Source organism: Pseudomonas monsensis, assembly GCF_014268495.2.
Classification (GTDB): domain Bacteria; phylum Pseudomonadota; class Gammaproteobacteria; order Pseudomonadales; family Pseudomonadaceae; genus Aquipseudomonas; species Aquipseudomonas monsensis.
The window spans coordinates 5288471-5346141 of sequence record NZ_CP077087.1 but is presented as its reverse complement, the minus strand read 5'-3'; the positions used below and the strand labels follow the sequence as shown (position 1 = coordinate 5346141).

Sequence of the window (57671 nt, the reverse complement as noted above, 5' to 3'; positions counted from 1 at the left end):
GGGCTGGGCGCCGATCACCAGGTTTTTCCCTTTGACGGTGTCGCTGGCGATCAACTGGGCAAATGACAGGTTGTCGGCAACTGGCGGGACTTCGGCGCGGGCTGGCAGCGGAGCACTTTCGGCGAAATGCGCGGTGGCGTCCGTGCTGAGCTTTTCGACCTGTTTCAGGTAGGCGCTGCGTGTCGAGGCGAGTTCCTCGACCACCAGGTCGGTACGGGGGGCTATATCGTACTGACTGCGCTGGAGGATGTTCTGCCGGATTTGCGGATTCATCACCGCTTCGATGTGCTGGTGGTATTTGCTTTCCACGCCATAGACCTTGTGCGGACCGGGTGTCTCGGGCACGGTCTGGTATTTGGGCGCGCCGCCGGCCAAGCCGCTGCGCACCATCACCCCGTCGGCGTTGCGCTCGGTCAGGATGCCGGTAGAAACAAGGTCGGCGGAATCCGGCTTGTGCCAATAGAGCAAGTAACGGCCGAATGGGTCGGGACTGTTGGGGGTAAAGTACAATTTGTTTTTGAAAAAGACCGCATGCATGCCATCCCATTCAGGTTCGGGTGCCCCTTGATTGATCACAGTCATGACCGCCTGTGGATCGTTGCTGACACTGGCGCTGGCGATGCGCTGACGCAAAGGCAGGCGCACGGCCTTGAGTGAACGCAGTGCCGGACGCAGGTCGGTCAGCAGCGCACCGGCGCTGTTGAACAGATAACCGAGAAAGTGCTGGAATGCTTCGCCATGGTCACCCTGGCGATACGCGTGCAGGCTGAGCATGGCGTCCTTGAAAGCCAGTAACAGGCCGCTGCTCAGGCTCAGCAGGGGGAACGGGGCAGTGGCGATGGCGGTAACCCATTCGACACAGGTCCAGACCAGACTGGCGATCATTTGCGCACGGCGGGTGGTGGTGGCGTTAACGTCGTCGATCCGACGTTGCAGCTTCATGTCGTAAAGGGCCGCGCGCAGATCACTGACCGCTGCGACCGTCCGGGTCGAGTCGTAAAGTGCGGGGCTGGCGGTGGTTTTATAGAGGTCTTTGGGCAGCCCTTTCTTGATGTTTTCAAGGTGCGTGCGAACCCTGTTCCGGGCGCCGGCGCCGACGCGCATGGTCAGGTATTCGAGCATGCCTGACTGCTGCTGAAGCAGGTAATTGAACAGCCGCGCTTCGCGAAAGGCGACGCCGTCGGGTGCGTCGGGTGTGTAGAGCAGCACCGGGTTGTCGCCATGGCCGAACAGCCACGCATCGATCACCCATTCGCCGTCGATCATCAAACGGTGAATCGGATAGGTCGTGCGGATGGCTCCGGAAGTCTGCTCCATGCTGTCGATACTCTGCTCCAGCCATTGTAGATCGCGGCTGGCGATATGGCCTTGCAGCTGGCATTCCAGCGCGGCGGTTTTCATCTGCAGCCGGGTAATGGCCAGGGTCGCGTTGCGCCTGAAGCCGTAGCCTCCGCTCGTCGAACTTTGCAGCTCAGCCTTGACCTTGTCGATGTAGCGCTGGCCGATCCAGACACCGGTGACCGAGCGTGCGACATTCTGTGCGGTCAGGTTGCTGATATCGACGCCCTCCGGGCCTCGAAAGCGGGCCGAGCGGGAAAACTTCTCATCGAAAAAACCCACGCCGTCGGCGTAGCCGTCGCGATAAAGCGTGGTGTAAGTCATCGGTTTTGGCGTCCACGCGTGCACGAGGGAGCTTGGCGAGAACGCCCAGACGGTATTCGGGTCGACATCGTTGGCCGTGCGTTTGAGCAATTGGTTCAAGCTGATTTTTGCTTGCTCGTGCACGTAGTCATCAAACGTCGGAAAGCGACTGCCCGACAAGGCGTGGTTGTCGAACGCGCGCAAGGCACCTTCGGCGTCTTGGCTCAGGGTCGTCAGCTTCCGGCGGTTGGCGGCGGTGGTCGAGCGATACCACGCCGGTGTACTGAAATCGTAGTCGTCGATCCGTGTGGCGAGCACATGTTCGGCCATCGCCCGCAGGCAATCGAGATGACTGCCGGTGCGATCGAAGGTGATCTTTTGATGTTCCAGTGCCTCAGGCTTGAAACTCAATCCGGACAATACGTGGCGCAGCTTTGCGCGAAAGCGCATGGGCGCACGGCTGATCAGGTAGCCGGTCATGCTCTCGGCGCCATCATTGTGTCTGGCCCAGCCGAGCAAGTGGGTCTGGCATTCGCGTTCACTGTCGAAGGCCTGGAATTGTTGCGCGCGCGGCGCCTCTGGCGTGCACAGCAATAGCCGTTTGAGCGCACCGCTTTCATCGTTCTGGCGCAGCACCCACAAGTCCTGCAACTGTGCGCCATGCAGCGACAGGGCGGCGGCGTGCAGGCGGGGATCGCTGCGGTCACGCAGGCGCTGGATCAGTTGCAGGTCACTGTCGAGCAAGTGCCCTTGCAGCACTGCCGTGTGAGCGAGGGCGACGATACGATGATCAAGCAACTGCTCGATGGCCGGTTTGATTGCGGGCTTGGCCAGCAGCGTCTTTTGCAACTGATTGAAGTCAATCCGCGGCTGCAGGTCCAGGGCTTGCCTGATCAGCCACGCCGGCGTTATGTCAGCGTAGGTCTCCGGCAGAGGCGCGTCATCGTAGGTGAGGCGGGTGTGGTTCAAAAACGCTGAGCCCGGTAACTCATCACCGGTGTGCGGGCCACGCAAGGACAGCTCGAGCAGACTGGATTGATGCACATAAACGCCGTAGCCCGGCACTTGACGTTCGGTCGAAAGGCTTAGCTTTTCCGGGTCGAGATCGTCGATTTCCAGGTCTTCGCTCAGGCGTTCCAGCCATTGCTGACGGGCCACACCCCTCAGGCTGCCTGCCGGTTCCATCAGGTCGAGCAGGTGTTGCCGCTTCTGCTGGTAGTTGCGCAGATGTAGCGCCAGTGTGGTTTTTTGCGCGGTGCTGGCGCTGCGGTACCAGTCGGGTGCGCTGTAGAGCAGGTGGCGTTCGAACAAGGTTTGCGCGCGTAATTCCAGGCGCGGCGTGAGATCCGGCAGGGCGCCGGCAATTGCGTTTTCCAGCGCGGTGAGCAATCGCGTGGGGTCTTGCTGCGGGTTATCGGCGAAGCTCAGGGCGCGCTCGATATCCTGCATGCGTTTTTCGATCAGCGCATCGTAGGTGTGTTCGAATAAGGGTTTGCTGTCGATCGGTGCGAGCAGCAGCGGCCAGATCCCCGCTGCGCCCACTGCGTGATAGCGCGTCGGCAGCATGTGCATGAACGCCTCCCTATCGCCTGGCTGGTTCAGGGACGAGCGCAACTGGTTGTCGAGGTCAGCAAGGGAGTTGAAGAACTCGATGCCTCTTGTCGGGGTGAACAGCAGGGCGTAACCCATGCTCTGGTCGGTTTGCAAGTCATTGACTCGGCGGGTGTCCTTTTCCATAACGACAAAGGCGCCGGCCAGCTCAACGGTGGTGTCTTGATAGGTGAACTGCAGCGCGTAAACGGCCGGACGCAGCATCGGCGCCAGATCGAGCTTTTGCAGCAGTGCGCCGGCCTGCGGGTGCAGCAGGCGGTCGGTGACGGCCTGTCTTGCCTCGTGGCCGAAGGCAGTGAAGCCTGCGTCATAGTTCAGAAAGGTTTTCGCGGGTTTGCCGTCGATCCGGTCGCGCTGGTCCATGTCGAGCAGTTGGGGGGCCAGTCTGGTTTTCAGCGTTGCGATCAGCCGTTTGCCTTCATCGCTTTGTAGATCGCTGTTTTCCAGGGCCTGATACAGCACGCGGCTGCGTTGCAAGTAGCTTGCGCGGTAGGTTTTCAGTTGCGCGTCGAGGCGTTTCAGATAGGTCTGTTCGGGATTCAGTTGCTGTTCGGGAAGCAACGGTGTTTGTGTATTGAACAGATGATGGCCGATAGCGTTGAGATCGTTTTTGATCTCTTCGGCGGTGGGCGCTGTGGTGTGGCTCATGGGCACTTTTTCCATGCTGAGGATGAGGGGGCAGCATGGCGAGGGACAGCGGGGGGAAGGTGGTATCTATATATGGGGGGCGTGATCTTTCAATGTATTCGACTTCGTCAAACGACGCCCCGGACCTGCTCGCGAAAGCGCTGTGTCAGTCACTCCAACGGCTGAATGGGCTGACGTGACGCCTTCGCGAGCAGGCTCGCGCTCACACAGGGTTAGCTGTGTGTTGGGGGTTGGGGGATTTCGTGGTTATCCAGCACGCGGTTCACGGCCAGTTCGGCGAGCATGATGATTTGCTGGATGGCCAGGATCGTGCGCCGCTGCGGCAGGTCGATGTAGGCGGCGATGTCGCTGGTCATGAGGCTGGCCTGGGCCAGCGATTCGCAGGCGTGGACCAACAGGCTTTCGCTGTCCTGTTCGGGAGCGACCTGGAACATCGTGCTGGGTTTGTGAAAGCGCAGGGTCAGGGCGTTGGGTTTGAGGTAATGGTCGAGGGCGCGTTCGGCGGCTTCGTGGAATTTTTTGGAATCGGCGGATTGGTAGGGGGAGGTTTCGTTTGTTTCCGGCGGATTGGGTGTCGGCTTTTTCATTTTTGACTCCTTGGGAAATAATGGAGCCATCCCTCTAGTTGCCGCGACGCAATTCGAGGGTGGCAGCTATACGCGGGTTCGCGGACCGACTCCCAAGGCACTTCGGCATACCCGAAGGTATCCCGCGCACAGCCGCCATGACACAAACAAACAGCACAGAGGTGCCGTGAGGTTGGCGATTATGCATCAGTTATCGGGCCGCGACGCCCCATCGCTGAATTTGCAACGCCCCCCCCCCGAGCCGACCCAGCCGATTTTCGAGGCACAACCGACGCGAGTTGTCGGAAATATCCCGCTCAAAGCCGATTCTGTAGGACTCCGGTGATGAACGTTTTTCCAGACAGTTTTGAAGTCGCCATAGATCAAAATTCATTGCGGGTTATTTCGAACCTGTCTTGAGCCCCTGTAATTTCTGACAGTAGACACGTTGCCCGCTCGCCCCGAGATTAACCAGGCGCCCTTGGGCCTCAGGACGGTGCAGGCCAATTTGCCGACTTCAAGGAATCAAACCATGAGTTATACCGATACGAATTACCAAGGCTTCACTATTCGCGAATATTCCCCCGACACCCCAGGTCTGCGTTATCGGGTGATCTATAGCGCGACGGAAGAGAGTCTCTTGCTCGAGACCCGCAAACAGGCCGAGCAATTGATCATTGATCGAGTGGCGCGGATGAAAAGTGGAGGGAAAGCTGTCTGAGCCAACCGGGCTAACCTTTACCTGGTGCAACCGCTGCCGCAGGCTGCGATCTTTTGATTTTGCTTTTAGAAGACAAGATCAAAGGATCGCAGCCTGCGGCAGCTCCTACATAAGGTGGGTTTCAGGTTTGCGCGGGGATTTCGTGGTTATCCAGTACGCGGTTCACCGCCAGTTCGGCGAGCATGATGATTTGCTGGATGGCCAGGATCGTGCGCCGCTGCGGCAGGTCGATGTAGGCGGCGATGTCGCTGGTCATGAGGCTGGCCTGGGCCAGCGATTCGCAGGCGTGGACCAACAGGCTTTCGCTGTCCTGTTCGGGAGCGACCTGGAACATCGTGCTGGGTTTGTGAAAGCGCAGGGTCAGGGCGTTGGGTTTGAGGTAATGGTCGAGGGCGCGTTCGGCGGCTTCGTGGAATTTTTTGGAATCGGGGGATTGGTAGGGGGAGGTTTCGTTTGTTTCCGGCGGATTGGGTGTCGGCTTTTTCATGGTGAAGCTCCGAATGATAAGTGGGGCTGTCACTCTCAATCACCGCGACGCGACGGAGGGTGGCAGCTGTACGCAGGTTCGCGGACCGAGCCATTCGGCAATCTCGGCATACCCGAAGGTATCCCGCGCACAGCCACCATCAAACCAAACGAAAAGCACCTGAGCGCTAAAGTTTGGGTTGGCGATTATGCATCAAATCGAATGAACTGCTCGGGCCGCGACGCCCGTTCGCTGAATTTGCAGCGACCCCCAGAGCCTATCCAGCCGATTTCCGAGGCACAACCGACGCGACTTGTCGGAAAACTCCCTGCAATTCCCGGCGTCTGTAGGACGAGCAAAATTCCTACATCCAACGCTGATCAAACTGTGGGAGCTGGCTTGCCAGCGATGGCGTTCTTCCAGCCGGCATGTGTACCGTCTGACCCACCGAGATCGCTGGCAAGCCAGCTCCCACAGGTTTCTTTGGTGGACTCAGAAATTGCATGCACAAAAAAGGCGATGTCCCTTGCGGGGCATCGCCTTTGTTTTACCGCCGTTAAATCTTATTCCGGCAGTTTGTAAGCAATCACATAGTCACCCATCTTGGTGCCCAGCGAACCGTGACCGCCGACAACCAGCAGCACGTATTGCTTGCCGTCCTTGCCGGTGTAGGTCATCGGAGTCGCTTGGCCACCTGCTGGCAGACGCGATTTCCACAGTTCTTTACCGGTGTTCACGTCGTAGGCGCGCAGGTACTGGTCGAGGGTGCCGCTGAGGAAGCCGACGCCGCCCGCCGTGACGATCGAGCCGCCCATGCTTGGCACGCCCAGGGTGAAGCCGATCGGGATCGGCGAGCTGTCGCGGCTGGTGCCGTTTTTGCGTTTCCACACGACTTTGCCGGTGGTCAGGTCGATGCCGGCGACATAGCCCCACGCCGGGGCCTGGCACGGTACGCCGAATGGCGACATGAACGGGTGCATGATCACCGCGTATGGCGCGCCGGTGTTCGGTTGCACGCCAGCGGTTTCGCTTTCGCGCTTGCTGCCGGCGGCGACTTTTTCGCGTGGCACCATTTTCGAAACGAAGGCCATGTAGTTCGGGCTGGTGAACAGCATCTGGCGAACCGGATCGACCGAGACGCCGCCCCAGTTGAACACGCCGACGTTACCCGGGTAGATCAGGCTGCCCTGTTCCGACGGCGGGGTGTACTGGCCTTCGTAGCGCAGTTCCTTGAACTGGATGCGGCACAGCATCTGGTCGAACGGGCTGGCGCCCCACATGGCTTTTTCGGTCAGTTCCGGGGCCAGCAGGTTGAGGTCCGAACGCGCTTGAGTCGGTGCGGTGAAGTCGCCTTTCACGGCGCCTTGCGGAACCGGAATTTCCTTGATCGGGATGATCGGCGTGCCGTCACGACGGTCGAGGACGTACAGGCTGCCCTGTTTGGTCGGGGCGATCAGCGCCGGTTTCACGCCGTCGGCGGTTTTCATGTCGAGCAGGGTTGGCTGGCTGCCAACGTCCATGTCCCACAGGTCGTGGTGGGTGAACTGGTAGTTCCAGCGCACTTTACCGGTGGCCAGGTCGAGGGCGACAACGCCGGCGCTGAATTTCTCGGCGCCGGGGGTGCGGTCAGCGCCCCACTGGTCCGGGGTCTGGTTGCCCAGTGGCAGGTAAACCATGCCGAGTTTTTCGTCGACGCTGGCCAGCGACCACATGTTCGCCGAGTTACGGCTGTAGGTTTCGCCCGGTGCCAAAGGCTCGGTGGCGTCTGGCTTGTCGCTGTCCCAGTTCCATACGAGGTGGCCGTCGCGCACGTCGAAGGCGCGGATCACGCCCGATGGCTCGTTGGTCGATTCGTTGTCGGTGACGTGACCGCCCATGATCACCAGATCACGGGTAATCGCCGCTGGCGAGGTGGAGTAGTAACCACCGGCGGTGAACGGGCCGATGCCTTGGGTCAGGTCGACCACGCCTTTGTTGCCGAAGCCTTCGCAGATTTTGCCGGTGTCGGCGTTCAAAGCGATCAGACGGGCATCAGCGGTTGGCAGGTACAGACGACGCGGGCAGGCCTGAGCGACGGCTTTGCCGGCTTCGGAAATCACCGCCAAGGCGGCGTTTTCAGTTTTCGCGTACGCGGCTTCGTCGTAGTACGACACGCCACGGCAGGTCATGTGGGCGAAGCCCTTGAAGCCGACCGGGCTCTTGATCTGCGGGTCGAAGCGCCACAGTTCTTTACCGGTGTCCGGGTCCAGTGCCAGCACTTTGCTGTGCGCGGTGCAGGCATAGATCATGCCGTTGGCTTTGAGCGGGGTATTTTCGTTGGTCAGCTCGACCGGGTCATCGGCCGTCGGCAGGTCGCCGGTCTGAATACGCCAGGCTTCTTGCAGCTTGCCGACGTTGGCCGGGGTGATCTGCTTCAGCGGCGAGTAACGGTCACCGAACTCGGTGCGGCCGTAGGCTTGCCAGTCGCCATCGGGCATGGCTGGCGCGGTGCTGGTGGTGTCCGCGGTGTCGCGGCCCAGTTCGCCGAAGGTTTCGCCCGGATGGGTGAACAGGCTGGCCAGTGCGGTAACACCGGCCAGAATCACGGCCACGGTCAGGCCGCCAGTGCCCATCGGCGCCGGGCCTGCGAGCAGCAGCGGACGACGGAACCACGGCAGCAACATCACAAAACCGAGGACAAACCACAGGGCCAGGCGTGGCACCAGTTGCCACCAGTCCAGGCCGACTTCCCACAAGGCCCAAACAGTGCTGGCAAACAGCACGATGGCGTACAGGCCCAGCGCCGCGCGACGGCGCATCAGCATCAGAATGCCGGACAGCGCGATGCCGATACCGGCCAGCAGGTAGTACAGCGAGCCGCCGAGCATGCTCAGCTTGACTCCCCCGGCCAGCATGGCCAGGCCCATCAGTAGAAGCAGAATGCCGAGCAGGCTCGGTAGCAGACGGCCCCGACTCGAAGCACTTTCGGTGCTCATAGTGTGATTCTCCGTGACGTTTATGTAGTCCCGCGCTGTAGTCACTTTAGATGACGATTTGGCACAGGCATGGTTCAGATAAAAACTTGTCTAGCTAACGAATTTCTTCTTCGCCCCCCGTGGGAGCTGGCTTGCCAGCGATGGCGCCACATCAGGCGACGTTGATGTCGAATGTGAAATCGCTATCGCTGGCAAGCCAGCTCCCACAGGTTTTTTCGTGGTGCTTTAGAACGACGACTGGATCTTGATCCCCGCGATCAGCGCGTCATCGACCTTGTCCACACCGCCCGGATGGCGGATGTATTGCAGGTTCGGGCGCACGGTCAGCCAGTTGGCGAGGTGCACGCCGTAATAAAGCTCGGCGCTGTATTCGGTGTCTTGCGGCGGCAGGAACGTCGGGTCGTCGTAGTCGTACACGGCGTTGGCGCGGTTGCTCGCTTCGGCGTTCTTGCGGTACGCCGGGTTGACGTGCACGCGGGCCAGGGCGAAGCCGATGTCGTCCTTGGCGCGGGCATCGAACGGGCCTTTGTAGACCACGCCGGCCTGCACGTAGTTGTCGATCGCGTTGGTTTTCTTGTCGTGCATCGTGGCGTTGGCGAACACGCTCAGGCCGCGCGAGTGGTCGCTGGCGATGCTGGTGACTTGCTGCTGCGCGCCGAACCACACGCCGTGCTTGCTCGACGCGCTGCGGTAGGCTTCGCCGCTCAGTGCGGCAGGCTGGCCGTTCTGGTCTTTATAGACGTCAGAGGCCTTGGCGCTGCTGTAGTAGTAACCGGCGCGGTATTCGCCGGGCAGGTCGTTGAGCTTCGGCGTCCACACCAGTTCGACCGGCAACACGGCGCCCTGGGTGCCGCTGCCGCTGAGTTTGAAGCCGTTGCCGCGATCAAGGTTCGACGGGTTCTGCTCGTAGGCGCCGACCTGGGCGTACAGCTCTGGTGTCAGGTGATATTTGACCCGCAATGCCCACTGGCTGACCGGCCAGTTGTACCAGATGCCGCCGACCCAGTTGCCGACCTGCGAGCCGCAGAACGCCAGGTTCTGGAAGTCGCACGGGAAGCTGTTGAAGTCTTCGCCTTCGCCGAAACGGCCGACCTTGATGTCGAGTTTCTGGTCGAAGAATTTCTGCTGGTACCACATCTGCGTCAGGCGCGTGGTCTGGCCGCGACCCCAGACTTCCTGCGCCGAGGTGAAGCCACCGACGCGTGGATCGTTGATGCGGTCGTTGCTGATGTTGTTACCGCTACGCTTGGTAATCGTCAGTTGAAACTCGGCATCGTCCCAGCCGAGGATCTTTTGCAGGTCCAGGTGCGTACCCAGGGCGAACTGGTCGCTGTAGCGCGCAGTGCGGTCGTGGTCGTAGCCGCCGTGCAGGTTGCTGCCCATTTCGCCGGTGTAATCGAGTTTGAAGTCGTAGCCTTTTTCCGAGAGTTCGGTGCGGGTGCCGTTCCAGTCACCGAGCATGTACGGTGAGTCGCTGTCGAAGGCGGGGGCCGCCTGGGCGTAGGTGGCGAGGCCGAGTGCAGTGCAGCCGCCGAGCAGGCGCAGCGCTGAGATAGCGCTGTCTCTGGAGAAGGAAAAATCAGGCATGGATCAGTCTTTTTCGATGTTTTCTTGGGGGAAACCGGGCGCTTCAATGTGACGCAGGCAGTGAAGCGATTCAGCTGAAGGGCGGCAGGATAATGATCTGTAACAAAAAGACAAAGGGCTTTTGCTGACATGCAGCGTTTCGCAATCGGTAACAGTGCGTCAAACGGGCGCATTGTAGGCCGGGTCGCAGGCTGCGATCTTCTCCGGTTGGCCTACATTTGAAGCAAGGCCTTCCACCTGACCGGTCCCTCGGCTAAGGTGCGCGGCTTGTGCATTTTCCCATCGTCCAAAGGCCTGGCATGAACGACCACACTCCCGATCCGCTGCATGGCGTAACCCTTGAACAGATCCTCAATGCGCTGGTGGCGCATTACGAGTGGTCGGGGCTGGCCGAGCGTATTGATATCCGCTGTTTCAAGAGCGACCCGAGCATCAAGTCGAGCCTGACGTTTTTGCGCAAGACCCCGTGGGCGCGGGAGAAGGTCGAGCGCCTGTACGTGAAACTGATGCGCACCAAGCGTCCGCTCTGAGATGGATGTGCTGTCGCGGCGACGGCTGCTCACGCTCATCGCCAGCCTCGGCTGGGCCGGACTGAGTATTCAGCTGTACCTGATTTTCCTTGCGCGGCTGAGTGTCGACGCCAGCCTGCTGGGTGGGCTGGTGAGTTTCTTCAGTTACTTCACCGTACTGACCAACACCTTGGTAGCGACTGTGCTGACGTGCGCGGTCACCCGCCGCGAATCCGCGGCGCAGCGCTGGTTTCTGCAACCGTGGGTGAGCAGCGCGATTGCCGTCAGCATCACGGTGGTCGGCCTGGCCTACAGCCTTTTGCTGCGGCATTTGTGGCACCCGCAGGGCTGGCAGTTTATTGCCGACGAATTGCTGCACGACGTGATGCCGCTGCTGTTTCTCGGCTACTGGTGGTGCTGTGTGCCCAAGGGGACGTTGCGCCTGTGGCACTTGCCGCTGTGGCTGATTTACCCGCTGGTGTATTTCATCTACGCCTTGCTGCGCGGGCACCTGCTCGGCGCGTATGCGTATCCGTTCATTGATGTGGCGGTGCTCGGTTATCCGCAGGTGTTGATCAATGCCGGGGGGATATTGGTGGGGTTTGTGCTGATTGCGCTGGCGCTGATCGGCCTCGACCGATTGCGCGAATCGCAGTCCTGAATGCATGCAAACCTGTGGCGAGGGGATTTATCCCCGATGGGCTGCGCAGCGGCCCCAGAACCTGCACCACGGTGAGCCGGGTAATCCGCGGAGGCAGGTTTCAGGGCCGCTCCGCGCCCCATCGGGGATAAATCCCCTCGCCACAATTGAGTTCACCCCTCAAGTGGAGGGTGAATAGCAAAAAGTCAGTCCTCTTCGGCAGTGCCTTCGGCGCGCCAGTAGCCGACCGCTTTGACAAACTGCTCATCCAGCCCGTGCTCATCGAGCAGCACCCGGCGGATCTGTCGTGAAACTTTGGTCTCCGTCGCCACCCACGCATACAGATTGCCCTTGGGCACCTGCAGTTGTTTGACGGTGGTCAGCAGGTTGTCCTTGCCGCCCTCGCGCAATACCCAGATCACATTGACCTGCGCGGCGCTGTCCAGCACTTGCTGCTCGCGACCGTTTTCCACTTCGATCACCACCAGCGCCTTGCGATGGGCTGCCAGGCCTTCGAGTCGGCGGGCGATGGCGGGCAGGGCGGTTTCGTCGCCGATCAGCAGGTAGCTGTCGAAGATGTCCGGCACGATCATCGAGCCGCGTGGCCCGCCAATGTGCAGGAACTGTCCGGGTTGCGCCTGCTCGGCCCAGGTCGAGGCCGGGCCGTCGCCGTGCAGGACGAAGTCGATGTCCAGCTCGAGTGTGTCGAGGTCGTAGCGGCGCGGGGTGTAGTCGCGCATTTCGGGCATCGGCACATCGCTTTTGCCAGCGCCGAGCACCAGGGTCTCCAGCGCTGCCGTCTGTTCGGCGTTCTGCGGGAACAGCAGTTTGACGTGATCGTCGGTGCCGAGGCTGATGAAGCCGGCCAGCTCCGGCCCGCCGAGGGTGATGCGGCGCATGCGCGGGGTCAGGTCGACCACGCGCAGCACTTGCAGTTTGCGGCGTTTGATTTCGTGCATGACACGGTGAATGGTTTGGGTATCGACTGCAGTCATTCGGCTTTCTCCGAGGCAGGTTGAACGGCGGGGCCGTCGACAATGGCTTTGGCGGTGTCGTTGAGCAGGTCGCGCACCCGCAGGATTTCTTCCGGGCTCCAGCGCCCGTGATGCAGTTGCAGGGCGTGACGCAAGTTATGCACCGCCTCGTGGATTTCCGGCGGCCGGTCATGGCCGCGCAACGAACGCTTGCTGACGTCGATGCGCATGCGCACGCCATCCAGCGCCACGGCTTGCTCACTTAAAGACAAACGTCCGGCGTCGGTCACGCTGTAGCGTTTTTTGCCGCCCTCGGCATCGCCGCTGATCAGTTCGCTTTCTTCCAGAAAGGTCAGGGTCGGGTAGATCACACCGGGGCTGGGGCTGTAGGCGCCGTCGAACATGCCTTCGATCTGGCGGATCAGGTCGTAACCGTGGCAGGGCTGTTCGGCGACCAGCGCCAGCAGCAGCAATTTCAGGTCGCCGGGGGCAAACACCCGTGGGCCACGGCCGCCGCGTTCGCGCCCGGGGCGCTTTTCAAAGCCGTCGCGGCCATCGCCGTGTTCGCGGTGGGGGGAATGATGGTCTCTCATTTCTCTCTTCTCTCGTCATGTTTAGATACAACTTAAGATATATCTTAAGGCTGACGCAAGGCGTTTTTTTCCCGATCCTCGGGCGGCAGACGAGCGGTGAGGTTCGGCGGGAATGCAACAGGGAATTTTCGGCGGATGTTTTTCGAGGCGTAACTTCGAAATTAAAGTCAAAGCTCTATTTACTTGCCGGAGCCTTCCCGGTTTTTAACTAAGACCCTGTCATGCAAGGGCAAAAGTGCTGTATGGTTTTTTAACTTAATCTGTATGTAGGGCATAACTTACAGTCGTTGTTTTGAATATCGTTTTTTTACTCTTTTTTCTTGCGGGTCATGAGGTTGTTGAACTACGCGGTTATCGGAAGTTACTTGCTTACTTTCCAGAGGCAACAGTCGATGATGTTCCGGCATTGAAAGTTCAGTTTGACCTGACCCAACTCCCCTGGCGGTCTTCCTGAACTTTCAATCCACTCCTTTCCATCAAGAAAACAAGGTACGAACGATGTTCAAGAAAATCGCAATCGCTGCTCCTCTGGCTCTTCTGGCGCTGGGTTCTTCGGGAGCATTCGCCGCTGGTGAGGCCGCTCACTCGATCAATATCGTCGCTCATGTGCCGACCAACGGCTTCTATGTCGTGCCGACCGACCCTGATCTGGTCAACAAGGATCAGGACATGAGTTACCAGCCGACCACCGGGCGGATGGGTGAAGTCAACGGTTTCTTCGATGTGCGCAACAACAACGGTTCGGTTCACGCCAGTGTCGATACTGCACCGAAGCTGATTTCCGGTGCTGACAGCATCGACCTGCAAGTTACCATCAACAATAAAACCCTCACCACTACACCTCAAGAAGTGGTTGGTGAGACAGAGTCCAACGATAACTTCCGTGCGCCTATCAAGATCAGTGCCGTGGGTACCACCTTTCAACCGGGTGATTACACCGGTGTTGTCGCGGTGACCTTTGATGCCGTCACTCCGATCATTACGCCTTGATCGAGTGAGCAGTAACAGACGTTGACATTCTGCCAGCGTCAACCACCGGGACAGCGCTGCCTGCCCCGGTGGACTTTCCCCATTCGTAATCAGAGTAAGAGTTCATGTTCCCGATGACACCCATCGCGGCTGCGCTTGCGCTGCTGTTTTGCGCCAGCGCAGCCGTGGCTTCCGATTCCGCCGGCACCACGCCGCGAAGTCTGTTGGCCCAAGCCAAAGGCTTGCCGGCGGATTTCGAGGAGCATTTCTTTGATGTGCCTCTGGCTGTTCGGGTCGAACTCGATCATCAGCCGCTGGGCGAGGCCATGGTGGTGTTGTCGCGCGATGATCGCATCACGCTGCTGGAATTCACCGACACCAGTGAAAACCGCTACGGCCCTGCCGAGCGGGAAAAATGGGCGGCCTATCTCAAGCCCGGCGTGCCGTTGGGCAACTGTTCCGGCTCTTGCCCGGATCAAGTGCTGGCGGTGCACTACAACCTGGAAAACTCTCTGGTTTCCATCCTCACCGAAAACGCGGAGCGCGACCTTGCAGCCAAGCGCTATCACGAGCTGCCCGAGGAGGGTAGCCACGGCTTGATGGTACGCAATCAACTGAACCTCAACGGCGGCCAGGATCAGAACCTGGGCGGGCGTTTCGGCCTGGAGGCCAGCGGCAGTCTGGGTAACTGGAGCCAGACATTGAACCTGCAACTGGCGCGCCTCGGCGGGCCGGACGACAAGCTGTATCACTCGATCCATGAACTGCACACCCAGCGCGAACTGCAAGGCAGTTTTTTTCGTCTGGGCTATTTCACCCCCAATTCCGAAGGGCTGAGCCGCCAGCCGCGTACGTTTGGCACCAGTCCCGACACTGCAGTCGGCGTCATGTACGGCAGCTCCGACAGCCTGGCGATCAACAGTCCCTTGCCCAGTGTCTATCCGATCTACGTCACGGCCAACCGACAAGGCTCGGTAGAGATCTGGCGCGACGGCCTGCTGATCAACACCCAATCGGTGCCGGCCGGCTTGCAGACCCTCGACACCCGGCCGCTGCCCGGTGGCATTTATGAAGTGGAAGTGCGATTGATCGAAGACGGCCAGATCACGTCCACTACCCAGGAGCTGGTGTACAAGCCCAGCAACTGGCGCAACCTCGACGAGCGCTGGCGCTATAACGTGTTTGCCGGCGAGGAAAGCAAACTGCTGAGCAATTGGGATTCGCAGTCCAGTGGCAGCCCCACGGCCGGCGCATCGGTCAACTACCTGATGCATCCGCGGGTGATTCTCGGGCTGTCGGCGCGCCAGATCCGCGAAAAGCTGCAGTACGGTACGTCCATCGACTGGACACTGGCCAATCATCTCAGCCTGTACGCCAATGTTTACAAGACCGAGGACTACGGCACCGGTCTGGATCTGCAAAGCCTTTACAGCTATGGAGCGGGCAGTGTGGTGTTGAGCCACAGCCGCAGTTGGCTCGACACCACCAACACCTACGACACGCTGCCGGACGGCACCCGCGTGCGACCGCGGAATGTGTTTGTCGGCCAGACCAGCAATTCGTCGCTGGCGATCAATCACCGGGTCAGCAGCAAAAACTCGATCAACGCCCGGGTGTCGCACAGTGAAGGCAACGTCGAGGGCCTCGGTGCGGATCTGGGCTGGACCCAGCGCACCACATTATTTGGCAGCGACGCCAGTTGGCGCCTGTCGCTGTTCGACCGGCCGGGCAGTTACAGCAGTGGCGATGCGCGCAACCGCGGGGTCGACCTGAGCGTGAACATGGCGCTGGGCGCGCCCGGGCAGCAGATCACCGGCAGCATCGGCTCGCGTACGGCCCGCGACGGCAGCCGCGACAACAACGGCTCGATCGGCTGGCGCAAGGACTTCAAGGATCACGTGTTGCAGAACGTCTCGCTCACGGCACTCACCGACACCTATGGCGTCGGCATGTCCAGCCTGGCGAACTTCCGTACCGACGCGGTCAATGGCGACGGCTTCATTCAGCGTTCGTCCTACAACGGCGACTTCACGGGCGGTCTCAACGTCGACAGCACGCTGGTCATCGGCGGCCAGAAAATGCTGATGACCAGCCAGACCGAAATGCGCGGCGCCGGGATGATTGTCGATGTCGAATCCGATGTCGACGACATTGTGCTGCGTGCCGACGACTTCAGCGGCGGCAGTGCGGCATTGAAGCCGGGGCGCAATTTCATCCCGATCACGGCGTACCAGAACAGTTCGGTGAGTTTTGACTTCGAGGGCACCCATGCCCCGGCGGCCACCATTGCTCCGGCGCGCACGCGTTATCACCTGAACAAGGGTGGCGTGGAGTACCGCAAGATCCGCGTGATGAAAACCCTGACTGTGCTCGGCCGGCTGGTCGATGGGCAAGGGCGGCCGCTCAAGGGCCACCACGTGATCAACCATGCCAGCCGTGGCGTGACCGAGGTCGACGGGTTTTTCTCGATGGAGATGAATGCCGGCTCGCCGACGCTGGAAGTGCGCCAAGACAATCAGTTGCTGTGTCAGTTCCGCCTGGACGCCGACAGCCATCGCCAGGAAAACAATGTGTTGATGATCGGGGATCTGCGCTGCACACCGGACACCCTGGCCGATGTCGGCCTCACCGATCAGAAGGCGGGTTGAGCAATGAAAAAAACCATAGGCGGGCTGGGGCTCTGGCTGGTTCTGGGCGTGTCGGCGGCAGAGGCGGCCAATCAGGAGATCCGGGCGTTGTTTACTCCGGACCGGGCGCAACCGAACAAGAACGTGTTCGTCAACCAGACGCCCAACAGCGGCTACTGTGCCAACCTGCCGGGGGAGTGCGCGTCGAACAATATGTTCAGTATCCAGTTGCCGATCCGGCTGGACTCCACGCGAGCGCTGCTGCCAGGCGTGGGCATCGCGTTGAAGGTTCCGGCCAACTGGCGGCCACTGACAGTGATCAATGCAGAAACCCAGGAATTCGAAACGGTGGAAGTGCGGATCATCGGCATTGGTTCCAGATTCACCCTCAGTGACACTGCCGCGAACCTGGTGGGGGTCGAGAACGCTCTCGAAGGCCATCGGAAATTGTGGACCGGCAGCAGTTGGGTTTACGCACCGGCGCCCTGCCTTTACAGCGGCGTGGGTACTTATACTCCGCAAAGCTATGGGTTTTTCTGGAAGGCCCCGGTGGAAGCGACGTGCACCAAGGTCGCGGCGTACACCATTCCGTCGATGTATTTCGATACCGTCGATTTTGCCTACGAACTGCGTACCCCCAATCCGTTGGGCATGTCTTCCGGCCTCTATACCGGTTCGATGTCGTACAGCATTGGCCCGACCGGTGATTTCAGTTTCGGGCCACTGTTCACTCCGGACGATGGCAGCCTGACCCTGGACTTCGTGCTGGATGTGCAGCACACCCTCAAGGTCGATCTGCCGCCGGGTGGCAACAAAGTGCTGCTCGAGCCCGAAGGCGGCTGGCAACCCTGGATCGACAGCGGGCGCAAGCCCGCGAGGATTTATCGTGATCAGCTGTTCTACCTGTCTGCGTCCTCGCGTTTCAAAGTCATGATGCTGTGCAACTCGCTCGGCGGCACACGCTGCCGGCTGAACAGTCCGCAGGGCAATACCACCGAGGTTGAAACCTTTCTCAGTCTGCCGCCGGGCATCACCGGGCCGGGCGGCGGCGAGGTGAAACTGCACCGTTTGCGATTCGACACCTGGGCCGGGCCTTTCCAGCCCGACCTCTATCTGGAGCGCAAGGCCGGCTCACTGCGCTTCGAGATGCCCAAGGACGCCATCGACTTTCTCCTGCGCCCCGGCATGAGCGACACGCTCAGCGGCAGTATCACCATCATTTGGGACTCGGAAGTTTGAATGTCCGGGGTGACCCTTTGTCTTTCATGGAGCTGAAAATAATGAATCGCTTGTTTTTGCTGGGCCTGCTCAGCGTGTTTTGCCTGCCGGCGCAGGCCGGTCCGCAGATTAACGTCGGCACGGTTTACGACTACCTGGAAGCCGGCCAGAGCACCTACCTGAAGCGGGTCTTCAACAGCGGTGATGCCACGGCATTCGTCAAGGTCAATGTGCTGGAAATCATCTATGGCGCTGACGGCACACCGCAGGAAGTCGCCGTGGAAAACGCCGCCGACGGCGCCTCGCGCAATGGCTTGATGGCCAGTCCTGCGCGGTTGATCGTGCCGGCTCAGGGCATGCAGGGTACGCGTTTGTTGTACATGGGCGAGCGTGACCGCGAGCGCTACTTCCGTGTGCGGTTCGTGCCGGTGGTGCCGGAGAAGGAAGATGAATTCGCCGTCAGCGGCGAGGAACGTGATGCGTATAAAAAGACCCTCACCGCCGGCGTCAACGTGATGACCGGCTTCGGCACGGTGTTTTTCGTGCGCCCCAAGGACGCGCGTTTTGCCACGTCCGTCAATGAGACCGCCAGCCGCTATGAACTGCGTAATGACGGCAACACGGTGGTGATCATCGACGAATTCAAGAGCTGTTCGCTGAGCAACGAAACCGAGTGCGGGGCGACCACCAAACATCACGTGCTGGCCGGCAAGGCTTTTGCCTTCGATAAGGAAAAAGGCCGTGAATACCGTTTCTTCCTGATCGAGGGCGCCGATAAAAAAGCCCTGAAGGTTGTCAGCCGCTAGGCCTGCTTTCCATTGACGCAACGGGTAACCAACATGATCAAGCAATGCACCGCCGTCGCGCTGATGGCCATGGCCGGTCTGACCGCCGACGCCGTCTGGGCGGCCCGTGAGGAGCACACCTTCGAGGTGTCCCTGATTGTCCCCAGCCGGCCGTTTTACATCATTCCGGCAGAGTCGGACTGGATCCACCGGCCTCAGCGGCTTGAATGGAATCACGCCAAGTCGAGCCTGGGCGGCTTGCACAAAAACTTCGATGTGCGGCACGACACCAGCGCCATCGAAGCGCGCCTGGAAAGCTCGGCCTACTTGTCCAATGGCCGGGCGGGCGAGGACATCGCGCTGCGGGTCAGTTTCAATGGCGTAGAACTCAGCGCAGACATGACGCCGCGCCAGGTGGTCTCGCAGGAAGAAGCGGCAACGGGCAAGCGCGTGCCGCTGGAAATCGAACCGGTCCAGCCGCCGGGCGGCTATCGCCCAGGGGATTACAGCGGCAATGTGCTGTTGCTGTTCAATGCCAGGACGCCGGGCGCATGAGGGGGCCCAAGATGAATACGATGATCAAGGCCACGTGTGCGCTTGCGTTGACGAGTTTGTTCGCGACCCAGGCGAATGCGGTCACTCTGGACATCACGGCGAATTTCCGCCCGGACCCTTCCAACCCCGCGCGCAATGAGTTCGTGAACACCACGCCACCGGGAGGCTATTGCGGAGACCATCCTTCCTATTGCGAAAACGGCGTCTTCAGTGTCGGATTGCCCATTCGCTTCAAGTCGACGGGGCCCATTGCAGCCCTGCATGACGAACGCAAGGGACCGATGTTCAGGGTGCCATCGTCATGGCGCGACATCACGGTGATCCATGAGGACACGGGGGCAAGCGAAACGGTCAGAATGCGTGTCAACGGTATTGGTGCGGCTTATACCATCAGCAAGCCTTTGCCGGTGGGCGTCTGGGATGCGAGCTGGGTGAATGCACCCGCGCCCTGCCTGGTCGGTGGCGTTGGCTATGGCAATGCCTACTATTACGCTTTTTTCTGGCGAGTGCCGGCGGACGCGGGTACGTGCGCCAAACAAGCGAAAGTGACGATCGACGAGGACTATGATTTTGCGTATGTGGACGCCGGATTCTCGTATCAGTTGGTGACGCCCAACCCGCTGAAAATGACCTCCGGCGTCTATCGCGGAACGCTGAACTATAGCGTCGGCCCGCAGGGGGATTTCGACATGGGCGATGTCATGTTGCCTGATGACAGCCTGATCAGCCTGAACTTCACCCTGACCGTCGAGCATACTTTGAAAGTCGACCTTCCCCCCGGAGGTCAACATGTGGTGCTGGAACCCGCAGGCGGCTGGCAAACCTGGCTGAGTCAGGGGCGCAAGCCGACGCGGCTGTTTCGCGACCAGACGTTCCATATCTCGGCGTCCAGTCGCTTCAGGATGAACCTGCGATGTCAGTACTCCATGGGCAATAACTGCGCGTTATGGGAGCCGACGGCAGGGCACGCAGCGCCGCTGGAGGTCAGTGTTTCGTTGCCCAACGGCCTGACCGACAGCTCAGGCCAACCGGTCAATCGCCATCGTCTGCTGCGTGATGTCAGCGGCTCCGATATCTTCCAGCCCGGTGTGTATTTGGATCGCAAGGTCGGTACGTTGCATTTCGAGGTCGCACGGGACGCGGTGGACGAAATGATCCAGCCCGGCACCGCCCGACAGTACTCGGGCAATGTCACGGTCATCTGGGATTCCGAGGTGGGTTGAAGGTCACCGGCCCCTGTAGCGGGCCGGTTCACGGTGTGGTTCAGAGGCCGGCCCGAGCCAGGGCTTCGCGGGTCAACTGGCGGGACAGGTCGTTGCGGGCGTAAGCGATGTCGTTCAAACGGGCGTCGTAATCTGCCTGACTCATGGCTTCGCCACTGAAGATGTCCTTCTCGTCGAGCCCCAGATCATTCGCCAGTGTCGTCATCCTTTTCGCCAGTGGGTTCAGTCGCGCCACATCGGTTTCTTTCGCCCATTGCGCTTGCGCATCACGTAGCTCATCGAGCCATGACAGCTTGTCCACTGCCAGTTGGTCGCTGGCGGTATAGCGATCCGGATGGGTCGTGCGCAAATGGCGCTCCCAGAACGGATCGCTGTCCAGTTCGATCATGGCGTTGACCAGCCCGTCGCCTTCCTCACGCTTGATGATCGTGTCATGGGCGGCATTGATTTTCTGCTGATCCACCCCCGAGCGAGGCTGATACAGCATGCCGTCGGATTGCCAGGGCAAATCCAGGCGCTGGGCCAGTCCCGTCTCGTACGCCAGATGAACTTCCACTTCGTCCGGCGCCGGATAGTCCGGGTTAGTCAGATTCTGCTGCGTCTGTAGTTTGACCTCTTTTTTGGCGGCCTCGCTGACGCGCTGCAGCCGGGCAGCACTGCGGGCCAGGCGTACCAGGCGGGTGTCCAGCTCCTCTGGCGTGTGCGACTCTTCGTAGGCTTTGGACACCAGCACTTTCATGCCCAGGGAGTTGAACAGCTGGGCACCGAGATCCCCGCAATCGTCCGGTGACACAATCTGTTTGAACAACTTTTCGCGCAGTGGCGTATCAAGTGCTGCGGCTTCGATCATGTCCCAGACCCGCTTGGTCAGACGGCGCCGGGAGCGCTCGTCGCGGTAATCCTTACTCAGGCGTTGATGGCGGATGACACTGAAAAAACCTTCGGATTCGGGTTCCGCCCTCAGGTCATGCCAAGACTCCTCGCGGTACTTTTGGAATGCTTGCGACGGGCCGAAAGCCTGGCGATCGTCGGGAAATTGTTGCCAATAGCGGAGCTCGTCAGCGGCGGCCGGCTCGAAAACTTGCTGGCGCGCGAAACCCGTGGATTGGCGGTAGCCCTCCAGTCGGGCGACGTCATCGGCGGCCAATCTGGACCGATCGAAGCGTGCCCGGCTGAGAATGAAGGCCTGCACGGATCCCGGGGTGACTTCGGGCAGATGCCTGATCGGGGTGTCGCGCATGTCCAGCAGGAATCGCCGTGGGCGGGGTTTGTCCTGCGCACCGACCTTGAACAACCCCTCGGGCCAGTCTTCGAGCCGAGTGTTGGCCAGACTCAATTCGTGCAACCGATTCATCTGCCCGACATCGGGCGCACGACGCAAGGGATTGCCGTTCAGATTGAGGGTTTCCAGTCGGGTCAGCTCGCTGATGCTCTCGGGAGAGGCAATATTGTTGTCGGCCAGATCCAGGTCGCGCAGTTCTCGCATCCGGCCGATGGCGGGTGGCATGTCTGTCAGTGCGCACTGGCGGGCGCTGAGTTGGTGCAGGTGCGGGAAGCTGTCCAGCAAGCCGTCGGCACCGGCGGAAAAACGCGCGTTGTCGAGTTTCAACGCGCGGATCCGGGCAAGGTGCAGGTCGATTCCGGGACGCTGGCGCAGTTTCTGCCAGTGGCGATCCAGATTCGGACCGGGAAAATCAGAGGACAGGTCCAGTGTGTAGCCCTGGTCGGGGTGGCTGCTGCGCTCACCGAAAATCTTGCCTTCGCGCTTGAAGCAGTCCATCAACGCGTCCTCGATTTTCTTCCCGCCGTTGCGCAAGTAGTCCGTTGATACGCCTGGGATGGGTTCTCCGGAGTTGTCCAGCTCGGGCGGATAGCTGTCTCGCCAGCTTTGCAGGGTCTTGCGCAAATGCTCAAGGTCGCTTTCCAGTCGTGTGATGGCTGCGCCAGGATCACCTTTGTTTTGCAAGGCATTGAGAAAGGCTTTCAGCTCTCGCTCGTTCATTTTCGGGTACAGCTTCTGGAGCCGCTCTTCAGGGGTACTTTCTCTCCAAAGGCGCGGCCAGCCACGCAGCAGGATCTGGGTTTCCAGGGGCACCACCGGACGAATCGGTGGCTGCGCAAGCAAGGTGCGCCGTTCGGCGGGGGGGGCGGATTTTTCCATGATCCAGTCTTTCAACAACCGGCCTTGATTACGGGTGTAACCCAGTGCCGTGCGTTGTTGATCGGGCAGGGCGTTGAGCAGGGCGCGAAAAAAATCACCCGGGTCATGCAGGGAGCGGCCGTTACCGTCCAGCACTTCGTACTGACCGAACTGATGCCTGATCAGTTGTCGCACCATGACGGCATCCTGTGGCCCGGCACTGCAGCGCAACGGTCCGTCACGGGTGCCATCGCGCACTTCGATGCGCAGCTCGGAAAACGTGTCGCTGTAAAATCTGAGGGTATTCAACGCCAGCCGCTCGGTGTCCGGCAGCATCTTTTCGTCGTGGTAAAAGCCGTCGTAGGCGCGGGCGGCGGCGGCTTCGAAATCCAGTTCCCGGGCTCGTGCCTTGAGGCCCAGGGGTAGATGCGATTCGTCGGCAATACGCCGCAGGTCGGTGGCCCTGGCCTGGCTCAGGAGCTTTTCGGCCAGCGGCAGCGGCAAATCAGGAAAGCGCCGTCGCAGCACGCGGACGTCGACTTTTTTGGAGCGTTCACCGAAGCGATACAGGTACTCGGACACTTCGCCCTGACGCTGCCGGACGGCATCGGCCAGCACCTTGCGCAACGCCTGGGGACGGTCGGCGGCGGGCACGTCACGACCGAGGAGTTTATGCATTTCGGTGTCATCGAGAAAGGTCACGAGGCGTTCGGGCAACCGGCCGGCAACGAGGTCGTGGTGGCTGATGGTCAGCGTATCGGCGTCGGTTGCACCGGGGTTGCCGTACTTGTGCGTGGGGCCGTTCCATTGCAGCGGATCATGTTCGACTTGAATGGCCCGCTCCGGCGGCCAGCCGGGTATCGCGGTGGCGATGGTTTCAAACCAGGCGGATTGCGGATCAATGGGCTGGCCGGTGCGAATACGCTCGATGGCGATCTGCGTGTTGTCATACGCGGTGAAGCGATTGATCGCATCGGCCAACAGGGGCGGCGGCGGGCTGTGGTCGCTGTGCATCCGGCGCAGTTCCTGGTGTTCGGTGCCACTGCTGATGCGGATCTGTTCCAGTTGCGCAGGCGAAAAACGCTCGACCTTATAACCCATGCGCTGCATCAGACGGATGTCCGACCATTCGCTCGGATGCTCGGCTTCGTGCAGCCATGCGCCGTGTTCGTTATGTTCCAGGGTCGGTCGATAGGCGTTGACGCGCTCGGGATGTTTGATCCGGTGGGTGCGCGACTCCGGGTGCGGCGAGGCTTTTTCGATGCGGTAGAGCTTGCCCTCCAGCGGCAGGAGGCTGTCGCTGCCTTGTTGATGCAGGCCATGGTTGTCGGGTTGCGCAGTGGCCGGCAGGTTGAGTCTTTTCTGTTCATAAGGCGCCAGGTCCGGATGCCACAGCGCCGGTTTGCCGTCAGGCAACCGCACCGGTTTCATGCCTTCTACCAGCGGCGACAGTTTGATCTTGAAGACCTCACCGATCTGCGCCCCGGCGCTGAATGCCGCCAGTTGAATCAGGTCGGTCACCACGCCGATCACATGCTCGGCCACTTCCTGCCAGAGGCCTTCGGCCAGATCCACCAGGCCTTCGACGACTTCGGTGGTGAGCTGATAGGCCGTGTAGGCCATCATCAATTCACCCAGCCCGGGGACGAACGGGGTAGCGATCATCAGCGCAACATTGAAGATGTCGGACACGATTTTCTTGAAGTTGTCCCACCAGGCCCAGCGTGCGTTGCTGTCGGTGTCGGCGGTGGAGACGGCGATTTCCCGGCTGTCGTTGAGGATTTTGTTGAGCTTTTGCTGATAGGCGTGGCGCCAGTAATCGCCCTGTAATTTCACCCTGCCGAACTGCAGGTTGGGGTTGTCCCGCGGGTCCTTGCGCCACGCCGGCCGCTGGTCGGTCGGATCCTGACGCGGGTGATACCTGACAATGAACAGGCGTTGCTCAAGCTCGGCAAGGAAGAGCCCGCGCTGCTGGTGGTCGACGAACTGACTGAAGAACTGGCGGTAGGTCAGTTGGGTCGACTCGCTGTATCGGTCCTCGCGAAACTGGCGCACCAATTCATCGCGGAAGGCTTTCAGAGAGCTGTACTCCTTGAGCGGGTGATCCGGGTCGTGGGGAATGTAGACGATCAGGCGTCGAATCCCGCGGCTGTCCGATACTGTGTGTGTCAGCACCAGGACCCCGGTCAGCCGGGTGCCGAGCAGCGACAGGTCAGAGCACTGCATCGAGCGGCCATTGAGCAGCAGTTGCGGTTTGTCGCCGGCCAGGCTCAAGAGCATTTTGTAGGCGTCGTACTGGATATCTTCCTTGATCAGCGCCACATGCGCGGCGACGGCGAGGGCGTCCTTCTGACTCTCGTTCACCTTGTATTGCAGCACGCTCTCGGCCAGCGGTTCGCCGGGCAGCAGGTAGCTTTCCAGGTGTTTTTTGAACTGTGCACCGATATCCAGATCGCGGCACAGCGTCTGAAACTGGCTGATGGGCATGGCGCTTTTGATCGGCACGATATCGAACAGACCACGTTCATCGGGCCGGCTGATGTAGTCAGAGCCATCACCGACCGTTTCACTGCTGGCAAAGTTGTGCAGGGCGGCATCCAGCAGTGAGACGGTGTGGGTCACGATGCCGCCGGAAGTATCAATGGCGTACCACGGCTGTTCCTTGGGCAGGTACAGGCGCAGAAAGGTGTTTTTGACGTCCGGCTCGATGCCGTGCCGCTCCTTGATTCTGGCCTTGAGCAGAGGCTCGGCAAAGGCATAGAGATCGGTTTTCGCCAGCAGGTGGTCAACCTGATTCTGTGAATCCCAGGCCTTGAGGTTGGCCGCATCGAGTTTGTTCAGATACGCCGAAGGCGCATCGGTGTACCAGGGTTCAACTTTCAGCGGCGTGGCTGCCAGCGCGAGAACCCGGTTGGCGGTGGCGATTTTGAAGGTGTTGTTGACGGCGGACTTGATGAATTCGTAGTGCCGTCCTTTGTCCGCGTTTTCCGCAGGCAGGGCAGAGAGAGACATGGCCAATCATCCTTGATTGTTGAGGAGTGATCAGCCTACTCAGGGCAGGGCAAAACAAAAGTTCAAAGATCGGGAGGCAAACCGCGTTGCGGGTCACCAACCCGACAAAAATTCGAATCTGAAAAATACATAGATACCACCCGCCGGAACGAAAATTCGTCACCCTGATGCAGAAAAGGCCGACATGATTTGTTACCTCGCCGTAGGGTGCGGCGCCTCGAGCATCGCCACGCTGGCGGTCTGCGTCGGTTTGCATTGTGAGTCGCTGCCTGGTTGCAGATACGGCGTCAGAATCGGCGCCATGCCCTTGAGCACCTGCACTGGCAGGGCCGAGGTGAACTTGAAGTTCTCCGCCGAGCGCCCCGGAACGAACGCGGTGAGGGTGCCGAAATGGTGCTCGCCGATGTAGAAAACGAACGTTGCCGTACGGTTGATCGACTTCGAACTGAGGATGCGTCCGCCCGAACCGATGGCTTCGATGCGGTTGTCACCGGTACCCGTTTTGCCACCCATGGCCAGTGGGCTGCCATCAGCGAGTTTGAAACTGCCGGAAACACGTTTTGCCGTACCGGCGTCCACCACTTGCGACAGCGCCTCGCGCATGGCGTTGGCGACCTCGGATGGCATCACCCGCTTGCCCACATGCGGGTCATTGACCAGTTGTGTTTCGTAGGGCGTACCGGCGGCGAAATGCAGGCTGTCGATGCGCAGGGTCGGCATGCGCACGCCGTCATTGAGGATGGTGCCGATCAACTCGGCCAGTGCCGCCGGGCGGTCACCTGAGCTGCCGATGGCGGTGGCCAGCGATGGCACCAGATGATCGAACGGGTAGCCGACCTTCTGCCAGCGCTGATGAATCTCAAGGAACGCTTCGATCTCGAGCATGGTGCGAATACGGCTGTCGCGGGCACCCTTGTGCTTGCTCTTGAACAGCCAGCTGTAGACTTCCTGGCGTTCGAAATGACTGGCCTTGACGATCTCGCTGAAGGTCGCATCCGGGTGCTTCAACAGGTAGCCCATCATCCACAGGTCCAGTGGATGGACCTTGGCGATGAAGCCTTGATCGGGCAAATCGAAACTGCCGGGACCGTAGGCATCGTAGAGGCGGATCAGGCGATCGTCAGTGAGTTTTTCAGTGAGCTTGGCGCCTTTGAGGTGTGAGCGCACGAACGTATTGAAATCTTCCTGGCTGGCATCGGGCAGTAGGTAGCGATGCACGGCGGCCATGCGGATCGGCGTCGGGCGCATGCTGTCGAGGAAGGTGTCGAGGCGCGCCTGAGTGTCTTTGTTTTTGTATTTTTTCCAGAACTTGAGCTGGAACGCCGTGCCTTCGCGATCGGCGAAATTCGCCAGGTATTCCTGCCGGCGCGGGTCACGATCATCCTTGAGCAATTCGGCACTGCTGTTGGGCCCCGAATAAGTGACATAGCGCACCACATCGCGCATCAGGCGAATGAACGGCAGGTTGATCGATTCACGCAGGGCATCGCGCAGGGTCGGCATGCGGCCGTTGTCTTCCTTGCGAAAGTTGTGGAACACATGCAGGCCGCCGCCAGTGAAAAACGCCTCGCCGGGGCTGGCCGAGTATTTGCGATCAAGGGCTGCGCCGAGCATCTTCGACAGGTCGTGGTCCTTGTTCTGGATCAGGTACTCGATAACCCACTGGCTCAGGCGATCCTGGTCGGGGACGTCGACTTTCTTCAGTTCCGGCACGCTCATGGCGCCGTACTTGTCGTGCAGTTCGGCGATGATTTGCAGGTAAGTGGTGAGCACGCGCATTTTCGCTGTCGAGCCCAGTTCGAGTTTGCTGCCTTCGTTGATGTCGAAGGGCTGATCGGTGCTGTCGGTTTGCACACGCACGCGCGAACCGTCGGGGGTCAGTTCGAACAGGGTGAAGCTGTAGCGCACCTGAGTGGTGCTGGTCGGTGTCAGCAGGCGCTCACCGAGCAGACCGATTTCGCCGGCGTAAGTCGGGTCGGCGAGCTTCTTCAGGTAGGCGGTGGCCTGGGTTTGCAGATCGCCCTGCAAGGTGCTGGTGGCCGACAGGTCGAGGCGGTCGAGGTCGTACAGCGGACGATTGAGCATGCTCGCCAGACGGCTGCGAGCGACGCTGATGCCTTTGTTGGTTTCGATGGGCTGGATCGTCGGCTGGGTCTGCCAGTCGCGATAGCTGACCTTGCTGGCAAGCGCGGCATCGGCCAGGGCACTGTCGATCACGCCGTTCTGCTTGAGCAGGCGCAAGTGGCTGTCGGTGAGGTCGGCCAGCTCTTCGCGACCCTTGTTCAGGTAATGCGACGGGCGGCGCTGGGCGATCATCAGCGACAGCATCTCGCGCAGGGCCAGGCCTTTGTCGGCCATGGTTTTCGGATCGGTGGCCGGGCTGTTCAACTGTTCGTTGGCCTGGTTGAAATCGCTGCCGTACCAGACTCGCAGGCCTTCGGCCATGCCATGCACTTCACCGTGCCCGGGCACCGCCGACAGCGGCACGCTGTTGAGGTAATCGCGCACGATGTTTTGACGGGCTGCAAGGGTTTCAGGGCCGGGTTGATAGGCGCGCACGCTGGCGGAAATCATCTGGCGGATCTTTTCCGCACCGGACACCGTCAAGCCGTCGGGCGAGTGGCGGTACTTCTCCAGTTGCGTGGCCAGGGTACTGCCACCCGCCGATTGCCCGGGCAAGTGCAGCAACTTCGCCACCTGCGACCACGCCGCCATGCCGAAGCGCGGCCAGTCCACCGCCGGGTTCGCCAGTGGCTGTTTGGGGTCGAGCAGAAAGCGGTTTTCGATGAACAACAGGCTGTTGACCACCACCGGCGGGATGGACTCGAAGCTTGCATAAAGTTGTTGCGGGTAGTTGTACCTGTACAGCGGCGCGGCCCGGCAATCGGTAATCGACAGCCCGGCCTGGATCTTTTCGGAATAGGGCACGAACAGGCCTTTGTCGGTATAGCTGAGCAGGGCCGGAGAAAAGCGTGTCTGCTCGGTGATGACGTAGTTGCGCTTGAGCAGGCGCGGCAGGAATTCATCGAGGGAGCTGTAGCCCAGACGCAGGTCGAACGGACCGTTGCCCGGATAACGAATGGCTTCGCTGGGCCCCGGCTCCAGGGTGTAGGTCAGCCCGGCGGCATACTGGCTGAGCTCCCGGGCCTGAAACCGCGAGGTGCGCATCTCTTTGGATGCAGCCAGGCCCACGACTATCGCGATAATCACCAGCAACAACCAGAAAGCCTTCCAGCCATGCCGGTTGCGGCGTGGTTTTCCAGGGACAGGCGCTTCATCCACACTTTCAGTCGGAACCACGGCTTTACTCGAATCGGTTTGCCACAAAGCGCCCATAGTCGATTGATCCATTCACTCAGATTGATCGGACTTGTCTGAAGCTTAGACGGTGGTTGGCGCTGGTGAATAAATTGTGGGGGCTGTGGGGAGGGGAATGGTCTGAACAAAACTGAAACGAATGATTCGATGGGAATCAGTCTGATGGTGTGTGGCGAGGGGATTTATCCCCGCTGGGCCGCGAAGCGGCCCCAAATCCATGCACTGATATTCACCTGCACAACCGCGTGTTCGGCTTTTACGACTGCTGCGCAGCCGAACGGGGATAAATCCCCTCGCCACAATGAGTCGCAGTGCAGCAGGAACTGTTCCGTTCAGATCCAGAAGGCATCCCAGAGCGGATAGTCGCCCATCCTCTCGACCAGCCCGGCACGCAGGGGGTTGGCAATGATATAGCGGGCGAAGGGCTTCAAGTCCTCGCCGTCACGAATGGCGCGGTCATGGTAGCCGGTTTGCCACAATGGCCCACGTCGTCCCGTCTTTTGATTGACGGCTTGAGTGCAGCGCGCCTTGACACTGCCAACGACTTCGCCAAGTGAGCCGTGTTGCAGTTGCATCAACCAATGGAAATGGTCAGGCATCACAACCCAGGCGATGGACTCCGCGACCCTTTGTTCATGCGCCCGACGCAGTTCTGCAACCAATCATCGGCCTGTCTGCCAGTCTGAAAATACGGGTTGGCGTTTGTGTACAACCGAGGTGATGAGGTAGGCGCGACCGTTTTCTGAGCATCGACCCTGGCGCAGGCGGTGGGATTGGGGTTTGACTGGCACGTTGGCATCCTTGCATTCGTTCATCGGATTTCCCAAGGCTAGTGCCTGAAGGCTCGATTGGTGGCTGCAATGGCTGCGTGAAATTTCTGAATCGGGTGAAGTCTCAGCGGCTGAAGAGTTCATATGAGATGAAGGATTTGTCTCAGCTGAAGCGGAGATCTGTGGCGAGGGGATTTATCCCCGTTGGGCCGCGAAGCGGCCCCAAATCCATGCACTGATATTCACCTGCACAACCGCGTGTTCGGCTTTTACGACTGCTGCGCAGCCGAACGGGGATAAATCCCCTCGCCACAATGAGTCGCAGTGCAGCAGGAACTGTTCCGTTCAGATCCAGAAGGCATCCCAGAGCGGATAGTCGCCCATCCTCTCGACCAGCCCGGCACGCAGGGGGTTGGCAATGATATAGCGGGCGAAGGGCTTCAAGTCCTCGCCGTCACGAATGGCGCGGTCATGGTAGCCGGTTTGCCACAATGGCCCACGTCGTCCCGTCTTTTGATTGACGGCTTGAGTGCAGCGCGCCTTGACGCTGCCAACGACTTCGCCAAGTGAGCCGTTTTGCAGTTGCATCAGGCGGTGGGATTGGGGTTTGACTGGCACGCTGGCATCCTTGCATTCGTTCATCGGATTTCCCAAGGCTAGTGCCTGAAGGCTCGATTGGTGGCTGCAATGGCTGCGTGAAATTTCTGAATCGGGTGAAGTCTCAGCGGCTGAAGAATTCATATGAGATGAAGGATTTGTCTCAGCTGAAGCGGGTATCTGTGGCGAGGGGATTTATCCCCGTTGGGCCGCGAAGCGGCCCCAAATCCATGCACTGATATTCACCTGCACAACCGCGTGTTCAGGGATTACGACTGCTGCGCAGCCGAGCGGGGATAAATCCCCTCGCCACACGGGGGGAGGCTTCAGGACCATTGAGCTAGAGAGCTCGGTAGATCAAATGCGGTAAGGCAGGGGCATGACGCTGCACCATTGCTGTGCAATACTCGGCGCCATTTTTAGTGGCGGATTTTCCGGCGTCGAGCAGGGAATGCCTCTCCGCAAACCGGGCTTTTGCCGAGAGTTGTCGCTAAATGTTGTGGTTTATAGAGTGAAAACACCTGTCCAAGGCTTTTTATACTGCACGCCCCGCTGATCTTGCAGGTTTTGTCCTACAAGACGCGTTTGCCCACGAGGCAGGCGCGGTTTCATGCAAGCCAGGGCCTATCGGCCGACGCTTCGACACTCGGTGGTCATATCCAATAACAAGACGAGGTTGCACCCCTATGCCAGTTGGCAATCACCTGCCTCACGGCGAAACCGCTCAGGGCGGTCCGCTCAAACGCGAACTCGGCGAACGGCATATTCGCCTGATGGCGCTCGGTGCCTGTATCGGCGTCGGTCTGTTCCTGGGTTCGGCCAAGGCCATTGAAATGGCCGGCCCGGCAATCATGCTGTCCTACATTCTCGGCGGTCTGGCGATCCTGGTGATCATGCGCGCCCTCGGCGAAATGGCCGTACACAACCCGGTGGCCGGTTCGTTCAGCCGCTACGCCCAGGACTATCTCGGTCCACTGGCAGGTTTTCTGACCGGCTGGAACTACTGGTTCCTGTGGCTGGTGACCTGCGTTGCGGAAATCACTGCCGTCGCCGTGTACATGGGCATCTGGTTCCCCGATGTGCCGCGCTGGATCTGGGCCCTCGCGGCACTGCTCAGCATGGGCTCGATCAACCTGATCGCGGTCAAGGCCTTCGGTGAATTCGAGTTCTGGTTCGCCCTGATCAAAATCGTCACCATCATCGCCATGGTGATTGGTGGCGTCGGCATCATTGCCTTCGGTTTTGGTAACGACGGCGTGGCGCTGGGGATTTCCAACCTGTGGGCCCACGGTGGCTTCATGCCCAACGGCGTGACCGGGGTGCTGATGTCCCTGCAGATGGTCATGTTCGCCTACCTCGGTGTCGAGATGATCGGCCTGACTGCCGGTGAAGCGCGCAACCCGCAGAAGACCATCCCGAACGCAATCGGCTCGGTGTTCTGGCGCATTCTGCTGTTCTACGTCGGCGCGTTGTTCGTGATCCTGTCGATCTACCCGTGGAACGAAATCGGCACCCAGGGCAGCCCCTTCGTGATGACCTTCGAACGCCTGGGCATCAAAACCGCTGCCGGCATCATCAACTTCGTGGTGATCACCGCCGCGCTGTCGTCGTGCAACGGCGGCATCTTCAGCACCGGGCGCATGCTCTACAGCCTGGCGCAAAACGGTCAGGCCCCGGCCGGTTTCGCCAAGACGTCGAACAACGGTGTGCCGCGCCGTGCGTTGCTGCTGTCGATCGGCGCGTTACTGTTGGGCGTGCTGCTCAACTACCTGGTGCCGGAAAAAGTCTTTGTCTGGGTGACCTCGATCGCCACCTTCGGTGCGATCTGGACCTGGGTGATGATCCTGCTGGCGCAACTGAAATTCCGCAAAGGCCTGAGCGCCAGCGAGCGCGCCGGCCTGAAATACAAGATGTGGCTATATCCGGTCAGCTCGTACTTCGCCCTGGCTTTCCTGGTGCTGGTGGTCGGCCTGATGGCGTACTTCCCGGATACGCGCGTGGCGCTGTATGTGGGGCCAGCGTTCCTGATGCTGCTGACAGTGTTGTTCTACGTGTTCAAGTTGCAGCCGACCGGTGAGCCGCAGGGCGCGGTACGTTCGGCGTCGTAAACCTGCCACCTGAAATGCCCGAAACCCCGGTCCAATGGCCGGGGTTTTTGCAGGGTGGCGCCATCAATCCGTTTTTCATGCACGCCGCCCAGTGTTCATGGCCACTGTTTTGTAGAGGAAGGAATGCCCGTTCGTCGGGATAGTGCCGCCACCTGTAATTTCTGACAGTAGACCGGTCACCCCGTCCTGCCCTAGCTTGAAACCTCGGCAAGCGAGTCAAGGGCAAGGAGCACGGAATGAAAGGATTCTCTGCATTGATGGTGATCGGCATCGCCGATGGATTGATCCATTGGCAGATTTTCTTCGTCCTGTGCAGCGCCGCCGGTTTGTCGCAGGCCGCCAGCAACTTTGCCGCGTTCTGCGTGGCAGCGGCGTTCTCGTTTTACGTGAACATGCTGTACACCCTGGACAGACGAACGTCGGTGTTCGGTTACCTGTTGTTTATCGTTGTGATGGGCGCGCTCAGTTTTGCGATTGGCATGCTTGCGGATGCGCGCGATCTGCCGGGATTGCTGACGGTGGTGGTGTTCACGTCGGTCAATTTGTTGTTGGGGTACTGTTTTTTCAGGTTAGTGCTGTTTCGCAGGCATCAGTCATGAGCGCCTTCGAACAGCTGCCTGCCTTCAAAGGCTGGGAAGGTACAAAGCACACCCATCGTCTTGTGCTGTTGACGTGCCTGGTACTGGCGTTGAGCGTACGGTTCTACTCGATCGATTTGAATCCGATCTGGTACGACGAGGCGTTCGGTATCCGGGTTGCGCACCAAGCACCCGCGCAGATTCTGGCCCTTGCGGGCAAGGATAATCACCCACCGCTCTACTACCTGATCCTGCATTACTGGATTCATTGGTTCGGTGACAGCGCGGGGGCTGTCAGGTCGTTGGGGGTATTGGCCGATATCGGTGCCATGGTGCTTGCCCTGAAACTCTTGAGCCTGGTCGCGACGTCGGCAGCGACCCGCATTGCCGCATTGTTGCTGGCACTGCTACCGAGCAGCGTGCAGATAAGCCAGGACGTCCGAATGTACCCGCTGCTTGCCCTGTGGTTGATGGCTGCCACGGTCGCCCTGGTCTGCTGGAGCCAGATGCCGCAACACAAACGTTATCCGTTGCTGTATGTGCTGCTGATGTCCATGGCGATGTACACGCACTACTTCGCGGCATTGTGTGTCTTGACACATTGGGTGTTCTGGTCACAGGCATGGGCTCGCAAGGCCACGGGTATTTCGTTGCAGGGCTGGCTCACAGCCAATGGTGCCGTTGTGGCGCTTTTCCTGCCATGGGTGCCCGTTTTGCTTGAGCAAGTTGCCATGAAACCCGATTTCGGATGGATACCGGTGATGAGCCTGGAATCGGCGATGGAGTTGATCTCGCAGTTATCGTTCGGTGCAACATCGGTGGACAACCTGACAGAGTGGCAACTGTGGCCGGCCATGGTGGTGGTAGCCTGTGCCGTGGTGGTTGTCTTGAGGGATCGCAGCAATGCTCGTTATGGCGGCTTGCTGGTGGCGTATTTTTTCGTTCCGCTGACCGCGCTGATGTTGCTGTCTGTGTTCAAGTCGACGCTGGTTTTCAGATATTTTTACTTCGCGGCCCTGGGCATGCCGTTGATCGTCGCTGTCGCGCTTGAGGCCGGGTGGCAGCGCAATCGAAAGCTGGTCATTGTCGTACTGTTCGCGCTTGTCATTCATGAGATACAGGTTTTGGTGGCCATGACGCGCATAGATCCTCTTGCGCCTCATACCGATGTTCTGGCCGCTGGTCTGCAAGCGCAAAGCCGGCCGGGCGACGAGATTGTGGTCGGTGACATGCTTTGGTATTTGCCGCTGGATTACTACCTGAAAGCAGGTAGCGTCCCAAGGATGTATACCGGAAGGTTCGCCGGGAAAAGCTGGGGATACCCGAATTACGGCGTATGGGCACTTATGCCTCAACCGCTTCAATTGTATGTGCGGGATGACGAAGCGCTCCTTCATCTGACTGCCAAGAGGGTCTGGTGGATTACCGAAAGGCTGAATGTCGAGGATATCTCCCGCATTTCTCCGCGATGGAAAAGACAGGGGACGATTGACGGCGGTGCGATCGAAGCCCGCCTGTATATTCAAGAATGAAGGCCAGTCTTGCGGGACTGGCCCTGCATGGTTCAGGCCGCCGCCACTTCCTGCGGTTCAAAACTGTCCGCCCGCGCCATCTGCCACATCCGCGAATAGAACTCGCCGTTCACTTCCCCGGTGAGCAACTCGCCGGGTTTGAGGAACACATGCAATTGCGAAAACAGTTTGATTTCAGTCGCTGACATGCGTCGCACCAGGTGCTTGGCCGACAGTTGCGACGGATGCTCAAGACCGGCAGCGGCAAGCATTTCCGCCAGCGCCTTGAGCGTATTGCGGTGGAAGTTGTAGACGCGCTGGGCCTTGTCCGGCACCACCAGCGCGCGTTGGCGCAAGGCGTCCTGAGTCGCCACGCCGGTCGGGCATTTGTTGGTGTGGCAGCTTTGCGACTGGATGCAGCCGATGGCGAACATGAAGCCGCGCGCGGAGTTGGCCCAGTCGGCGCCGATGGCCAGCACGCTGGCGATGTCGAAGGCGCTGACGATCTTGCCGCTGGCGCCGAGTTTGATCTTGTCGCGCAGGTTCAGGCCCACAAGGGTGTTGTGCACAAACAGCAGGCCTTCGCGCATCGGCACGCCGATGTGGTCGGTGAACTCCACTGGCGCGGCGCCGGTGCCGCCTTCCTTGCCATCGACGACGATGAAGTCCGGCAGGATGCCGGTTTCCAGCATGGCCTTGGCGATGCCCATGAACTCCCATGGATGACCGAGGCAGAACTTGAAGCCCACCGGTTTGCCGCCGGACAGTTCACGCAATTGCTGGATGAACTGCATCAGCTCGATGGGTGTGGAAAACGCGCTGTGGCGTGACGGCGAGATGCAGTCTTCGCCCATCTGGATGCCGCGGGTGTCAGCGATTTCCTGGGTGACCTTGTGTTTGGGCAGGATCCCGCCGTGGCCCGGTTTGGCGCCCTGGCTCATCTTGATTTCGATCATCCGCACTTGCGGATTTTGCGCCTGGGCGGCGAAGCGTTCCGGGTCGAAGCGGCCGTCGCTGGTGCGGCAACCGAAGTAGCCGCTGCCCAGTTCCCAGGTCAGGTCGCCGCCGTGTTCACGGTGATAGGGGCTGATGCTGCCTTCGCCGGTGTCGTGGGCAAAGTTGCCGAGTTTCGCCCCTTGATTCAACGCCCGGATGGCGTTGGCGCTGAGCGAGCCGAAGCTCATCGCCGAGATGTTGAACACCGAGGCCGAATACGGCTGCGTGCACTGCGGGCCGCCGACGGTGACGCGGAAACTGCTCGGGTCGCTCAACGGCGCCGGGCGCATCGAATGGCCGATGAATTCGAAACCCGATTGATAGACATCAATCAGCGTGCCGAACGGTTTGTCGGCGGTTTCGTTTTTCGCTCGCGAGTACACCAGCGAACGTTGTGCGCGGGAGAAGGGCAGGGCGTCGCTGTCGGACTCCAGCAGGTACTGGCGGATTTCCGGGCGGATGCCTTCGACCAGATAGCGGATGTTGCCCAGGATCGGGTAGTTGCGGCGGACTGCATGGGGGCTCTGCAGCAGATCGAACAGACCGAGCAGGCTCAGCACGCCGGTGACGGCGGTGATCGGCCACAGCCAGTCGTGGTCGAGAAAAGGCAGGCTGGCGAGGGTGAAGATCACGCAGACGGCAAAGAAGGCGTAGCGGCTCAGGAGTGACAGGCTCATACGGTTTCCCTGGTTCGGACTCGGAATAATCAGCGCCGCAGTTCCTTGTGGGAGCGAGCTTGCTCGCGAATACGGTGGATCAGCCAACATGACTGTTGGAGGTGATGGCCCCTTCGCGAGCAAGCTCGCTCCCACAAAAAAGCGTAAATCGCGCTGTTTCAGGCGTTTTGCGCCTGGAGAAAAATCGAAAACAGCTCCGACTGGGATTTGATCCCCAGCTTGCTGTACATGTGTTTCTTATGGACTTTCACGGTTTCTACAGAGATTTCCAGCTTACGGGCGATTTCTTTACTGGAGCAACCGCTGAGCATCAAACGCCCCACGTCCAGTTCCCGGCCAGTCAGTTGCGCGCCTTTGAGTTGTTGCACCGAGGCCTCCAGTTGCACTCGCCAGTCGACCGGTGCAGGTGTTACAGCGAGGGCCACGGTTGCGTTGATTTCGTAAGGCAGGCGCTGGCGCAACAGGCCCAATACCCAAGGCTGGATCAATGACAGCAAAGCGATCTGCTCGCCAGTGAAACGTTTTTCACTGCCCAGTGACAGGCACAGCGTGCGTTCGCCTTCGAGCTGGCAATTGAACTGGATTTCGTCGGCGACCACATTCAGACGAAAGTATCGCTGGTAATACTCGGTCAGTTCAAAATGCTCCGGCGCCACCTCGGACAGGCGATACAGCCCGCTGCGCGATTGTTCGCGACAGGCGATGTAGAACGGGTCGAGCCGGTACAGACCGCGCAGGTAATCCTGAAACAACTGATCGGGACTGCCGTCTTCGCCGGGGCATTCGGCGAAGACCTGCGGGTGCCGGTCGGCGCTGAACAGCAGCGCGACCCAGCTATCGAACGCCACGTACTGGTCGAGCAGACGCACCAGTTGCGCCCAGAAATTCGGCTTGTCGAGCGCGTCGATCAATTGCCCGACGGCGCGGTGCCAGGTGATGTCATCAAACGAAACGGACATGGACTACCCCTATCGGGTTACCCCGGCCGCGTGATTCCCTGGCCGGTCGCTTGCTGCGCATACTGGCCCACCGACAGCCACCGGGCAATCTTTCCGCGCCCGGCCACGACCACAAGGACTCGCGATGAAAGTCGAACTCGCCCAACTGGCGGGCCGTGACAACGACACGGCATACAACCTCGAACGTGCCCTCGCGGTGATCGCCGCGTGCGCCGCCGATACGCAACTGATCGTCTTCCCGGAAACCCACCTGATGGGCTTCCCGAGCGCTGACACCGTGGCGCAAATCGCCGAGCCGGTGGCCGGCCCGACCATCAGCGCCGTGCTGGTCGCCGCCCGCGAACGCAATGTTGCGGTGGTGATCGGCATGGCCGAGCACGACAACGGGCACTTCTACAACACCACGCTGCTGCTCACCCCCGAAGGCATCGCCCTGAAATACCGCAAGACCCACCTGTGGGCCTCCGATCGCGGCGTGTTCGAGGCGGGCGATCGTTATGCCACGTGCGAGTGGAATGGCGTACGTGTCGGCCTGCTGATCTGCTACGACATCGAGTTCCCCGAGTCCGCCCGTGCGCTGGCGCAACTCGGCGCCGAGTTGCTGATCGTGACCAACGGCAACATGGACCCGTATGCCCCGACTCACCGCACCGCCATCATGGCGCGCGCCCAGGAGAATCAGGCGTTCGCGCTGATGGTCAACCGGGTCGAGGCCGGCGATGACGGTTTGATGTTTGCCGGCGGCAGTGCGTTGGTCGATCCGCTGGGGACAATGCTGTTCGAAGCGGGGCGTGAAGCCGGGACGTTCAGCGTTGAACTGGATGTCGCGCAACTGGAGATTGCGCGCAAGGATTACCGCTATCTGGATGATCAGCGCTTGAAGCTGCCGGGGGAGGTGGTGGAGCGGAGCGATGGTGTTCGCCAATTGTTGATTCCACACCGCTAACCGCGGCCCTCACCCTAGCCCTCTCACTGTATGTACCGGAGGGAGAGGGACTGACCGAGTGGGTTGTTCGAGGTGCGCCGACCTGAAGGATCGAGTCGAATTCAGGTTTCTGAATCTGCGAATTCAAGCTGTGCTCAGGACTTGAACCCAGGGAGTTGTGCCCCCTTAAACCCGATAAAAATAGCAGGCCACCCCCGAAACATTTGCCGAACCCGGCTCTGCCTTCACTCCAATAACATTCGGCTGATGGTCAGCCTTGATCACCTGGCGGTGCTGACATCTGAAACACCGTCAAGCGGCGGGGCGGTTCTGGCGCATGGGCAGTTCGACGCGAAAGGTCGTGCCGACGCCCAATTCGCTGCGCACGGAAATCTCGCCGCCGTGTTTTTTCACGATGCCGTAGGACAGGGACAGACCCAGCCCTGTCCCCTGGCCCACCGGTTTGGTGGTGAAGAACGGGTCGAAGATTTTCTGCAGGGTGTCCGGGGCAATCCCCGAGCCGGTATCGGCCACTTCAACCCAGGCAAGGTCTTGCTGCTGGCCGGTGCGCAAGGTGATGGTGCCGCGCTCCGGCCCCATCGCCTGCGCCGCGTTGACCACCAGGTTCATGATCACTTGATTGATTTGCGAGGGCAGGCATTCGATGTCCGGCAGTGTCTGATATTCCTTGACCACGTCGGCCTTGTATTTCAGTTCGCTGGCGACGATGTTCAGGGTCGATTCAATGCCCTGCTGCAGATTCGCCCACTGCCATTGCTGATTGGTGTCGACCCGGGAGAAATCCTTCAGGTCTTTGACGATCTGGCCGACCCGGCCGATGCCTTCCTTGGACTCGCGAATCAGCACGGGAATGTCCTCAAGGAGAAAATCCAGTTCGACGTCTGTGCGCAATTGTTCCAGGCGCGCCGCGGATTCTTTGTCCAGAGGCCCCCCGAGCGTCTGGTAGGCGTCGAGCATGCTCAGCAATTGCTTGAAGTAACCGTCGAGGGTGCCGAGGTTGGAGGAAATGAAACCGATCGGGTTGTTGATTTCATGGGCCACGCCCGCCGCCAGTTGCCCCAGTGACGCCAGTTTCTCCGACTGCACCAGTTGCCCTTCCAGTTGCTTGCGCTCGTCGATTTCCCGGCGCAGCTCTTCGCTGGCCTCTCTGAGCTGGGCGGTGCGCTGATCGACCAGGTGTTCCAGATGATGCATTTGCAGCGAAGCCTTTTCCGTCATCTGCCATTTGGTCAGCAGGGTGTTGGCCATCTGCTGGACTTCGATGTTATCGAACGGTTTTTTCAGGATCAGCAGGCGATCGTGGGCGTGCAGCCGCTCCAGCAATTCGTCCCAGGAGTAATCCGAGTACGCGGTACACACCACCACTTGCAGCTGCGGATCTTCTTGCCACAGATGTTCGATGGTTTTCGCGCCGTCCCAGCCATCGGGCATGCGCATGTCGACGAAGGCCAGCGCGTAGGGGCGTTGTTCGCGCAAGGCCTGCACCAGCTTGCCCAGACCTTCCTCGCCGCCATAGGCCGAGTCCAGCTCGAACGGCGGCCGTTCGGCACGAAGCTGAGCGCCAAACAGGGCCGCTTCCATCTCGTCCAGCTCCACTGACTGCACCGCCGGCGGCGCGAGTATCTTGCGAAAGTCTTCATGAATCGACGGCATGTCGTCGATCAGCAGAATGCGCCGGTTGGCCAGCTCGCTCATGCGTTCTCCGTGACGCTGATCAGGGGAATCTGCAAGGTGAACAACGCCCCCGTGCCCGGTCCGTCGCTGTGGGCGGTGAGGTGGCCGTTCATCTCGATGGCCGCCAGGGCACAGCTGTGCAGGCCGAAGCCGTGGCCTTCCTTGCGGGTGGTGAAACCGTGGGCAAAGATCCGCGTCATGTTTTCCGGCGCGATGCCTTCGCCATCGTCCTTGACGCTGATTTCGAGGAAGTTGTCATCGACGATCCTGACCGCCAGGGTCATGGTGCGGGGGCGGTTGCTGAGGTCGGACATGGCGTATTTGGCGTTGCTGATGAGGTTGATCAGGATCAGCAGCAAGCGGTGTTTGTCGCCCATCACCTGGGGCACATCAGCGTATTCCCTGACCACCGTGACATGGTGTCGGGTCAGGGCTCCGGCGTTCATGCGCAGGGCGTCTTCGAGCAGTTCGTTGATAAACAGCGGCTCGGTCATGCTGTTGGCCCCTGCATAGGATTGCTGGGTGGCGACGATGTCCTTGATGTGGTCGACGCTTTTGTTCATCTGGTTCAGTTCGTCGAGCATTTCCTGCTGTTCCTGGGCAATCGCGACCACCAGTTGATTGAGGTAGCCGGGGAGTAATTTGCCCTTGGCGTCTTCACTGAAAAAGGCGCCGAGGTCATCCGGGTGCTCGTTGATCAGTTGCATGGCCTTGCCCAGGCCCTGGGTCTTGCTGTTGCGCAGCTTGCGCGTGATCAGGTCGCTGGAGATGTTCACGCTGTTGAGCACGTTGCCGACGTTGTGCAACACATTGGTGGCGATTTCCGCCATGCCGGCCTGACGTGCCGCGTCGAGCAGTTCGCTCTGGGCGTCCCTGAGTTCGCGGGTGCGCTCCTCGACCCGTTGCTCCAAGGCATCGTTGGCCGTTTGCAGGGCACTGTTGACCCGGTTGATCTCGGCGAAGCTGCCGATCAGGCGGATGCCCAGCCACACCAGTGACAACATCAACAGCACCGAAAACAGCAGCAGGTAGAAATGGTATTGCCGGTCGATCCGGTCGGCGCGCTGCTGGTCGCGATCGAGCATGGTGGTCAGGGTGTCGAGGCGGTCGGCCACGGGAATGTTTTCGATGCTCTCGAGCAACTGATTGACCACGGGCTGCTCGCGAGCGATCAGGCTGATGTGGCTGCTCATGATTTTGATCGGGGCGTCAAACGCCGGCGGCAGGCGCTGCGCATTGATCTTCAGTTTGTTCAGACCGACCTCGATGTCGGCGGCCCGTTCGACGGAGGTGACCTGGGCGAACTCCAGGGCACTGAGCAGCAGGTCGTAGGTGTCGGTGGTGATGTTCTGCAGTTGTAATTTATCCAGGTCCGACAGGTTGGCCAATTGCTCCTGAATGTCGTCTTCGGCAGTGGGCAAAAAGGCCAGGGAATTGCGCAACAGCGCGTTGTGCGATTTGAACTGTTCAACCAGACGGGTCTTTTCCTGCATCGCCTGCAGGAAACCCTGGTAAGCGTCGTTCCATTGCGCCGAGTTGTTGCGACCGTGCCCGGACTCAATCGCGTCGAAGCGCTCCCAGAGCCGGTTCATCTCGTTCATCGGCGACACCAGCGGGTCGTAGTTGTGTGTCAGCGCCACCCTGGCCTTGAGGATCTCGTTTTCCCACTGCGAATTCTGCTGTTTGATCTGCCGGATCAGGTCCCGCGATTCGGTGTAGGTCATGGTCTGGTCGGAGCTGGACTTGAAATACAGAAACAGCAGGACCGAGGCCAGTACCAGCACGACCAGTGTGAGCAACAGCAGACTGCGTCGCCGGGAGACGTTGATCATGGCTTGCCTGCCCATTGGCCGGTGAGGGTTTTGAGAAACAGAATGATCAGCCGCTTGTCTTCTTCGCTCGGCATGCGCCCCAACTGGTACTGGAACATCACGTCCACCGCCTGCTCGAGGGTGGGCGCCGAACCGTCGTGAAAGTACGGTGCGGTGGTCGCGACATTGCGCAGGCTCGGCACCTTGAACACGGCCCGATCCGCTTCGTCGGCGGTGACGTTGAAGCGGCCCTGATCGGCCACGGACGGGTGGCCGCGATCGGCAATGTAATCGCCGAACACGCCGAATTTCTGGAACATGTTGCCGCCGATGTTCACCCCCTGATGGCAGGCGATGCAGCCGTATTCCTTGAAGCGCTGGTAACCGTACTTTTCCTCAAGGGTGAGGATGTCGGTATTGCCCAGCAGGTATTGATCGAAACGCGAGTCGGGCGTGAGCAAGGTGCGTTCGAAACTGGCCAGTGCCTGCTGGACATTGGCCTTGGTCACGCCGTCCGGGTAGGTGGTGGCGAAATCGCGGCGGTAGTCGGGGTCGTTGGCGATCCGCTCGAGGACGGTGCTCCAGTCGCTGCCCATTTCATGCGGGCTGGTGATGACGACGTTGCTTTGTTCCTCCAGGGTTTCGACACGGCCATCCCAGAACTGGCGGAAGTTGAGGGCGGCGTTGAACACGGTCGGCGTGTTGACGGCCACTGGTTGGCCGTCGAAGCCCAGTGACAGGGCACGGTTGTCGGCCCCGTTCTTGTCCAGCTGATGGCAACTGGCGCAGGACAACGTGTTGTTGATCGACAACCGTGGCTCGTGGAACAACCGCCGACCGAGCTCCACGCGCCGGGCATCCTGCTGCGGTACGCCGGGCAACGGTTTGAGCGGCTCGTCCAGCGGCTCGGCACCGATCCCGGCGCAGAATCCGCACAGCAGCAACGCCAGGGCGTGTTGAAGAATACTCATCGGCAATCGTCTCCCTGACGCGGGGCCGGTTTGGCGCGGCTCATGAAATCGTCCACGGCATGGGGTCGGTGCCGGCCAGCAAGCGCGCAAACGCGTCGGCCGGCAGGGCTTTGCTGAAAAAGTAACCTTGGCCTTCCTCGCAGTGATGCGCCTTGAGAAAGGCCAGTTGCCCGGCGGTCTCTATGCCTTCGGCGATGACATTCAGCCCCAGCGTCTTGCCCAGACTGATGATGGCGCTGACGAGGGCGGCGTCGTTGTGGTTGTCGCTCAGGCCGCGAATGAACGATTGGTCGATCTTCAGCACATCAATCGGAAACCGGCGCAGGTAACTCAGGCTCGAATAGCCCGTGCCGAAGTCATCAATGGCCAGCCGCGTGCCCAGCGCTTTCAATCGCGCCAGCGCTGTCATCGTCGCGTCGATGTTCTGCATCAGCACGCCTTCGGTGATTTCCAGCTCCAGCCATTCAGGGCCCAGGCCAGTCTGCGCCAGCACCTGCTCGACGCCTTCGACGAAGTCACGCTGGCGGAAGTCGATGGGCGAGGTGTTGACCGACACGCGGATCGGCGGCAGGCCCGCGACTTGCCACGCCCGGGTCTGCCGACAGGCTTCGGCCAGCACCCATTTGCTCAGCGGCACGATCAGTCCGCTGTCCTCGGCCACCGGGATGAAGTCTGCCGGATAGACCCAGCCATGACCTGGTTTCTGCCAGCGCACCAACGCCTCGGCCCCGACCACCCGGGCACTGCGCAAATCGACTTTCGGCTGGTAGTGCAGGACGAATTCCTGCTGTTGCAACGCCCGGCGAATGCCCGACTCGATGCTGTGTTGTTCGCGCGCGCGCAGGTTCATGGCTTCGATGAAGAAACCGATGTCGTTGGGGCCGGTTTCCTTGACGTTGCGCATTGCGGTTTCGGCCTTCTTGATCAGCTCGATGGCGTCCGGTCCGTCCTCGGGATAGACACTGATGCCCAGGCTGGCGGTGACGCTGACGTCATGGCCGGCAATCATCTGCGGCACGCGGACGGCGGCCAGCACTTTTTCGGCGACGGCGTGGGTCTGCTGAGGGTGGTTGATGTCACTGAGGATCACCACGAACTCGTCGGAACCGTAACGAAATACCGAGTCCGATTCGCGCACGCACAGCAACAGTTGCTGGCCGACCCGCTTGAGCATTTCGTCGCCTGCCGGATGACCCAGGGCATTGTTGATGCGCTTGAAGCGGTCGAGGCCGAGAAACATCACCACCAGCTGTTTGTCATGGCGCCGGCTGACCGCCAGCGCCTGGCTCAGGCGATCACCGAGCAGGGTGCTGTTGGGCAGGCCTGTGAGGCTGTCGTATTGCAACAGATGCGAGACCTTCAGCAGTTCATGCACTCGCGCCTCGATGGTGCGTTCGAGGCCGAGCATCTTCAGGGCTGCGTCCTGGGCCAGTTGCCATTTCCATGTCAGGGCGTTGGCCATCTGGCGGATTTCCAGGCTGTCGAACGGCTTTTTCAGGATCAGCAACTGGTCGCCGAACTCCAGCCGTTCAGCCATCGCTTCCCAGCTGTAGTCGCTGTAGGCAGTGCACAAGGCAATTTGCAGGTTCGGATCGACGCGCCACAACTGCTCGATGGTTTCCAGGCCATCCCAGCCGGGCGGCATGCGCATGTCGATGAACGCCAGGGCGTAGGGGCTGCCGTCGATCAGTGCGCGCCGGACCAGGGCCAGCGCTTCCTGCCCCTGATAGGCGGAGTCGAGCTGGAAGGTCAGGTGCGGCGACGGGCGGGTGCCGAACAGCGCTTGCTCGAGCTGATTCAGATCGGTCGCGTCCTGCGCCTGCGGGGCAAGGATCTTGCGGAAGTCGTCGTGAATCGCCGGGGTGTCGTCGATGATCAGAATGCGCCGGTTGGTGTGCGCCGAGGCTGTCTTCATGCTTCGTCCTCCTGCGCGGGCGGGGCTAGCTGGCGGTCGTCCCTGAGCAGGCGGCCCGCCTGCTCGGGGCTGACCGCGGCGCTGAAATACAGGCCCTGAGCGCTGGGCAGCGGGGCGACGGGGGGCACCACAGGCTGATCCGCCGACGGCTGACCTTCGGCAATGATGCCGATGTCCAGGTCCCGGGCGAAATTGACGATGGCGCGCAGGGCGTTGGCGCCTGCTGCATCCTGAGTGGCACTGTCGATGAAACTCTGGGCGAGTTTGAGGTGGTTGACCCGGTAGGTCTTCAGGTAATCGAACGAGGAGTATTCGGTGCCGAAATCGTCGATGGCGATGGTTACGCCCAACTCACGCAGGCGCGGCAGGACATCGTTGTGCGTCCACTTGGTCTGGGCCAGTGTCGCCTCGGTGACATCGAAGCGCAGATCCCAGGGTGCCAGCTCCCAGCGTGCGGTGGTGCGCAGCACGTCGTAGATCAGTTCGGGGCCGCTTTTGAGTTGCGCCAGCGAGAGCTTGATCGCCATGACCGGCGGCGCCACGCCTTCGTCGCGCCATTGCTGCATCTGCCGGCAGGCGCGGTCCAGCACCCAGCGCCCGAGGGGAATGATGGCGCCGGTGCGCTCCGCTGTCGGCACGAAAGCGCTGGCCGGCAGCAGGCCGAGGCGCGGATGCTGCCACAGGACTTGCGCTTCCATGCCGAGAATCCTGCCGCTGTGCAGGTCCATCTCCGGCGCGTAATGCAGTTGCAACTCATCGCCCTCCAGGGCGGTCATCAATTCACCGACCAGGGCCATGCGCTCGGCAACTTCCAGGGAAATCGCCTCGGAGTGGAAGTGATATTGGTTGCGGCCCATTTCCTTGGCGCGGTACAGCGCCATGTCGGCCTGGCTCAACAGGCTGTCGGCGTCGAGGCTGCTGGCGCTGTAGCTGCTGATGCCGATGCTCACCGAAATGTGCAGGGCATTGCCGGCCAGGTGGTAGGGCGTCAGCAGCTTGTCACGCAGATTGGCCGCCATGGCGGCGGACCGGGTCGGGTCGCTGACATCCATTTGCAGGATCGCGAACTCATCCCCTCCCAGGCGCGCTACCACATCGTTTTCGCGCACACCGGTCCTGATGCGCCGGGCGACTTCCTGCAACAGCAGATCACCGACCGGATGCCCGAGGGTGTCATTGATACGTTTGAAGTGATCCAGGTCCAGATAAAACACGGCGAACGGCGCAGCACCGCGACGCGCGGCGGCAAAGGCCTGATGCAGGCGTTCGATCAGCGTGGCGCGGTTGGCCAGTCCGGTCAGGCCGTCGGAGCGGGCCAGCAGGGCCAGTTTTTCCTCGACCAGTCGGCGCTCGGTGATGTCCAGAATAATGCCTTCGACTTCCAGCAGGCGACCGTCGTGATCGCGCACCGGGATGTAGCGGTTTTCCACCCAGCGCCAGGTGCCCTGGCCGGTGCGCAGACGAAACTCGATCGACGCCCCCGAGGCGTGGCGATCCAGCACCCGGGCCATGGCGGCATCGACACTGGCCTGATCATCCGGGTGAATCAGTGTCTGGGCCCAGCTCGCCGAGCCCACCAGATCGGCCGCGACATGGCCGTACCGGGTGATGTTGTGGGAGATGTACATCAGCGCGAATGACGGGTCGCCGCGCAACCGGTACAGAATGGTCGGGCTGTTCTGCACAATCATGTTGGCGTCGGACAGTTCCCGGGTGCGCTCCTGAACCGCCTGTTCCAGCCGGCTCAGTTTCAGTTCGGCGTCTTCGGTCATTTGCCATTTGACCGTGAGGGCGCTGGCCATCTGGCGGATCTCGATGGCGTCGAAAGGCTTTTTCAGAATCAGCAGGCGGTCGTTCAGTGCCAGGCGCTGGTCGATGTCTTCCCAGGAGTAGTCGGAATACGCGGTGCACAGCGCGACCTGCAACTTGGGGTCGATTTGCCACAGGCGTTCGATGGTTTCCAGGCCATCCCAGCCTGGCGGCATGCGCATGTCGATGAAGGCCATCGCATAGGGGCGGTTTTGCGCCAGCGCGGCTTCGAGTTTGTCCAGCGCTTCGCGGCCCTGAAACGCCGAATCCAGTTCGAATGACGGGGTCTGCGCCGTGGACGGCGTGCCAAACAGCAGGTTTTCGGTGGCGCCCAGACCGTTGTCCACGGCGATCGCGGGGCAGAGGATCTTGGCGAAGTCGCCATGAATCGCCGGGCTGTCATCGACGATGAGCACGCGACGATTGACCCGGGCCGGTGGCAGGTTCATGCCGCACCGCCCTTAAGGTCATGTGTTGTCGTCATCGGGAGCATCCTTTCCCTCTTCGCGGGCCTGTTTGCCGGCCGCCGCAGCCGTACAACGTGGTTAAGCATAGTTGCCCCTGCGGCACTTCGCCTGCGCAGCCACGCCGAAAATTTGCGTGAAGCCTGCGAAAAATCATCTAGCCTTGCACTCAGACGCGGGCCAGCGGGGCGGTAGGCCCAAGGGTCAATCACCGTCACCGTTTCACTTGAGGTCATGCCATGGAAGAGCCAACCGTCCCGACGCCGAGCCACCGCCCCAAGGTGCTGCTGGTCGATGACGAGGAATCGATTCTCAACAGCCTGCGCCGGCTGTTGCGCACCCAGCCCTATGATCTGTTGCTGGCTACCAGCGGTGCCCAGGCGCTGGAGATTCTGGCGCAGCAACCGGTGGATCTGGTGATGAGCGATGCGCGCATGCCCAACATGGACGGTGCTTCGCTGCTGACCCATGTGCGCGAACGCCATCCGGCCGCCGTGCGCATCATGCTCACCGGTTATGCCGACCCCACGGCCATCATCAAGGCAATCAACGACGGGCAGATTCACCGCTACATCAGCAAACCGTGGAATGACGAAGAGTTGTTGTTGATCCTGCGTCAGGCTCTGGAGCACCAGCATTCCGAACGCGAGCGCCAGCGCCTGGAACGCCTGGCCCGGGTGCAGAACGATCAGCTGCGGCAACTCAACAGCACCCTGGAAAAGCACGTGGCCGCGCGCACCGCCGAACTGCAGCAGACCGCTGACATGCTCGATCTGGCCTACGAAGAGCTCAAGCACAGTTATGTCACCGGCACCGAAGTGTTCTCGCTGCTGGCCAATCTGCGCCTGCCGCCGGCCAAGCAGACCAACCGGCAGATCATCGAACTGGTGCGCGGCTACTGTCAGACCCATGGCCTGGACGAGGCCGTCAGCCGCGACCTGGCGATGGCCGCGGCGCTGTACAACGTCGGCAAACTGAGCTGGTCCGACACGATGATGGTCACCCCTTCGGATCTGTTGCGACACACCGACCGCGACCGTTATCGCAGCTATCCGAAGCAGAGCGAATCGGTGCTGATGACCCTTGACCCGATGAAGGATGCTGCGCGGCTGATCCTGCATCATCAGGAGCGCTGGGATGGCAGTGGCTTCCCCGACCGGCTCAAGGGTGAGGCGATTCCGTTCGGTTCACGCCTGCTGAAGCTGGCGGTGGACTTCGTCGAACTGCAGCGCGGGCTGATCCTCGAACGGCAGATGAACACCGATGAAGCGCTGCTGTACCTGCGTCAGTACGCCGGACGCCTGTACGACCCGGACCTGGTCGAAGATTTCATCCAGGTGTGCGCGGCGTTCCTCAGTGACATCACCCTGATTGATCCGGCGGTCAAGGTGCTGACCACACGGGATCTGGCGGAGGGCATGATTCTGGCGCGCAACCTGAATGCCGATAACGGCATGCTGCTGCTCAATGCCGGCAAGGTCCTCAGCGGCTTGCTGGTGGAAAAGCTGATCGCCTTCGAAGCGATGGAGGGGGGTAAATACCAGATTTTCGTCAAGGTGCCCGAGGCGGTGGAAGCGGCGCTCAAGGCACAGGGATGAGCCTCGGCGAGATGACGCCAGTGGGCGGGACATGGGATCCTTGCGGTTTTTCCACGCCGGTGGCTGCCCCCATGACCTCTGCATCCGTTGTATCCCCACGTCTCATTCGCATCGCCGCCGCGCTGTTGCTTGGCCCTGACGGTCGCACGTTGCTGGTGCGCAAGCGCAACACCCGTGCCTTCATGCAACCGGGCGGCAAGATCGAGGCTCATGAAACACCGCTGCAGGCCCTGGCCCGTGAGCTGGAAGAAGAGCTTGGATTGCGCATCACTGCGGAGCAGGCGTCCTTTCTTGGCCAGTTTTCCGCGCCCGCTGCCAACGAGCCGGGCTTTACCGTACAAGCCGAGCTGTTCCAGCTGAGCATTGCTGCTCAAGTCACGCCGGCGGCGGAAATCGAAGAGGTGATCTGGATCGACCCGGCCACTGACGGCGATGTCGAACTGGCGCCATTGACACGCGACCTGATCCTGCCGTTTTATCGTGATTCGCTGACCGCCATCGCCTGATCCTCTTCGCAAAGGACGCCCCCCATGATCCCGCTTCAAGACCTGCTGATCTTCGCCGCCGCCGCGTTGTTGATGGTGCTGACGCCGGGGCCGAACATGATCTACCTGATCTCGCGTTCGATCTGCCAGGGCCGCAAGGCCGGCGTGACGTCATTGCTCGGCGTGGTGGCGGGGTTCTTTGTGCACCTGTTTGCTGCGGCAGCGGGGTTGACCGCGGTGTTTCTCGCGGTGCCGATGGCCTATGAAGTGTTGAAGTGGGCCGGCGCCCTGTACCTGTTGTGGCTGGCCTGGCAAGCGGTGAAGCCCGGTGCGCGTTCGCCGTTCGAGGCGCAGCAGTTGCCAGCGGACTCGTCGCGCAAACTGATCACCATGGGCTTTCTCACCAGTGCGCTGAATCCGAAAATCGCCGTGTTTTATCTGTCGGTATTTCCGCAGTTCATCACCCCTGAACACGGCTCGGTGTTCACCCAGAGTATCGTTCTTGGCCTGACCCAGATCAGCGTCAGTTTCACCGTCAATCTGTTGATCGCGCTGTTCGCGGCAGGCATTGCGTCGTGGTTTGTGCGCAACCCGACGTGGCTGGCGCTGCAGCGTTACTTCATGGGCCTGGTGCTCGGTGGGCTGGCCGTGCGCCTGATGCTTGAACAACGCAGGACGGCTTGAACATGTGGATCGAGCGGCTGGATGCCAGTCATGCCCTGGCGTACCGGGAACTGATGCTTGAGGCCTACGACCGCCATCCGCAGGCGTTCACCTCCAGCGTGCGCGAGCGGGCGACCATGCCGTTGAGCTGGTGGGAAGCGCGTCTGACCAGCAAGCTCGATGCAGTGCTTGGCGCCTTCGAGGGCGGCACGTTGGCCGGTATCGTCGGCCTCGCCTTCGAACCACGGGAGAAGGCCCGGCACAAGGCAACGCTGTTCGGCATGTATGTATCAGCGGATTTTCGTCGGCACGGTCTGGGCCATGAACTGGTGCAAGCGGCGCTGACCGAAGCACACAACCACCCCGCGCTGAAACTCATCCAGCTCACCGTCACCGCTGGCAACGATGCTGCGTTCAATCTGTATCAGCGTTGCGGCTTTATCCAGTTCGGCCTCGAACCGCTCGCGGTGCGCGTAGGCGAAGATTACTTCGACAAGATCCACATGTGGCGTGAACTCCTCCCTACGGCCTAGACGCGGTGATTGTGGCGAGGGAGGGTTGTTGTCCGGGAAAAATCCGGCGTTTGAACCTGCCCCTTCCAGATCTTTCAGCGAACAGCGCTGACGCCGTCGAGGGTCGAGAACGAGGTGTCCTTGGCCGTCAGGAGGAAATCGCGCATGTACGGAGCGTCGAGCATGTCCGCGCGAATCGCCGCGTACAGCGTGGCAAACAGGCCTTTCTCGCCCAGGCGCTTGCCCTTCACGTAACCGCGCGAGCTGTATTCATGCAACGCCCAGTGCGGCATGCCGCAGACGCCGCGGCCGCTGGCGACCAGTTGCATCATCATGACCGTCAGTTCCGAGGTGCGTACCTGCGCAGGCTCTATGTCGGCCGGTTCGAGGAAGCGGGTGAAGATGTCCAGACGATCGCGTTCCACCGGGTAGGTGATCAGGGTTTCTGTCAGCAAGTCTTCCGCAACGATGTACGGCTTGCTTGCCAGAGGATGCTGGTTGGCAACCGCGAGCATGGCTTCGTACGTGAACAGCGGCACGTACGTGATGCCGGCAATGTCCAGCGGGTCGGAGGTCACTACCAGGTCCAGATCACCACGGGCCAGCGCCGGCAGGGGAGCGAACGAGAAACCCGAGGCGAGGTCGAGTTCGACCTCCGGCCAGGCATCGCGGAACTGGTCGATGGTCGGCATCAGCCACTGGAAGCAGCTGTGGCATTCGATGGCCATGTGCAGGCGTCCGGCAGTGCCGCCGGCGAGGCGGCCGATGTCACGCTCGGCGGCACGCAGCAGCGGCAGTGTGGCGTCGGCCAGTTGCAACAGGCGCAGACCGGCGCTGGTGAACCGCACCGGTTTGGTCTTGCGCACGAACAGCGCCATGCCCATGCGCTCTTCCAGTTCCTTGAACTGGTGAGACAACGCCGATTGGGTCAGGTGCAGGCGATCGGCGGCATCCACCAGGCTGTCGGCTTCGCGCAGGGCGTGCAGGGTTTTCAGGTGGCGGATTTCAAGCACCGGCTGGCTCCATGAGGAAAACTTGTGACAATTGCGAAAGCGTTGAGTTTGTCTCATGTTGGCCGGGCTGTCGATATTCGTCCCGTTTTTTTACCCAGGCCCGCGTCGATGAAGACGCGGGCTTTTGCGGATTCAACTCACCTGCTCGAAATGCACCAGCACGACCGACCGCCTGCCAATGTCCGCGTACAGCAGATCGGCGTTGTCGGCGTGGGTGAGGAAACGCTGCTCGGGCAGTTTCAGATGGGCCTTCTCGAAGGCGCGGAATGCCGGCTGCGCCGGCTCGTGGCGGTACACAGTTATCGCCGCAGGCGCGGCGCCGACCGCTCGGCACTCTTCATCAAACTGTCATCGAACTGTGGCAGCGCGCTTGAACAAACTTCATCAGACTCGCGCTCTACTGGGGTTCTGCGTTTCGGTGTTTTTCATGTTCAAGGGATTTTTATCAATCGCGGCCGTATTGGCTGCGCTGTTGTTCGGCCTGCCGGCTGCGGCGGCCTCGCGATGCGACGTCAACGTGCCCACCGAACGGGTCGATCTGCCACAGGTCAGCCTTGCTTACCAAAGCATCGGCCGTGCTCAGGATCCGGCCCTGTTGCTGGTCATGGGCCTGGGCGGGCAGTTGATCCACTGGCCCGACGAAGTGGTGGTGGCGCTGTGTCAGCAAGGCTTTCGGGTGATTCGCTATGACAACCGCGATGTCGGCCTGTCGACCTGGCGCCAGGCACCGGCCGAGGCCAACCTGACGTTCGAGGTGTTGCGCTACAAGCTCGGCTTGCCCGTGTCGGCGCCGTACTCGCTGACCGACATGGCCGACGATGCACTGGGCCTGATGGACGCGCTGCACATTGACCAGTTCCACGTACTGGGCGCGAGCATGGGCGGGATGATCGCCCAGCATCTGGCGGCAATGGCGCCGCAACGGGTGGAAAGCCTGACTCTGATCATGACCAGTTCCGGCGCCGAGGGCTTGCCGGCGCCGAGCGCGGCACTGGTGCAATTGCTGGCCCGTCGCGGCGCGCCGAATCGTGAGGTGGCACTGGAGCAGCAGGCCGATTTACTGGCGGCGCTGGGCAGTCCGTCGGTCACGGATGATCGGCAGATGTTGCTGCATCAAGCCGCGGTGGCTTATGACCGGGCGTTCAATCCGGAAGGCGTGAAACGCCAGATCATGGCCATTCTTGCGGAGCCGAGCCGGGTGGCATTGCTCAATCAATTGCGCGTGCCAACACTGGTGGTGCACGGTACGGCCGATCCGTTGCTGCCGGTGATGCACGGCGTGCATCTGGCGGCGCATATTCGCGGCAGTCAGTTGAAGCTGATCCCGGGGCTGGCCCATCGTTTCCAGGAGGCGTTCAAGGCGCCGTTGCTGGCGGCGGTGTTGCCCTATTTGCAGCAGCATCGAGAAGATACCTCGCATTGGGCGCAGATCGAGCCGGTGGCGGCGGGGAATCTGCTTTGACTCAAGGGCCCCATCGCGGCAAGCCCGCGCCCACACCTATTGCGTGAATCCTGTGGCAGCCGGCTTGCCCGCGAGGGGGCCATCACTGTCACCGCAGCGCCGGGCAGGTGTATCGTGCAAACTTTTCCGCACGATTTCCGCCTGCGAGGTGTGTGATGAGTTCCGCTTTGAAAATCGATTTTGTCAGCGACGTCTCCTGCCCGTGGTGCGTCGTCGGCCTTTATGGCTTGCTGCAGGCGCTGCAAATCCTGCGCGACGAAGTGCAGGCCGAGATTCATTTTCAGCCGTTCGAACTGAACCCGAAGATGGGCCCCGAGGGGCAGAACATCACCGAGCACATCGGTGAAAAATACGGCTCGACCCCGGAGCAGTCGCAGAAGAACCGCGAAGCGATTCGGGCCCGTGGTGCCGACGTCGGATTCGCCTTTCGCACCGATGGCAACAGCCGCATCTATAACACCTTCGATGCCCACCGGTTGCTGCATTGGGCGGGACTGGAGGGTAAGCAATTGTCGCTGAAGGAGGCGTTGTTCAAGGCGTACTTCACCGATGGCGGCAACCCGTCCGATCGCGCGCAATTGACGCAAATTGCCGAAGACGCGGGGCTCGACCGGCGGCGGGCAGCGGCGATACTGGCGTCCGACGAATTTGCCGACGAGGTGCGCGCAGAAGAGCAACTCTGGCTGCAACGCGGCGTGAACTCAGTACCGACCGTGGTCTTCAACGGTCAGTACGCCGTCACGGGCGGGCAGCCGGTGGACACCTTCGTCGGGGCTATCCGGCAGATCATGAGTGAAGCCCGGGGCGGCACAGTCAACTGATCGCGGCGGGGTCACCGCACGATCTTGTCGACGTGGATCCCGAGTTTCTTCAGGCGATACCAGAAGCTGCGTTCGGAGATGCCGATCAACTGCGCAGCGGCAGCCTGTACCCCGTTGCTCTGGTGCAGGGCGGCGAGGATGCAGGTTTTCTCGACCTCGGCCAGCGCCGCGTCGAGATCCGCCGGCACACCGTTGATTTCGTTCAGCGGGCCGCTGCTGTCCGAGGCTTGCGCGGCGAACAGATACGCCGGCAGATCCTGTTCCTCGATGATGTTGGCCGACGCGACGATGGTCGCGCGCTCGACGCAGTTCTGCAGTTCGCGAATGTTGCCCGGCCATGAATAGCGCGTCATCGCCTGCAAGGCCGGCGCGCTGAAGCCGCTGATGCGTTTACCGGCCTCGGCGCCCAGCGTATGGGCGAAATGTCGGGCGAGCGGGGCGATGTCTTCGACCCGTTCACGCAAGGCCGGCAGTGGGATCGGGAATACGTTGAGGCGGTAGTAAAGATCCTCGCGAAACTCCTTGTTGGCCACCGCTGCGAGCAGGTCCTTGTTGGTGGCGGCGATCACCCGCACATCGACTTTGCGCTCCTTGGTATCGCCCACCGGTTCGATCACCCGTTCTTGCAGGGCGCGGAGGATTTTTGCCTGCAACGCCAGCGGCATTTCGCCGATTTCATCAAGAAACAACGTGCCTTTGTCGGCTTGCTGAAAGCGTCCGATGCGGTCGGCCACGGCGCCCGTGAACGCGCCTTTGCGATGGCCGAACATTTCACTTTCCAGCAGCCCTTCGGGGATCGCCGCGCAGTTCACCGCGACAAATGGTTTGTCGGCGCGATTGCCATGCTTGTGGATGGCCCGGGCGACCATCTCCTTGCCGGTACCACTTTCACCGCTGAGCAGCACGGTCGCCGCGCTTTCGCGCAGCGACTCCACGGCTTGCAGCACGCGGCGAAAACTCGGGCTGTCGCCGATCAGGCTGTCGATCTGCTGATGCTCGTCGAGTTCGGCACGCATGCGCTGGTTGTCTTTGAGGATGTCGCGAAATTGCAGGGCCTTGCTGACGGTGATGTCCAGTTCGTCGATGTCGAACGGCTTGGCGATGTAATCGAACGCGCCGTTGCGCATCGACTCCACGGCATTTTTCACCGTGCTGTAGGCGGTCATGACAATCACCGGCAGCTGTGGAAAGCGGCTTTTCACTTCCGCCAGCAACTGCGCGCCGCCCATGCCGGGCATGCGCCAGTCGCTGATCAGCAGGTCGATGTCTTCGTTCTCCAGAACCTTGAGCGCGTGCAAGCCATTGCCGGCGGTGAACACCGTGACGCCGTTCTGACCGAGGGCCGAGGCCAACAGGTCACAGAGTTTCGGTTCGTCGTCCACCACCAGAATGTTATGCGTCATCGTCAGTCTCGTCGAAGTCGTCGCCATTGGCCGGAATGTACAGGCTGAACGTGGCGCCGGCATCTTTTTCGCTGACGCACTCCACGCGCCCGTTGTGGTTCTCCATCACCGAAAACACTTTCGCCAGGCCCAGCCCGGTGCCGGAAGCCTTGGTGGTCACGAACGGGGTGAAGATACGTTCCAGCATGTCGGCCTCAATCCCTTGCCCGGTGTCCGCCACGCTGATCACGGTGCAGCTGCCGGCACTGGCGATGCCCAGGGTCAGGCGGCCGCCGTCGGGCATGGCGTCGATGGCGTTGACGATCAGGTTCAGGCCGGCCTGTTTGAGTTGCTTGATATCGGCATAGATCGTTGCGCCCGGCGCCTGATCGTGGATGTGCAGGTCGATCTTGTGGCTGGCCAGTTCCGGCTCGCAGAACCCGGCCAGTTCATCCACCAGTGCGCGGGCGGACTGGGTGGCGCGGATTGGCGCGCTGGGTTTGGCGAAGTCGAGAAACTCGGTGATCAGGTCATTGATCCGGCTGACTTCCTTGACCACGTATTCCAGGTGACGCTTGTCGGTTTCCGGCAGGTCGGCGCGCCGATGCAGCAGTTGCGTGGCGGTCTTGATGATGCCCAGAGGATTACGGATCTCATGGGCCAGGCCCATGGCGACTTCGCCCAGTGCGTGCAGGCGATCACGGCGGCGCAGTTGCGATTCCAGATGCTGTAATTCCTCCAGACGCTCGCTCATATGGTTGAACGTGCTGCTCAGCTCTGCCAGTTCATCACCGCCATTCACGTTCAGGCGTTGATGGTAATCACCGGCGATCACCGCTTGTACGCCTCGGGCCAACCCGCGCAACGGCTTGGTCAGGCGTTGCGAGACCAGCCAGCCGACCGCCAGCGACGCCGCCGAACTGAGCAGGAAAATCAAGATGAACAGGTTGCTCTGATTGACCAGGCCGACGAGGCTGGTGTGGCGCAACAGACCACTGAAAATCACCCCCTGCAACTGGCCGTTCTCGTTGAAGATCGGGCGATAGATGCCGCTGTAGCGATTGGTGAACTGTTCGAACGGGCCTTTGGTTTCGCGCAGGATCTGCTCGATTTTTTCCGGCACTTGCGCGGGATGATCCTGGAAACGCTGGGTGGAGAAAATCTCCGAAAAGTCATCGTCCTTGGCCAGGTACAGGCGCAAGTCCAGCGAATGCACGTCGGCAACACTGGTCAGGAAGCTGTTGTCCAGGTAAGTGCCGACGATCATTTTGTAGTCGACGCCGTCCTGATCGGTTTCGAAAGTCGAAATCACCGTGCCGGTGGCGACGCCGGCGACTTGCAGGGTTTGCAGCACCGCTTTGGGGGCCGTGCTGATCTGGCTGACGATGTTGTCGTCGGCGGTACTGAATACCACTTTGTGATCGCTGTTGCGGATCAGCGCCACGACATCAATGCCCATCGAGTCGGCGATATCGGCGATCAGTTTGTCGTGTCTGGCGGAATGGCGGTCGACCGGCGGCCGAGTGTGGCGCATGAACAGCTGCGCAGCCCGGGCGTTTTCACGGAGGATTTCGGTGATTTCGTCCTCGACGATCTTCGAGGATTCCTGCAGCCAGATGCGCACGTTGCTGTCGAAGATCTGCGACAGCGTGGTGGCCGCCAGTTCGGCCGCGATCATGGTCGGGATCACGCTCACCAGCCAGAACGCCAGCACCAGTTTGCGTTGCAGGCTCCAGCCGGAAAGGGCGAAAGGTCGGGCGACAGTGCGTCGGTCTTTGTTCATTGGATTTCGCTTAATGCAGCAGCCATGGCAGGGTCGGAGCGATCCGGTCGGACAAACATTTTTACCAGTCCCAGCAGTCGGTTGAGTAATGGATTGCGATGACGGAAAAACACCGTATGCCCGACAAACGAGCACCCCAGGCGCAGCTTGGTGGCATAGCCGGCTTGCCCGCAAGCATAGGTCGCCAGTTTGTGCTCAATACAATAGTCGACGTTGACCAGCCAGCTTCGGGTGTAAAGATTGTACTGGCGGGTGCGGGCCAGATCGTGGGCGAAAAACTTGTCGATCATGCGGCGCCCGTCGAGCAGCACCAGATTGAACGCTACCAGTTCGTCGCCAACCCAATAGAGCACGCAGGCCGCGCGCTCGTCGAGGTGGGCGAGCACTTCGCAAAAGTACGCCGCCGGCAGGCATTCGAAGGCCAGATCACTGCGGGCGAGGGTGGCTTCGTAGAGCGCCATCATGCGTGGCAGCAAGTCGTGCACCGAACGTCGCCATTCGGTGCGCGGGCCGTGGTTGCGCAAGGTGCGGCGCAGGTCCTTGCGCGTCGATTTGCCGAGGCTGCCCAGGTAGGCATCCACCGAGGCGAAACGGATCGGCAATTCGGCGCCGGGCAGGCCGGGCATGCTTTGCATTCCGGCCTGGCGGCAGACGTCCAGCCATTGCGGGTCGCGATGCGAAGCGTCCTTGACCGCCAGCAGGCCAATTCCGAGCTGGTCGGCGTCCTGTTTTGCCAGGTGCAGCAATTGCGCGAGCAGTGCCGGGCGCTGCGCAGGGGCAATGTGCGAAGCCGTGCCGACATGGCACTGCTCCGCCACCGGTGAACCGAGGGCGTACAGACGGATGACGAACAGCCCGGGCAGGCGCCGGCGCAGCCATTGGCTGACACGCTTGCCCGCGCCCTGCAGAGTGGTGTCCAGCGAATAGGCGGTGCTGAACGCCACCGCGCCTGCGATCAGACGGCCGTCTTCATGCAGGGTCAGATAGCGCCAGTGAAAACCGTCAATTCCCGCCCGTTCCACCGCGCAGTAGTAATCCCAGTCTTCCAGTTCATCGGCAAAGCAGTCATTCCAGGCACAGCGATCAATCGCCTCGATGGTTGAAAAGGCTTGCGCGGTGATCACGTCGGTTCCTTATGTCGGCGAGTCGCATGGAGGCGGACGGCGGCCACTGCTCAAGCCAGTTGGCGGGTGTCCAGTGGCGCTGTCCCGGGGTGAATGATCGCTGGCATGATGCCGCGCTGGATGAAGTCGGCGCTCAATTCCACGACACGCCGGTACTGCAAGTCCACGGTGATCATGTGATAGCAGTCGTCGAGCAGCACCTTGGTCACCGGTCCGCCGAGTTTGCGTTCCACATAATCGGCGTTCCAGCGGCTGGTGATGTCG

41 protein-coding genes and 2 pseudogenes (2 of these 43 running past the window's edge) are annotated in these 57671 nt (G+C 60.8%); 19 read left to right on the top strand and 24 right to left on the bottom strand.

Translation table 11 applies throughout. From position 1 onward, the window contains the following. On the bottom strand, window positions 1-3900 hold the 5' portion of the coding sequence (locus HV782_RS23525; RefSeq protein WP_186748214.1) for a membrane-targeted effector domain-containing toxin. 1821 nt of this gene lie to the left of the window's left edge; the window shows 3900 of its 5721 coding nt (coding positions 1-3900); its start codon is at window positions 3898-3900; its stop codon lies beyond the left edge, outside the window. 212 nt (window positions 3901-4112) lie between these two features. Beyond that, window positions 4113-4487, bottom strand: a complete 375-nt coding sequence (locus HV782_RS23520) for a DUF6124 family protein (RefSeq protein ID WP_128615636.1) — start codon at window positions 4485-4487, stop codon at window positions 4113-4115. 511 nt (window positions 4488-4998) lie between these two features. On the opposite strand from HV782_RS23520, the gene HV782_RS23515 reads away from it, so the two are divergent. Continuing rightward, the gene (locus tag HV782_RS23515) at window positions 4999-5187 is read left to right on the top strand and encodes a hypothetical protein (RefSeq protein WP_186748213.1); all 189 of its coding nucleotides are present in this window, start codon (window positions 4999-5001) and stop codon (window positions 5185-5187) included. A 121-nt stretch (window positions 5188-5308) separates the two neighbouring features. On the opposite strand, the gene HV782_RS23510 is transcribed toward HV782_RS23515, so the two are convergent. The 3 genes from HV782_RS23510 to HV782_RS23500 all read right to left on the bottom strand — a co-directional run bounded on the left by HV782_RS23510 (window position 5309) and on the right by HV782_RS23500 (window position 10215). Next, entirely contained in the window at window positions 5309-5674 is a 366-nt protein-coding gene (locus HV782_RS23510) for a DUF6124 family protein (RefSeq protein ID WP_186748212.1), read from the bottom strand. Between the two features lie 542 nt (window positions 5675-6216). After that, entirely contained in the window at window positions 6217-8628 is a 2412-nt protein-coding gene (locus HV782_RS23505) for a glucose/quinate/shikimate family membrane-bound PQQ-dependent dehydrogenase (protein WP_186748211.1), read from the bottom strand. Between the two features lie 225 nt (window positions 8629-8853). Then, the gene (locus HV782_RS23500) at window positions 8854-10215 is read right to left on the bottom strand and encodes a carbohydrate porin (RefSeq protein ID WP_186748210.1); all 1362 of its coding nucleotides are present in this window, start codon (window positions 10213-10215) and stop codon (window positions 8854-8856) included. Between the two features lie 299 nt (window positions 10216-10514). On the opposite strand from HV782_RS23500, the gene HV782_RS23495 reads away from it, so the two are divergent. Together HV782_RS23495 and HV782_RS23490 are read left to right on the top strand one after the other, a co-directional pair. After that, a complete protein-coding gene (locus tag HV782_RS23495) occupies window positions 10515-10745 on the top strand; it encodes a VF530 family protein (protein ID WP_003227831.1) in 231 nt (76 codons plus the stop codon). A gap of 1 nt (window position 10746) precedes the next feature. Then, a complete protein-coding gene (locus tag HV782_RS23490) occupies window positions 10747-11385 on the top strand; it encodes a Pr6Pr family membrane protein (RefSeq protein WP_186748209.1) in 639 nt (212 codons plus the stop codon). 185 nt (window positions 11386-11570) lie between these two features. On the opposite strand, the gene HV782_RS23485 is transcribed toward HV782_RS23490, so the two are convergent. Both HV782_RS23485 and HV782_RS23480 read right to left on the bottom strand, forming a co-directional pair. Then, entirely contained in the window at window positions 11571-12359 is a 789-nt protein-coding gene (locus tag HV782_RS23485; RefSeq protein ID WP_186748692.1) for a siderophore-interacting protein, read from the bottom strand. Next, window positions 12356-12931: a PadR family transcriptional regulator gene (locus tag HV782_RS23480; protein WP_123466113.1), complete on the bottom strand. Its 576-nt coding sequence runs from the start codon at window positions 12929-12931 to the stop codon at window positions 12356-12358. Before HV782_RS23480 ends, HV782_RS23485 begins: the two co-directional genes overlap by 4 nt. A gap of 498 nt (window positions 12932-13429) precedes the next feature. Here HV782_RS23480 and HV782_RS23475 point away from each other — a divergent pair, with 498 nt between their 5' ends. The 6 genes from HV782_RS23475 (at window position 13430) to HV782_RS23450 (ending at window position 20308) form a co-directional block, all read left to right on the top strand. Further along, entirely contained in the window at window positions 13430-13921 is a 492-nt protein-coding gene (locus HV782_RS23475) for a CS1 type fimbrial major subunit (RefSeq protein ID WP_128615642.1), read from the top strand. Between the two features lie 104 nt (window positions 13922-14025). Further along, entirely contained in the window at window positions 14026-16548 is a 2523-nt protein-coding gene (locus HV782_RS23470) for a CS1-pili formation C-terminal domain-containing protein (RefSeq protein ID WP_186748691.1), read from the top strand. Window positions 16549-16551: 3 nt separating this feature from the next. Further along, entirely contained in the window at window positions 16552-17766 is a 1215-nt protein-coding gene (locus HV782_RS23465) for a hypothetical protein (protein ID WP_186748690.1), read from the top strand. Between the two features lie 41 nt (window positions 17767-17807). Then, window positions 17808-18551 (top strand): molecular chaperone, encoded by a 744-nt coding sequence (locus tag HV782_RS23460; protein WP_123466121.1) that lies wholly within the window; start codon window positions 17808-17810, stop codon window positions 18549-18551. Between the two features lie 33 nt (window positions 18552-18584). Next, window positions 18585-19085: a CS1 type fimbrial major subunit gene (locus tag HV782_RS23455; RefSeq protein WP_128615645.1), complete on the top strand. Its 501-nt coding sequence runs from the start codon at window positions 18585-18587 to the stop codon at window positions 19083-19085. A gap of 11 nt (window positions 19086-19096) precedes the next feature. Beyond that, window positions 19097-20308, top strand: coding sequence for a hypothetical protein (locus HV782_RS23450; protein WP_225931034.1), 1212 nt, complete (start codon window positions 19097-19099; stop codon window positions 20306-20308). A gap of 40 nt (window positions 20309-20348) precedes the next feature. Here HV782_RS23450 and HV782_RS23445 read toward each other — a convergent pair whose 3' ends face one another. The 4 genes and pseudogenes from HV782_RS23445 to HV782_RS23430 form a co-directional block, all read right to left on the bottom strand. Further along, on the bottom strand, window positions 20349-25460 hold the full coding sequence (locus tag HV782_RS23445) for an NEL-type E3 ubiquitin ligase domain-containing protein (RefSeq protein WP_186748689.1): 5112 nt from the start codon (window positions 25458-25460) through the stop codon (window positions 20349-20351). 192 nt (window positions 25461-25652) lie between these two features. Next, on the bottom strand, window positions 25653-28796 hold the full coding sequence (locus HV782_RS23440) for a biosynthetic peptidoglycan transglycosylase (RefSeq protein ID WP_186748688.1): 3144 nt from the start codon (window positions 28794-28796) through the stop codon (window positions 25653-25655). Window positions 28797-29110: 314 nt separating this feature from the next. Next, window positions 29111-29569: pseudogene (locus HV782_RS23435) on the bottom strand (REP-associated tyrosine transposase). Window positions 29570-29893: 324 nt separating this feature from the next. Then, window positions 29894-30145: pseudogene (locus tag HV782_RS23430) on the bottom strand (transposase); the annotation flags it as partial. Window positions 30146-30831: 686 nt separating this feature from the next. Here HV782_RS23430 and HV782_RS23425 point away from each other — a divergent pair. The 3 genes from HV782_RS23425 to HV782_RS23415 all read left to right on the top strand — a co-directional run bounded on the left by HV782_RS23425 (window position 30832) and on the right by HV782_RS23415 (window position 34363). Continuing rightward, complete coding sequence (locus HV782_RS23425; RefSeq protein WP_186748566.1) at window positions 30832-32253, top strand: amino acid permease; 1422 nt, start codon at window positions 30832-30834, stop codon at window positions 32251-32253. A 236-nt stretch (window positions 32254-32489) separates the two neighbouring features. Continuing rightward, complete coding sequence (locus HV782_RS23420; protein WP_186748565.1) at window positions 32490-32852, top strand: GtrA family protein; 363 nt, start codon at window positions 32490-32492, stop codon at window positions 32850-32852. After that, a complete protein-coding gene (locus HV782_RS23415; protein ID WP_186748564.1) occupies window positions 32849-34363 on the top strand; it encodes a glycosyltransferase family 39 protein in 1515 nt (504 codons plus the stop codon). The genes HV782_RS23420 and HV782_RS23415 overlap by 4 nt, the downstream gene beginning before the upstream one ends. A gap of 32 nt (window positions 34364-34395) precedes the next feature. On the opposite strand, the gene HV782_RS23410 is transcribed toward HV782_RS23415, so the two are convergent. Next, complete coding sequence (locus HV782_RS23410; RefSeq protein WP_186748563.1) at window positions 34396-36015, bottom strand: FMN-binding glutamate synthase family protein; 1620 nt, start codon at window positions 36013-36015, stop codon at window positions 34396-34398. Window positions 36016-36173: 158 nt separating this feature from the next. After that, window positions 36174-36974 carry a helix-turn-helix transcriptional regulator gene (locus HV782_RS23405; protein WP_186748562.1) on the bottom strand — a complete coding sequence of 267 codons (801 nt, stop codon included), beginning with the start codon at window positions 36972-36974 and terminating at the stop codon, window positions 36174-36176. Between the two features lie 124 nt (window positions 36975-37098). On the opposite strand from HV782_RS23405, the gene HV782_RS23400 reads away from it, so the two are divergent. Then, window positions 37099-37920, top strand: coding sequence for a carbon-nitrogen hydrolase family protein (locus HV782_RS23400; RefSeq protein WP_186748561.1), 822 nt, complete (start codon window positions 37099-37101; stop codon window positions 37918-37920). 291 nt (window positions 37921-38211) lie between these two features. Here the strand turns inward: HV782_RS23400 and HV782_RS23395 are convergent, their stop codons facing one another. Genes HV782_RS23395 through HV782_RS23375 form a run of 5 tightly spaced genes read right to left on the bottom strand, consistent with a single transcriptional unit; the run spans window position 38212 to window position 46549 of the window. Beyond that, complete coding sequence (locus HV782_RS23395) at window positions 38212-39615, bottom strand: ATP-binding protein (RefSeq protein WP_186748560.1); 1404 nt, start codon at window positions 39613-39615, stop codon at window positions 38212-38214. Further along, window positions 39612-41426, bottom strand: a complete 1815-nt coding sequence (locus HV782_RS23390; protein WP_186748559.1) for a DAHL domain-containing sensor histidine kinase — start codon at window positions 41424-41426, stop codon at window positions 39612-39614. The genes HV782_RS23395 and HV782_RS23390 overlap by 4 nt, the downstream gene beginning before the upstream one ends. Next, window positions 41423-42376: a cytochrome-c peroxidase gene (locus HV782_RS23385; RefSeq protein WP_186748558.1), complete on the bottom strand. Its 954-nt coding sequence runs from the start codon at window positions 42374-42376 to the stop codon at window positions 41423-41425. Before HV782_RS23385 ends, HV782_RS23390 begins: the two co-directional genes overlap by 4 nt. A gap of 40 nt (window positions 42377-42416) precedes the next feature. After that, on the bottom strand, window positions 42417-44291 hold the full coding sequence (locus HV782_RS23380) for a putative bifunctional diguanylate cyclase/phosphodiesterase (RefSeq protein ID WP_123466153.1): 1875 nt from the start codon (window positions 44289-44291) through the stop codon (window positions 42417-42419). Next, entirely contained in the window at window positions 44288-46549 is a 2262-nt protein-coding gene (locus HV782_RS23375; RefSeq protein ID WP_128614360.1) for an EAL domain-containing protein, read from the bottom strand. The genes HV782_RS23380 and HV782_RS23375 overlap by 4 nt, the downstream gene beginning before the upstream one ends. A 254-nt stretch (window positions 46550-46803) precedes the next feature. On the opposite strand from HV782_RS23375, the gene nosR reads away from it, so the two are divergent. From nosR to HV782_RS23355, 4 genes are all read left to right on the top strand, one after another. Further along, window positions 46804-48162 carry a response regulator c-di-GMP phosphodiesterase, NosR family gene (gene nosR / locus HV782_RS23370; RefSeq protein WP_123466156.1) on the top strand — a complete coding sequence of 453 codons (1359 nt, stop codon included), beginning with the start codon at window positions 46804-46806 and terminating at the stop codon, window positions 48160-48162. Between the two features lie 71 nt (window positions 48163-48233). Continuing rightward, window positions 48234-48668 (top strand): NUDIX hydrolase, encoded by a 435-nt coding sequence (locus HV782_RS23365; RefSeq protein ID WP_123466159.1) that lies wholly within the window; start codon window positions 48234-48236, stop codon window positions 48666-48668. A gap of 24 nt (window positions 48669-48692) precedes the next feature. Next, on the top strand, window positions 48693-49331 hold the full coding sequence (locus tag HV782_RS23360; protein ID WP_123466160.1) for a LysE family translocator: 639 nt from the start codon (window positions 48693-48695) through the stop codon (window positions 49329-49331). Between the two features lie 2 nt (window positions 49332-49333). Further along, window positions 49334-49843: a GNAT family N-acetyltransferase gene (locus tag HV782_RS23355; RefSeq protein ID WP_186748557.1), complete on the top strand. Its 510-nt coding sequence runs from the start codon at window positions 49334-49336 to the stop codon at window positions 49841-49843. A gap of 74 nt (window positions 49844-49917) precedes the next feature. Here the strand turns inward: HV782_RS23355 and metR are convergent, their stop codons facing one another. Together metR and HV782_RS23345 are read right to left on the bottom strand one after the other, a co-directional pair. Further along, window positions 49918-50835 carry a transcriptional regulator MetR gene (gene metR, locus HV782_RS23350; protein WP_128615900.1) on the bottom strand — a complete coding sequence of 306 codons (918 nt, stop codon included), beginning with the start codon at window positions 50833-50835 and terminating at the stop codon, window positions 49918-49920. Between the two features lie 132 nt (window positions 50836-50967). Beyond that, window positions 50968-51132 carry a hypothetical protein gene (locus HV782_RS23345; protein WP_186748556.1) on the bottom strand — a complete coding sequence of 55 codons (165 nt, stop codon included), beginning with the start codon at window positions 51130-51132 and terminating at the stop codon, window positions 50968-50970. 130 nt (window positions 51133-51262) lie between these two features. On the opposite strand from HV782_RS23345, the gene HV782_RS23340 reads away from it, so the two are divergent. Beyond that, a complete protein-coding gene (locus HV782_RS23340) occupies window positions 51263-52297 on the top strand; it encodes an alpha/beta fold hydrolase (RefSeq protein WP_123466166.1) in 1035 nt (344 codons plus the stop codon). A gap of 155 nt (window positions 52298-52452) precedes the next feature. Beyond that, window positions 52453-53118: a DsbA family oxidoreductase gene (locus HV782_RS23335; RefSeq protein ID WP_186748555.1), complete on the top strand. Its 666-nt coding sequence runs from the start codon at window positions 52453-52455 to the stop codon at window positions 53116-53118. An 11-nt stretch (window positions 53119-53129) separates the two neighbouring features. Here the strand turns inward: HV782_RS23335 and HV782_RS23330 are convergent, their stop codons facing one another. The 4 genes in view from HV782_RS23330 to HV782_RS23315 are tightly spaced (at most 50 nt apart) and all read right to left on the bottom strand, a layout consistent with a single transcriptional unit that may run on beyond the window. Next, entirely contained in the window at window positions 53130-54521 is a 1392-nt protein-coding gene (locus tag HV782_RS23330; protein WP_123466170.1) for a sigma-54-dependent transcriptional regulator, read from the bottom strand. Then, entirely contained in the window at window positions 54511-56283 is a 1773-nt protein-coding gene (locus HV782_RS23325) for a sensor histidine kinase (RefSeq protein WP_186748554.1), read from the bottom strand. The genes HV782_RS23330 and HV782_RS23325 overlap by 11 nt, the downstream gene beginning before the upstream one ends. After that, window positions 56280-57407, bottom strand: coding sequence for a GNAT family N-acetyltransferase (locus tag HV782_RS23320; protein WP_186748553.1), 1128 nt, complete (start codon window positions 57405-57407; stop codon window positions 56280-56282). Before HV782_RS23320 ends, HV782_RS23325 begins: the two co-directional genes overlap by 4 nt. Window positions 57408-57457: 50 nt before the next feature. Beyond that, window positions 57458-57671, bottom strand: the 3' end of a protein-coding gene (locus HV782_RS23315) for an alpha/beta hydrolase (protein ID WP_123466176.1). 665 nt of this gene lie beyond the right edge of the window; 214 of the gene's 879 nt are visible here — the last part of the coding sequence; its start codon lies beyond the right edge, outside the window; the stop codon is at window positions 57458-57460.

Bases quoted from the DNA above. Each gene is read 5' to 3' on its own strand.
- HV782_RS23390 (WP_186748559.1), bottom strand. From the start codon at position 41,426: ATGATCAACGTCTCCCGGCGACGCAGTCTGCTGTTGCTCACACTGGTC.
- HV782_RS23480 (WP_123466113.1), bottom strand. From the start codon at position 12,931: ATGAGAGACCATCATTCCCCCCACCGCGAACACGGCGATGGCCGCGAC.
- HV782_RS23490 (WP_186748209.1), top strand. From the start codon at position 10,747: ATGGATGTGCTGTCGCGGCGACGGCTGCTCACGCTCATCGCCAGCCTC.
- HV782_RS23450 (WP_225931034.1), top strand. From the start codon at position 19,097: ATGAATACGATGATCAAGGCCACGTGTGCGCTTGCGTTGACGAGTTTG.
- HV782_RS23515 (WP_186748213.1), top strand. From the start codon at position 4,999: ATGAGTTATACCGATACGAATTACCAAGGCTTCACTATTCGCGAATAT.
- HV782_RS23495 (WP_003227831.1), top strand. From the start codon at position 10,515: ATGAACGACCACACTCCCGATCCGCTGCATGGCGTAACCCTTGAACAG.
- HV782_RS23510 (WP_186748212.1), bottom strand. From the start codon at position 5,674: ATGAAAAAGCCGACACCCAATCCGCCGGAAACAAACGAAACCTCCCCC.
- HV782_RS23445 (WP_186748689.1), bottom strand. From the start codon at position 25,460: ATGTCTCTCTCTGCCCTGCCTGCGGAAAACGCGGACAAAGGACGGCAC.
- HV782_RS23440 (WP_186748688.1), bottom strand. From the start codon at position 28,796: ATGGGCGCTTTGTGGCAAACCGATTCGAGTAAAGCCGTGGTTCCGACT.
- HV782_RS23335 (WP_186748555.1), top strand. From the start codon at position 52,453: ATGAGTTCCGCTTTGAAAATCGATTTTGTCAGCGACGTCTCCTGCCCG.
- HV782_RS23505 (WP_186748211.1), bottom strand. From the start codon at position 8,628: ATGAGCACCGAAAGTGCTTCGAGTCGGGGCCGTCTGCTACCGAGCCTG.
- HV782_RS23395 (WP_186748560.1), bottom strand. From the start codon at position 39,615: ATGAGCGAGCTGGCCAACCGGCGCATTCTGCTGATCGACGACATGCCG.
- HV782_RS23380 (WP_123466153.1), bottom strand. From the start codon at position 44,291: ATGAAGACAGCCTCGGCGCACACCAACCGGCGCATTCTGATCATCGAC.
- HV782_RS23455 (WP_128615645.1), top strand. From the start codon at position 18,585: ATGATCAAGCAATGCACCGCCGTCGCGCTGATGGCCATGGCCGGTCTG.
- HV782_RS23460 (WP_123466121.1), top strand. From the start codon at position 17,808: ATGAATCGCTTGTTTTTGCTGGGCCTGCTCAGCGTGTTTTGCCTGCCG.
- HV782_RS23465 (WP_186748690.1), top strand. From the start codon at position 16,552: ATGAAAAAAACCATAGGCGGGCTGGGGCTCTGGCTGGTTCTGGGCGTG.
- HV782_RS23375 (WP_128614360.1), bottom strand. From the start codon at position 46,549: ATGAACCTGCCACCGGCCCGGGTCAATCGTCGCGTGCTCATCGTCGAT.
- HV782_RS23400 (WP_186748561.1), top strand. From the start codon at position 37,099: ATGAAAGTCGAACTCGCCCAACTGGCGGGCCGTGACAACGACACGGCA.
- HV782_RS23485 (WP_186748692.1), bottom strand. From the start codon at position 12,359: ATGACTGCAGTCGATACCCAAACCATTCACCGTGTCATGCACGAAATC.
- HV782_RS23325 (WP_186748554.1), bottom strand. From the start codon at position 56,283: ATGAACAAAGACCGACGCACTGTCGCCCGACCTTTCGCCCTTTCCGGC.
- HV782_RS23365 (WP_123466159.1), top strand. From the start codon at position 48,234: ATGACCTCTGCATCCGTTGTATCCCCACGTCTCATTCGCATCGCCGCC.
- HV782_RS23340 (WP_123466166.1), top strand. From the start codon at position 51,263: ATGTTCAAGGGATTTTTATCAATCGCGGCCGTATTGGCTGCGCTGTTG.
- HV782_RS23500 (WP_186748210.1), bottom strand. From the start codon at position 10,215: ATGCCTGATTTTTCCTTCTCCAGAGACAGCGCTATCTCAGCGCTGCGC.
- HV782_RS23360 (WP_123466160.1), top strand. From the start codon at position 48,693: ATGATCCCGCTTCAAGACCTGCTGATCTTCGCCGCCGCCGCGTTGTTG.
- HV782_RS23355 (WP_186748557.1), top strand. From the start codon at position 49,334: ATGTGGATCGAGCGGCTGGATGCCAGTCATGCCCTGGCGTACCGGGAA.
- nosR (WP_123466156.1), top strand. From the start codon at position 46,804: ATGGAAGAGCCAACCGTCCCGACGCCGAGCCACCGCCCCAAGGTGCTG.
- HV782_RS23410 (WP_186748563.1), bottom strand. From the start codon at position 36,015: ATGAGCCTGTCACTCCTGAGCCGCTACGCCTTCTTTGCCGTCTGCGTG.
- HV782_RS23405 (WP_186748562.1), bottom strand. From the start codon at position 36,974: ATGTCCGTTTCGTTTGATGACATCACCTGGCACCGCGCCGTCGGGCAA.
- HV782_RS23420 (WP_186748565.1), top strand. From the start codon at position 32,490: ATGAAAGGATTCTCTGCATTGATGGTGATCGGCATCGCCGATGGATTG.
- HV782_RS23475 (WP_128615642.1), top strand. From the start codon at position 13,430: ATGTTCAAGAAAATCGCAATCGCTGCTCCTCTGGCTCTTCTGGCGCTG.
- HV782_RS23330 (WP_123466170.1), bottom strand. From the start codon at position 54,521: ATGACGCATAACATTCTGGTGGTGGACGACGAACCGAAACTCTGTGAC.
- HV782_RS23520 (WP_128615636.1), bottom strand. From the start codon at position 4,487: ATGAAAAAGCCGACACCCAATCCGCCGGAAACAAACGAAACCTCCCCC.
- HV782_RS23385 (WP_186748558.1), bottom strand. From the start codon at position 42,376: ATGAGTATTCTTCAACACGCCCTGGCGTTGCTGCTGTGCGGATTCTGC.
- HV782_RS23415 (WP_186748564.1), top strand. From the start codon at position 32,849: ATGAGCGCCTTCGAACAGCTGCCTGCCTTCAAAGGCTGGGAAGGTACA.
- HV782_RS23470 (WP_186748691.1), top strand. From the start codon at position 14,026: ATGTTCCCGATGACACCCATCGCGGCTGCGCTTGCGCTGCTGTTTTGC.
- HV782_RS23425 (WP_186748566.1), top strand. From the start codon at position 30,832: ATGCCAGTTGGCAATCACCTGCCTCACGGCGAAACCGCTCAGGGCGGT.